The following is a 57,671-nucleotide window of genomic DNA, read 5'->3' on the forward strand; positions in this document are numbered from 1 at the left end:
GGCGATCATCCAGATAAGCTACGCGTTCAGGCGGAACTTGTGCGATATCAAGCGCAATCCGATAAATATCAGGGTCAGGCTTTCGAACGTGGACGAAGCAGGACGAAACGAAGAAATCCACGATCGTGTTCAATTTGAAATGCTGGATGCGGGCTTCATTCAGCTCGCGCCCTTCGTTGTTAACCACAGCAATTTTCAACCTGTACTGTGCCTTGAGTGTCCGGACGAGGTCGATCATCTCAGGGAAAGCTTTGGATTGCGAGTACATAAAGGTGCGGAACTCCTGCTCGCTGAAGCTCCTTTTCTCGTAGAACACGACGCGACGCAAATACTCGTCCAGCGTGAGTTTGCCGGCTTCATAGGTGTCGAAGGTGAGGTGGTGGCGCTCGTCCATCTCCTTGCGATCAAGTCCGAAAGTCTTAGCCGCAAGTTCGCGTGAGTTCCGATCCCATCCATTTGTCAGCAGAACTCCGCCTAGGTCCAAAAATAAAGTAGTGATTGGCAAGCCGAACTCTCCCCTTAAGTCCCGTCGCGATTGTTATAAGTGAAAACCGAAACGCGCAGCCTCCTGAGCGGGAAGGAAGTGCGAGGAAGGCCAGATGGCTTCAATCGGCAGTCACAATGATACTGATGGGAGAAGGATCCGATACGATTCCTGATCCTTTCGGAGTAATAGTCAATATATAGCGATGGGTCGAATTGTCACTGCTGCGGGAGGTGGTCTTGAGGGCTCCGCCAGACCCGCACGCCGCGAGAAACCCGCAGGCCGACACCGCGAGCGCGATCAAGAGAAGCAACCATACGCGCTGTTTACGCCTTGAGAACGATGTTCCGAGTATGAGAATGCCAAAGACCGCGGGGGTATAGCCCAGCCAACTTGAACGATTGACGCGAGCGGATGCAGGCGATCTGGTTGTGATGGAAAGAGTTGAGCTCGCGGTTCCTCCACTCGTGAGCGCGACGGATGGAGAAGTCACCTTTATGTTTACCGGTGTGCCGTCTTGAGCCGAAATGCTTGTGGCAAATGAAACTGTTCCGGCGTAGCCACTGGAGGTGAGAGTCAGAATCACAGGTGAACCGCTCGCCACGGCCGACGCGGTCGGTGCAATCGTGTAGGTGGGCGAACTGACCGTGAGTATGAGATCTGCGGTTGACGATGCAAACGTCGCGTCGCCACTATAGGTCGCAGTAATCTGAGCGGAGCCAACGTTGAACCCGTTGCTTGTGTTTACCGCGATGTTGGCGAGCGTGGCTTTTCCGCTTGCGACTTCTGCTCTGCCTAATAAGTGATCGCCCACTTTGAACGTTACTGTCCCGCTCATATACAGGGAGGAGGCCTGAATTGTCGCGGTCGTGGATGTGATGCCTCCCAGTGTTACGGGATTGGTCACGGTTGAAAGCCTGGTCACGGTCGAGACACTTGTCTGCGGCAACGAGGATACTGCAGTCCAGTTGGAGGCGAGCGCGTAGGCGTCAACGCTGCCGAGGCCCGTAGCCATGTCATATCCGGACGCGGCATTCCAGCCCATAACTCCGGTTTGGCAATCGGTAGTGCCGACGGCACATGCGACGTAGTTAGTCCCTGTCGTTATGTCGTGGAAAGCGGAGGGAACACTTGTGCTGAGAGCATATAGATTTGGATTCACATTTCCGAGCCCTGGCGTTGAGAGTGCGCCATGAGCTTGCAAATAGTGTTGAACCAACGCGAGAATTCCCGCGAAGACAGGCGTTGCGGCCGATGTTCCGGCCACAATCTGCGGAGCTCCGCCGTACACGATGGAATATCCAACCGCAGCCGCGAAGGAGAGGTCGGGCACCATCCTGCCCGATGTTGATGTTTGCGCTATGTCCTTCTGGAATGCGGGCCGAGGAAAGTAAGCGCTTACTCCGCCTCCGCCACCACTGACTCCAATTCCGGTGTTCTGCGCGTTACTCCAGGCGACTTCAGGAATGTAGGACACGGCATTGCCCGCCTGCGCATTATTGCTGGTAGCCCAGTACTGGCCCGGGTAGTCGTTGAAGTTGGTTCCCCCGATGCCGGTCACCTCCGGCACGCTCGCCGGCAGAGTTACTGCAAGACCGTTACTTGCGGCAAGGTCATTTGTATCGCAACCTGCGGCGCCGTTGTCGCCTGCTGCAGCGATCCAGGTGATACCTTGCGCACTGGCTTCCTGCGCGAGAGCTTGGTAATACGGCGCGAGAGAGCCTCCTCCGTCTCGTTCGCATTCGGCGTAGGAGTAGCTGATGATGTGAGCGAGGTTGTTTTCGATTATGTATTGCACGCTGGTCAACACATTCGATGAAGGCACGTAGAGGATTTTGGAGTTTCGTGCGAGTGAACCAACGATCTCAAGGTCGAGCGTCGCTTCGAGCGAGTAGATGCTTGCGCCAACAGTGCTGGGGTCGTCAGGAACGTTCGCGACAGAGTAGTCGTTCGCAGCAAGTCCGAATTGTCTACGGAAAGCTCGATAGTCTTCGAGGGCTACGCTCGCGATTCCAGGAACTGCAATGGTGATCCCGGTCCCATCGATCGAGTGGTCGTATAACGCTTTCACGTTGTATACGGTCGCAAGATCGTCGGGACCGAGTAGGTTTCCGTTTGACGTTGTAAGGAATTGAGGGCGCGGCGTGCGCTCAGACGTGGCGAGGTCATCAAGTCCGACAACACCGGAGACGATTGGAGCCAAATCGGTTGGAATGGTCGGCTCCACGGTGTTTGAGAAATGGTCAGTTCCGCTGACGACATAATGATGGATTGGGGTATGGAACCCCTCTGTAACCTTCGACACCGTAGCCGAAAAAGTCAGAAAGCGGCCGCTCGGTGATAGATGAATGTGCTCCATTCCATTCTCTTGGAGCCAGGTGGTTGCGGTGCGGATAGATTCGCGAGTCGCTCCGAATTGCGCGGCAAATTGTCGTGGCGTAAGCCATCTGTGATAGTTCGAGCTCGCCGGATCTGTTTGCTCGCGCAGCATTTCCTCAAGTGCGAGTTGGGCTCGCGGGCTCGGGCGCAAAATCAGCACCGCGTGATTGATGACGCGGTTTGGAGATTCCGGGCCATGATCGCTCGAAGAATATCTTCGGGCTGCGAAACTGGGTCGAGGATTCACTGCATCCATACACCACACAGCAGTGGATGCCAGCATAATCAAGGTGATCGTAAGAACTCTCTTCATAGGCGGACGAAGCTGAAGCCTCGAAAGTCCTATCGGCAGAGCTCCACCAATCCTGATCAGGCTTATAGGTTTGCTACGCCTTAGGAGAATTTGCGGGCATTTATGGGAGTACGTCCCGATTCAGGCAGAAATCGCGACAAAAAGAAAGGCGGAGCCGAGTGGCTCCGCCGAATTGCTTGCCACTTGTTTAGCCGATGACTTGGAGTTCGGCAATCTTTTCTTTCCACTCACCCGGGCCGGTTTCGTGGACGGCTGAGCCTTTGGAATCCACGGCTACGGTTACAGGCATGTCCTGCACCTCGAACTCGTAGATGGCTTCCATGCCTAGGTCGGCGAAGGCAAGGACCTTGGACTTCTTGATTGCCTTGGCGACCAGGTAGGCTGCGCCCCCAACGGCCATGAGGTACACGGCCTTATTGTCCTTGATGGCCTCGATGGCAGCAGGACCCCGCTCGGCTTTGCCAACCATTCCAAGGAGGCCCGTCTGCTCGAGCATCTGGCGGGTGAACTTATCCATGCGTGTCGAGGTAGTGGGACCAGCAGGTCCGACTACTTCATCGCGAACGGGATCGACCGGGCCAACGTAATAGATGAAACGGTTCGTGAAGTCCACAGGAAGTTTTTCGCCGCGATCAAGCATTTCGGTGAGCCGCTTGTGGGCAGCGTCTCGCCCGGTCAGGAGCTTGCCATTAAGCAGGATCACCTCGCCGGGCTTCCAGGATTGAACCTCTTCTCGGGTGACCTTGTTGAGATCGACGCGGCGAGCTGAGGCAGGACTATAGGTGAGCTCAGGCCAATCCTTGAGTGAAGGTGGCTGAAGCGAGACGGCGCCGGTGCTGTCAAGAGTGAAGTGTGCGTGGCGTGTAGCAGCGCAGTTGGGAATCATTGCGATTGGCAGGTTGGCAGCGTGGGTCGGATAGTCTTTTACCTTAACGTCGAGAACCGTGGTTAGACCGCCAAGTCCCTGGGCTCCGATGCCGAGCGCGTTGATCTTGTCATAAAGCTCAAGGCGGAGTTCTTCGGCCCGGTTCTTCGCGCCGCGGGCCTTCAGGTCCTGAATGTCGATCGGCTCCATGAGAGCTTCTTTGGCTAGCAGCATGGCCTTTTCGGCAGTGCCGCCGATACCGATTCCGATAATTCCCGGAGGGCACCATCCTGCTCCCATGGTGGGCACGGTCTTGAGGACCCACTCCACGATGGAGTCGGACGGATTCAGCATGACGAACTTCGACTTCGCTTCGGAGCCGCCACCTTTCGCAGCAACGATGACGTCGATCTTGTTGCCGGGAACAATCGAGACGTTTACGACCGCCGGTGTGTTGTCCTTTGTGTTCTTGCGGGCTCCTGCAGGGTCGGCAAGTACGGATGCACGAAGCTTGTTCTCGGGCAGTGTGTAGGCGCGGCGCACGCCTTCGTTGACCATTTCTTCAAGCGGCAATGTGCCCTGAATGTGCACATCCATTCCGACCTTCAGAAAGACAGTGACGATGCCGGTGTCCTGGCAAATGGGTCGATGGCCCTCGGCGCACATGCGGGAGTTGATAAGAAGCTGCGCAATGGCATCCTTGGCTGCCGGAGCCTGCTCGCGCTCGTACGCCGCGGTGAGGCTGCGGATGAAGTCAACCGGATGATAGTAGGAGATGAACTGTAGAGCGTCGGCAACGCTCTGGACGAGATCTTCTTGCTGGATGATTGTCATTATGGCGTTCCTTTAGTTAAGGACTGAATACATTATTGAATTAAAAAGCAGTGCCGTAAACCGTTCTGTTGTTTGCCCTGCTACACGGGGGAAGGTTGATCCTTCTGCTGCGTGAAGAGCTTGGCGACGGCAGGTTTGGTGACCTTTCCCATGGCGTTGCGGGGAAGCTCGGGGACGGTAAGTATCTGGGTCGGGGCTTTATAGCCTGCGATGCGCTCCTTGGCCCAGGATCGAAGCGATTCGAGGGTGAGCGATGTCCCTTGGCGGAGAACGATGGCGGCGGCGACGCGTTCGCCCCATTCGGGGTCGGGAACTCCCACGACAGCACAATCGGCAATGCATGCATGTTCACGAAGTACTTCTTCGACCTCAAGCGCCGAGATCTTATGCCCGCCTGATTTAAGGATGTCAACGTTGGTACGTCCAAGAATGCGATAGACACCATTCTCAACGGTGGCAGTGTCGCCAGTACGAAACCATCCGTCCCGGAAAGCCGAATGCGTTGCTTCAGGCTTGTTCCAGTACTCCTTGAATACGGCAGGACCTTTGATTTCGATTTCCCCGGGAGTGCCCTCAGACACTGGCACTCCTGTTTCGTTCACAAGTTGCGCTTCGACGCCGGGCAGGGCGGTACCTACGCAGCCGGGAACTCGCGTGCCGTGCAGAGGGTTGGAGAGGGCCATACCGATTTCGGTTATGCCATAGCGCTCCAGAAGCGTGTGCCCGCTGATCTCTTTCCATCTCTCAAGAGTTGCGACCGGGAGCGCGGCTGATCCAGAGACCATGAGGCGGAGTTTGCGGCAGCCTTCGGTGAAGGCAGATTGAACTGTGGTGGGTGCCGATTCCCATGCAGAAATGAGCTTGGCGTAGATAGTCGGAACTGCCATGAACAGCGTGAGGGAACCCGATGCAATCCGCTGTATCACGGTAGAGGCGTCAAACCGGGGAAGCATTTCGCAGACAGCTCCCGACCAAAGTGCGCAGCTCACGACATTAATGATGCCGTGCACGTGATGAAGCGGAAGAAAGAGCAGAATGCGGTCATTCGAAGTCCATTCCCACGCATGAATGAGCGAGGTGATCTGGGCGGCGATGTTGTCGTGAGTCGTTACTACGCCCTTCGGGCGATTTGTTGTGCCGCTGGTGTAGAGGATCATCGCCCGGCGATTAGAGCTAACCATGGGCAGCGCTGCTGGCGTGCAGGCAAGTGCCTCAGCAACGGAGAGGAGGCGGATGCCGCGCTGGTCTGCAAGGGGGGTGAGTAACTCAACAGAGTGATCGTCTAAGATCAGCGCCTCGGGATGGGAGTCGTCGAGTAGGTACTCAAGTTCAGGTGCGGGCGATCCCATAGGAAGCGGCACAGCTATGCCTCCCGCCCGCCAGATGGCCCAGAGAGTCGCAACCCACGCAAAACTCGGAGTTATGAGGAAAGCGACGCGTTGCTCGTGCAGGTCCTCTCGCCCATGAAGCAGAGCTGAAGCAACGGCTACAGAGCGGTCGAGAAGGTCGGCGTACGAATAGGTGCCTTGAGAGTCGACGATGGCGAGACGTTCACGATGAGTTTCGGCGCGGGCGATGGTTGGAAGTGTGCTCGTGGAGATCATGTGTAGAGCGCTCGGCAGAGATTGTATCCGTTTCTGAACGAGATGGTTGCTGAAAGCGTGCGAGAGTTGGGGGCGGTAACAAGTCTTTTCAGTACAGATGAATGCGGCGAAATCGAAATATGTTGCTGATTTCAGTTGACGTATCGCAAATTGCAATACTAATATTGCAATCCGTTATATGAAGCTTGGAGCGAAATTACGGTACTTGCGCCTGATGGAAGGCACGATGCGCGGCCTGGGACGCGAGATGACGCAGCTTGAAACTGTTCGCGCAATCAGGCAAGAGACGGGGAAGGCGCTCAGCCAAAGTTATCTGTCGCAACTCGAAAGCGGGGCGCGTCCTCACCTTACAAATTCAACACGCATGCTGCTTTCGAAGTTCTTCAAGGTTCATCCCGGGTATATGGTGGACGATCCCGAGGGCTATCACACCGAACTAGTAAGTGATGCGCGCGTCATGGAAGATACGCTCGATCTTTGGCTGATCAGCGGAGCCGAAAGGTTCCGGCGGGATCCTAAGGTGGCGCATGCGTTGCTCCAGGTTGCGAAGCACGAAGACTCGCGCCGCTGCCTGGTTTTACTCGGAGCGATTTTGGAGACGCCGAGCCTGGTGGATCGGTTGATGGAAGTCTTGAGGCCGGAGGCGGCGCTTCCGCCGAGTGACGGGCGGGAGCATTTGCGGAAGGGGAACGGAAAATGACGATTGCGGAACTGTATCTGACTTGTTTCCTGGTGGGCTTTGTGCTCAGCGCCCTTTCGGTGTTGATGGGCGGAGTTCATCTGCATCTGCACTTGCCGTTTCATTTTGACTTGGGGCACGTGGGGCATGTGCCTCACTCAGGCGGCGGAGGCGCTCTGCCGGCTGTGAATCTGGGAACGATCACGGCATTCCTCGCGTGGTTTGGCGGGATTGGCTACCTATTGACGCGCCACTCGCATGTTTATGCGCTTGCGGCGTTGCTCATTGCGATTGTCGGCGGATTTGTGGGCGCGACATTGGTATTTTTGCTGGTGACGCGAGTGCTGATGCGATTCGAAGCTCCGATGGACGCGGCGGACTATGACATGGTCGGCGTGCTGGGCAGGGTGAGTTCGCGTCTGCGTCCGGGCGGGACAGGGGAAATCATGTACTCGCAGCAAGGTTCTCGATGTGCGATCGCCGCACGGAGCGAAGATGGCAACGAGATTGATAAGGATGTGGAAGTAGTTGTGACTCGTTATGAGCGGGGCATTGCATATGTGCGGCGCTGGGACGAGTTGGCCGATGAAGTTGGAACGAAGTCTCTGCAATCGTAGTTTCACTAATGGCTGTGCCTGAGGAGGCAATATGGGATTTCAGATCCCGACAGAAGTGATGGTGTTAGCTGGGCTGTGCGTGCTTGTGGTCATGTTTGCCTTTGCGGCATTTGCGAAGCTGTATCGCAAGGCGGGGCCGCATGAGGCGCTGGTGGTCTATGGGTTTCGCGGAATGCGAATCATCAAGGGGAAAGGCACTGTCATTATCCCGATGATCGAAAACGCACGCGAGCTTTCGCTGGAGCTGATGTCGTTTGATGTGGCTCCAAAGCAGGACCTTTATACGAAACAGGGCGTTGCAGTGACGGTCGAGGCCGTCGCGCAGATCAAGGTGAAGTCGGACACCGAATCCATCATGACCGCCGCAGAGCAGTTCCTGACGAAGGGTCCGGAAGAGCGCGAGGGGTTAATTCGACTTGTGATGGAAGGTCACCTTCGCGGCATCATCGGTCAGCTGACAGTGGAAGAGATTGTGAAGCAGCCAGAGATGGTGAGCGACCGCATGCGCTCTACCTGCGCCGAAGATATGAACAAGATGGGACTGGTGGTGATTTCGTTCACGATCAAGGAAGTGCGTGATCAGAACGAGTACATCACGAACATGGGACGTCCTGATGTGGCGCGCATCAAGCGCGACGCCGATGTGGCCACGGCTGAGGCTGAACGAGACACGGCGATGAAGCGTGCAATTGCCCAACGCGAAGCTGCGGTCGCAAAGGCCCAGGCCGATCAGGAGCGGGTGACCGCCGAGACGCTCTCAATGGCGAAGCAGGCTGAAGCGCAACGCGATCTGGACATTAAGCGAGCCGAGTACACGGAAACGGTCAAGAAGCAGCAGGCTCAGGCTGACAAAGCATACGAAATCCAGACAAACGTGATGCAGCAGCAAGTAGTGGTCGAGTCCGTGAAGGTGCAGAAGGCCGAGAAGGAACAGCAGGTGCTGGTGCAGGAAGCCGAAATCGCACGTCGCGAGAAGGAATTGATTGCGACGGTGTTGAAGCCGGCTGAAATCGAGCGTCAGAGGATTGAAACACTGGCGGCGGCTGAGAAGCAGCGCTTGACCCTTGAAGCTGAAGGTAAGGCAACGAATATTCGCGATCAGGGCGAAGCCGAAGCCGAGATCATCTTCAAGAAAGGTGAGGCCGAGGCAAAGGCGATGAACGTGAAAGCCGAGGCTTACCAGGAGTACAACCAAGCTGCCGTGGTGGACAAACTTATTTCCGGTCTGCCGGAAGTGGTGCGTGCGTTGTCGGCTCCGCTGGCGCAGGTGGACAAGATCACAATTGTTTCCACCGGCGACGGACACAGCGCCGGCGCGAACAAGATTACTGGCGACATCGCGCAGATGGCGGCTCAGGTTCCGGCGCTGTTCGAGGCGCTCTCAGGTATGAGCGTGAAGGATCTGATGTCGCAGGTACGTGTAATCGGCGACAAGGGACCGAAGCCCGGAGACGGCGGAACGGACGGCAACACGCTGGCGAAAGGCGCAGGGAAGTAGCAGAACTGCGAAGGGCGCGATGGTCGCGCCCTTCGTTCATGAAGTTGTTTGTGCAGAAAAGGAGTTCATATGGCACTGCTGGAACGCGTGGCAACATTGATCCGGGCTAACTTGAATGAACTGGTGGATCGCGCCGAGAACCCAGAGAAGATGATTAAGCAGGTCATCCTCGACATGCAGAACCAGTTCATGCAGGTGAAGACACAGGTGGCGATCGCACTGGCGGATCTGCACCTGCTGGAAAAGAAGCAACAGGAGAACTTGGCGCAAGAGCAAGAATGGATGCGCAAGGCGGAATTTGCGGTGGGTAAGGGTGACGATAAGCTTGCGCGTGCGGGATTGGATCGCGCAATGAGCTACAAGCAATTGGCCAAGAACTTCGTCGAGCAGATCGAAGATCAGAAGGCGCAGGTTGAGATTTTGAAAGATGCGCTGAATGCGCTGCAGAGAAAGATCGCCGAGGCTGAAGGCAAGGCTGAAGTGCTGATTGCGCAGCATCGGAGAACAAAGGCCGTCGGCCGTGCGGCGGATGCCAGCCAGAAAGCGAATTCGCAGGACAACTACGGCGTGTTCCAGCGCATGAGTAACAAAGTGCTGCGAGCCGAGGCAGTGACGCAGGCGACGGTTGAAATGAGCGGAGAGGATATTGACCGTAAATTCGAGAAGCTCGAGCGTGAACAGGAGATCGAGCGCATGCTGCAGGAACTGAAGCAGCAGAAGAGCCTGCCGGCATAGAGCGTTCTGACACCCTAAATTACAAACCATCCCACCCTGAACTCGTCTGTGAATTCAGGGTGGGAATTCGGATACTAGTACCTGCCTTGAAGTCTCAAGTCCTAACGCGAAATCAGCTTTTTTTCGTGTTTGCGCCAGGGTTAGTGATCGCGCCTTGCGACGCAGAGGCGACGAGCGCGATGTATTTGGCGTAGACACCGCTGCGGTAAGCAGGGGCCCTGGCCGTAACCTTTGCGAGCCGCTGCTCGAGCGTGGCGGAGTCAACTGCAAGTTCGATCTTGCGAGTGTTCACGTCGATCTCGATTGTCTCGCCTTCCTGAATGACTCCAATGGGGCCGCCGAGCGCGGCTTCGGGTGAGACGTGGCCGATCATGAGGCCGCGAGTGGCTCCACTGAATCGGCCATCGGTGATGAGAGCTACGCTTTCGCCGAGACCTTCTCCGACGATGGCGGCCGTGACCGATAGCATTTCGCGCATACCGGGGCCACCGCGAGGACCTTCGTTGCGGATAACTACGACGTCGCCAGGGCAAATGCGTTTGGAAGTGACGGCGGTCATGGCTTCTTCTTCACTCTCGAAGACACGAGCAGGACCTTTATGGCTGGGACGTTCGTGTCCACTGACTTTAACGACGCAGCCTTCGGGCGCAATGTTTCCGTGGAGGATCACCAAGCCTCCGGTCTTCTTCAGCGGCTGATTGGCGGGTACGATTACCGACTGACCGGCTGTTTCTTGCGCTTCCGCGGCTTCTTCGCTGAGTGTCTTACCAGAGACAGTGATGGCATCGCCGTGAAGCAATCCCAGGTCAAGCAGGCGGCGAGCGAGGACGCGATTGCCTCCGGCGGTGTGAACGTCTGCGGCGACGTAGCGACCGGCAGGTTTAAGGTCGGCAAGGATTGGAGTTCGCTCGCTGATGGCCTGAAAGTCGTCGATATCAAGAGCCATATCGGCCTCGCGCGAGATTGCCAGGAGATGCAGTACAGCGTTGGTGGAACCACTGGTGCTCGCGACTGACGTGATAGCGTTCTCGAACGCGTGCGGGGTGAGGATGCTGCGAGGAAGAACGCCGCGGCGGAGCAGGTTCATAACGACCTCGCCACACTCTAATGCGATGGAATCCTTTTCTGGCGATAGCGCGGGCACGCTGTTGAATCCCATAGGTGAGAGGCCAATGAACTCCATCACGGTGGACATGGTGTTGGCCGTGTACTGCCCCCCGCAAGCACCCGCACCGGGGCAGGCTACATTTTCGAGCGCGAGCAAATCTGCATCGTTCATTTTTCCGGCGGCGTTGGCCCCAACGGCTTCAAACACGTCTTGAATCGTGACGTCTTTACCTTTGAATTTTCCCGGAGCGATGGTGCCTCCATAGAGCACGAAGCCGGGGATGTTAAGTCGGGCCAATGCCATGGCTGCGGCGGGAATCGTCTTGTCACAGCCGACAACGCAAACGACCGCATCGAAGAGCTGGCCACGGCAGACGAGTTCGATAGAGTCGGCTATGATTTCGCGGCTGATGAGCGAGGCGCGCATACCTTTGGTGCCCATGGTTTCGCCGTCGCTGATCGCGACCGTGTTGAACTCCATGGGTGTGCCACCAGCGCGTCGGATGCCCTCCTTGACCTTAGCGGCGAGATCGCGCAGGTGGTAGTTGCAGGGCATCGTTTCGATCCAGGTGTTCGCGACACCGATGAGGGGCTTGGCAAGGTCCGCATCGTTGAAGCCGATGGCCTTGAACATGGCGCGGGCAGGAGCCTGATCGCGTCCGTCAGTGATTTGAGAGCTGCGATGCTTGAGGTTCATTGAGTCTTCCATTCAGAGGGAGAGCCGGGCGGTGACTCATGAAGGCTTCAATGCAGCAGGGAAGGCAGAACTGCTAGTGCAGCCGGGGTCGCGATTGGAGTTCGACGCCCCGGCTCCTTCAGTTCTGGTTAAAGATTAGGCGTTTACCTTTTTGGCGGTGCTCTTTGTTGCGTCGGGCAGCCAGTCCATCATGCTGCGCAGTCGAGCGCCGACTTCCTCAATTTGGTGGCTCTTTTCGGCAGCGCGCAGCTCGTTAAACTTCTTGTTACCGCCGCGATGCTCGGCAATCCACTCGCGGGCAAATTCGCCAGCCTGAATCTGGCGCAGCACCTCTTTCATGGCCTGGCGCGTGGTGTCGCCAACGACCATTTCACCGCGAGTCAGATCGCCGTATTCAGCGGTGTTGGAGATGGAGTAGCGCATGCGATCGAGGCCGCCTTCATAGATAAGGTCAACGATGAGCTTCATCTCGTGCAGGCACTCGAAGTATGCGATTTCCGGCTGATAGCCAGCCTCGACCAGCGTCTCAAAACCCTTCTTGATTAGTGACGTGAGGCCACCGCATAGAACGGCCTGTTCGCCGAAAAGGTCGCTTTCTGTTTCTTCCTTGAATGTCGTCTGGAGCACTCCGGCGCGGGTCGAGCCGATGCCGTCGGCGTAAGCGAGAGCCAGTTCCTTGGCTTGTCCACTGGCGTCCTGGTGGATTGCAATGAGCGCGGGCACACCACGGCCTTCGGTGTACTGGCGGCGGACAAGGTGTCCGGGACTCTTGGGAGCGATCATGACCACGTCAACGTCGGCAGGAGGCTCGATCGTCTTGAAGTGGACGGAGAAGCCGTGGGAGAAGCCTAAAACCTTGCCCTTAGTGAGGTTGGGACGGATGGACTCGGCGTAGAGTTCGCCCTGAGTTTCGTCCGGAGTGAGAATCTGCAGATAATCGGCGCGCTTGGCCGCTTCAGCTGGAGCGAGCACTTCGAAACCATCTTCGCGGGCGCGCTTTGCAGTGGCGCGCTCTGGGTCGAGTCCAATGATGACGCTGTAACCGCTTTCACGCAGGTTGAGCGCCTGGGCGTGACCCTGACTACCGTATCCGAATACGGCTATGGTTTTGCGCTTGAGCGCATCGGGATTGGCGTCGTGGGCGTAGAAGATAGTGGCCAAGGAAGCTCCTTTTGAATGTATGAAAAAAAGCCGACCGGGGCGGTCGGTTTGATAAAGAATGCTCCGCCATTTGTGAATGTATGTCAATGGCTTATCGAAAAAACTAATAGCATCAGGAACGCGAATACTGTTTGTGCCGCCTCAGGGCGCCGGAATCTCGTGAAAAGCAGCATTACGTTATAGCATCTTGCGTATGTCGATACAGCCGCCCCGTGTTTTTGCTTTGGAAGATTATGAACAGCGATTCAGCGACCGTCATCTGCTTCATGGCGCGGTAGAGAAGTGGGCGAAGGAGAAGCCCAATGCGATTTCGCTAATTGATTCTGACCGGAACCAGCGCTTGTCGTGGTCGGAGTTCGAAGGGATGAGCCGGGCTCTGGCGATGTTGCTGCTGAGAGACGGACTTCGCAAAGGTGAGTTCTTTGTTAGTGAGCTACCGCTGACGAGCGAACACATTTTGCTCGAATATGCATGTTTCCGGATAGGTGTGGTGTTTGTTCCTCTGGATCTGCGTCTCAGTAGGGAAGAGCTGATGCGGAGTTTGAGCAAGATTGGACCCGCCGGTGTCGCGTTTGTGAAGACGCCCGCGGTGGAGGATTTCAGAGACTTTTTGGCGGAGGTGAAAGAGAGGTTCGCGCCGAAGCTGGTCGTGCAATTTTCAGCGCAGGAGGACTATGAGAAGGGGGCGATTCCAGTTGGTGAGTTGTTGAAGCAGGCACAGAGCTTACTGACCGCGAATAATGCAGAGCGCGAAGCCGAGTACGCGAAAGCTTCGGCCTCTGTCACGCCGGAGGATGGAGCGCTGGTGATCTTCACCACCGGATCGACTGGCTCGCCGAAACCTGCACTGCTATCGCACAGGAACATAAGCTGCCAGAATATGTGCCTCAGCAGGGCTCTGCTTCACGGATCGGTCACGGATCTGGTCACATTGGTGAATCTGCCTCCGAGTCATGTGGGCTGCCAGACCGAATTGCTGATGAGCACGATCTTCGATGGCGGCTGCGCGGTACTGGTGCCGATCTTCGATCCATTGCGGTCGATGCGGGCCATTGCAGATTTCAAGGTAACGGCAATCGGGCAGATCCCGGCGATGTTTCAGTTCGAGTGGAGGCTGAAAGATTTCGAGTCATTCGAATTATCTAGCTTGGATCTTGCGGCCTTCGGGGGACAGCAGGTATCGCCCGCGTTCGTAGCGAAGGTGGCGAGAATGGCTCCGAATGTGGGAACAGGGCTGGGGCTGACCGAAGCGGCAGGGTTCTGCACGTACATTCGTTCCTCAAGCGATCACGCAGAGGAATGTGCGACAAGCCTGGGTGAGGACATGCCTGTCTATCCAGTGTCGATTCGCGCTGCGATGCAGGAAGACGGAAGCGCAGGCGGCGAACTGAAGCAGGGTGAGCTTGGACATATCTGTTTCCAAGGGCCGCAGACGTTTCTCGGATATGTGAACGATCCTGAAGCTACGGCAGCAACGATTTCCAGCGACGGATATTTGTACACGGGCGACATTGGATACCGCGACAGCACGGGGCTGCACATGGCGGGAAGGTCAAAGCTGATCATCAAGCCTTCGGGGTACCAGGTGTTTCCTGGCGACGTGGAGAACCACTTCTCGACGATGGACGGCGTAGCTTTGTGCGCCGTTGTTGGAGTACCTCACCCGATTACGTCGGAGGCGATCGTTGCTTTCATCGAAGTGCATTCAGGAAGGCAACTCGATGTGTCGCAGTTGCAGCGGCACGCGCGAGGATTGGCCTCATATATGCGCCCGTATCACTACGTGCTGCTGGAGCCGGGGCAGATCCCGCTGAACCGCGTTGCAAAAGCGGATTACCTGCTTCTGCGTGAGCGAGCAGAACGGGAAATGGAGAAGCTCAATTTGCAAGGTCGCCGGAGTCTCTAACGCGAGCACACGAATTGAGTGTTTGCGGGCAACTCGCCATGCGCAATGAACTCAAAAGAAAGGGGCCGCTGGTTGCAGCACCCGATTCAACTGTTCGGAGCCACGAAGGGAATTGTGCAGGAGGATAGGGAGCTAGGTGAGCGCAATTTGATTGCACCGAAAGTCGTTCCCTTTTATAGTTTCCGGTCAGTGTTCGGTAGTCGCTCTGATCTGCAGTTGTGACTGTGAAGATAGGGGGTTCCATGAATACGTTTCCCATTATGCTGGGTGCACTTTGCGTATACGCCCTGGCATATCGGTATTACAGCGCATTCATCGCCGCGAAAGCGATGGTGCTGGATGATCGCCGCATCACTCCTGCACACACCTACGAAGATGGACACAATTACGTGCCTTCACCAAAGTGGGTTCTCTTTGGACACCACTTTGCCGCGATCGCTGGAGCAGGACCGCTGGTTGGCCCTACCTTGGCAGCACAGTTCGGATTCGCTCCTGGATTTCTTTGGCTGCTGATTGGCGCAGTCGTCGCCGGGTGTGTCCAGGACTTCACAGTCATGGTTGCGTCGGTACGCCATCGAGGCCGCTCGCTGGCGGACATCGCGCGCACCGAAATCAGTCCCTTTGCCGGGTTGGTGGCGATGATTGCGGTGCTGTTTATCCTGCTGGTGACGCTGGCAGGATTAGGCATCGTCGTTGTCAACGCGCTGGCGAATAGTCCATGGGGAGTGTTCACGATCGGCATGACCATTCCGATCGCGCTCATCATGGGCATGTGGATGTTCAAGAGCTCCTCGGGACAGATCAAAATCACGGCACCCAGCGTTTTCGGCGTGGTTTGCCTGGTCGCTGCGGTGATCGGTGGTCACTCTTTTGCGCAGAGCAGCATGGCGAGTTCGCTGACATTCAACGCACACCAAATTACAGCGATGATGATGATCTACGGATTCGTCGCTTCGGTGCTGCCGGTCTGGTTACTCCTTGAACCGCGCGACTATCTCTCCACTTATGTGAAGCTGGGAACAATCGCCATTCTGATACTGGGCGTGTTCATTGTGCACCCGAACATCCAGTTCCCGAACTTTACACCTTACCTGCACGGCGGCGGCCCCATCATCAAGGGCAAGCTGTTCCCGTTCCTGTTTGTGACGATTGCCTGCGGCGCAATATCAGGATTCCACTCGTTGGTTTCTTCGGGCACCACGCCGAAGATGCTAGACAAGGAGACGGACGCACGCTTCATTGGATACGGTGCGATGCTTTGCGAATCGCTCGTTGGCGTGCTGGCTCTGATTGCTGCCTGCTCAATGCACCCCGGTGATTACTTCGCCATCAACTGCCCGCCTGATGTGTTTGCGAAACTGGGACTGCACACGGTGAACCTCGACATGTTCTCGCAGGAGGTCGGCGAGAAACTGGCCGGACGCAGCGGTGGTGCGGTGTCACTGGCAGTTGGCATGGCCCAGATTTTCCGCGGATTGCCGGGCATGGATAAACTGATGGGGTATTGGTATCACTACGCCATCATGTTCGAGGCACTCTTTATCCTCACGACAGTCGATACCGGAACCCGCGTCGCACGTTACGTATTGCAGGAACTGATGGGCAAGGTTTACAAGCCGCTCGGAAATAACGCGTGGCTGCCAAGCAATCTGAGCGCTACTACGTTGGTCGTTGCCGGATGGGGTTATCTGATCTGGACGGGAAACATCTCTACGATCTGGCCGCTGTTTGGCACGGGCAATCAGTTGCTGGCCACCATTGCTCTGGCGGTCTCGACCACGTTCCTGATCAACATGGGCAAACAGAAGTATGCCTGGTTGACGATCCTTCCGATGTGCTTCGTGGGCGTGACAACTATATCGGCCGGGGTGCTCTCGATACAGAACATCTTCTGGCCGCTGAGGTTAAAGCCCGGTATGCACTTTGCAGGACTACTTGATACGTCGCTGATGGTGATCTTTATCGTCGGCGTGGTGCTGGTGCTCATTGACGCGATACGGCGTTGGTTCCTCGTCCTGAACGGCGCGCCTGTCCCGGAGGAGGCATTCGGTCCGCCGGTTACGGAGAAGGGCGAAGTGAAGATGGGCTGCTGCTAGAGAGTTGCGATCCCAGGTTATCCGGCGTAAGGCTGCTTACGCCGGATTTCTTTTGCCCGCGAGCGAATCGAGAAATGTTCGCGAGGGTGCCGAGGGGTTCGCGAATCGCGGGGTGAAAAAGGCAACGTCCCATGGGCCCCCATCGCTCCAACCGCTGAGTCAGATAACCAATTCCATGACGAGGAGAGCAAATGGGACTGTTCTCATTAAAGTTGGAAAACCTGAATGAGCTGTTCGTGAAGGAACTCCGAGATCTGTATGACGCCGAACAGCAGATCACGGAAGCGCTCCCGAAGATGATAGATTAAGCGACGGTACCGCAGTTGAAACAAGCGTTGCAGCAACATCTGCAAGTCACCCGTCAACAAATCAGCAGACTGGATCAGATTTTCAGCATGTTGAAGCAGAAATCCTCGGGAGAATCCTGCCGAGGCATGAAAGGGATTATCAGCGAAGGCAGCGATCTGCTTTCGACCGGCGCTGAACCGAACGTCATCGACGCGGGAATTATCGCTTCGTGCCAGAAGGTGGAGCACTACGATCGCGAGCTACGGAACCGTCCGTACCTATGCCCAACTGCTGGGAAATCAGGAAGCGTCACGATTGTTGCAGCAAACACTAGATGAAGAGAAACAAGCCGACTCCACTTTGAACAGCATCGCGCAGGACGTAAATGTCGAGGCGAGAGCCGCCTAGCGCCAGCCCTTAACAGCAAAAAGAAGGCCGTCGAAAGACGGCCTTTGTTGCGCGCGAGATTAGACTACAAGGTGCCAGCCTTTGGCGCTCCGCTTGGAGCAGGAGTGTCGCGCTTGGGGATGGGGATGACCTCAGCGTTCGATGTAGTGTCCGTGACTTGATAAGGCGCCACGTCCAGTGCCTTATCCAATACCTCGATGATGTGATAGATGGGCATGGGATGGCCCGCCCGCTTGAGGCCGCTTGCTATATGCAGGAGGCATCCAGGATTAGCCGAGACAAGTGCCTCCGCGCCGGAGGCGATAATGTTTTTTGCCTTCCTATCTGCCAGTTCGTGCGCGGGCTTGGGTTGTATGAGGTTGAAAATGCCTGCAGAGCCACAACAGAGGGCTGCCTCGGGAAGTTCGAGAACCTGCATTCCCGGAATGGCCTTGAGCATCTGGCGCGGTTGCACGCGAATGCCTTGCGCGTGCTGAAGATGACATGAGTCGTGGTACGCAACTTTCATCGGCAAGGCTTTTACCGGCAGCTGGGCTCCTAGTTCAGCAAGTACCTCGCTGATGTCCTTACACTTTTTGGAAATCGCCTTCGCACGCGAGGCGTACCGGGGATCGTCGCGCAATAGGTAGCCGTACTCCTTGATGTTTGAGCCGCATCCGGCGGAATTGATTGCAATCACGTCCACATTTGCTGTTTCGAAGACGTCGACAATGCGACGAGCTGCCTCGAGGGCCTCGTTTTCGCGCCCGGCGTGGGCCATCAGCGCGCCGCAGCATTGCTGTTCCTGGGGAACGATAACCTCGCAGCCGAGAGCAGCCAATACGCGAACCGTGGCGTCATTCACGTTGTTAAAGAGAACGCGCTGCACGCATCCGAGCAACACACCAACCCGCATGCGGGGCCGGGCAGATGGTCGAACGCTGCGCGGCATGGGCGCGAAAAGCTGTCTCAAGTAAATGTCTGGGAGCAGCGATTCCATCGAGCGGATTCGGTCAGGGAGAAACTTGAACAAACCCAGCTTTCGTACAAGCCACCGCAGGCCGGAACGCTGGTATAGCCACATCGGGAGCATCATCAGGCGCAAGCGCTTCGGGTAAGGGAAGAGCGAAAAAATCATGCGGCGGAAGAGCCGGTCGAAGAGAGGCCGACGATAATTACGCTCGATCTGCGCGCGCGTAGCTTCGATGAGCTTGTCGTATTGCACTCCGGACGGACAAGCTGTTAGGCACGCCATGCAGCCGAGGCACTTGTCGAAGTGGCTGACATACTTGTCATCCATCTTTGCGATGCCGCCTTCGGCTCCCATCTTCATCAGGTAGATGCGGCCTCGGGGAGAGTCCATTTCTTCGTTCCACAGATTGTACGTAGGGCAAGTTGGGAGGCAGAACCCGCAATGCACGCAGGTGCCGATGAGTTCGGTTGCGGGCGGGTGATGGGAGTCGAAAACGCCCGGACCTACTTGCTCCTTGCGAACCACTACCTCATCGATTGGAACAGTGCTTTTCATCAAATTCCTCCCACGAACCGCCCACGGTTTAGGATCTGGTGCGGGTCAAACTGTTGCTTGATTTTTTTCATCAATGGCAGAGCGGTCCCGGCATCGCCCCATACGTCAATCGATCCGCGCAGTGCTGTGGGCGCTTTGAGCACGACCGCTGTGCCTCCACATGGCGCAAATGAGTCGCGCAGCGAAGAAACAAAATCTGCTAACTGCTTGCAATCGGATGCGCTGCACTTGAGATAGCCGAGGCCGGTCGAGTGCAGGACGAGCGTCCAGTCGGCATTCTGGCTGAGCGCTTCACGTACGAACTCCGAGGTAGAGCCTAGCTGGGAAGGCAAGACGCTCAACTTGCAGATTACGGAGGAGTCGCTTTTATCCCACAGATGCTGACGCGCCAGCCAGGGATCGCCAACAGGTTGCGTCTCGTTGGCATTCGTAGCTAAGCGGCGCACAGATTGTGCTTGCGCTTCAATTCCAGCGGGGATTCCTTCGAGACGAACATCTACTTCCGTGTGTCCGGCGGAGGAGGTTCGCATCTGCAGACCGGTGGGGAGGACGACAGAGTCTGCGATGGCGAGCATGAACTCGTTTGCGCGCTCACGCTCCACGAAGGAGAACGTGAGTGTACTCGAATGCTCGGGAGTTGGATGAAGGCGGAATACAGCTCGCGAAATGAATCCGAGAGTTCCAAACGCGCCGGACATCAATTTGGGAAGATCATATCCAGCAACGTTCTTTACTACCTTGCCGCCGCTCACCGCAATGGTCCCGTCGGGAAGCACCACGGTAAGTCCAATGATGAGGTCACGGATACTCCCATAGCGAATTCGCAGGGAGCCGCTGTCATTCGTCGCGATGATGCCGCCGACCGTTGCGCGGTCGGGGAAGAGCGGATCGAGTGCTAGGCGTTGGTGATGTTGAGACAAGGTCTGCTGAAGCTGAGACATGGTTACGCCAGACTCAATCGTGACGGTCATGTCACCCGGCGCGTGCTCGAGGATGCGCGAGAAACGCGCGGTAGAGACCATCAGGTCAATTGTCCCTAGCGCGGTGCCCCAATCGGCCTTGGTGCCTGAGCCACGCGGAGCTATCTGGAGATCGTTTTCTTTGGCGTATCGCAAAAGATTCGCCAGTTCGGTCTGATTTGCTGGCTCGACATACAACTGGGGACGCACGCCGCAAATGCTGTCGTCGGGCGATCCCTCGCGGACGGTACCTTCGACGACGATCGCGCGAAGTTCGTCCAGTGCTTGTACAGGAGTTCTCTTAGCTAATCCGGGCATGGGTTAGAAGAATTGCGCCTTTCCCGCGACCTCAAGAGGATGCGGAACATAGGGGCCGCGCTTTTCGGCACACAATGGCGTGCGCGGGAAGACTTTTCCAGGGTTCGAGATGTAGCTCGGGTCGAAGGCGCAGCGTACAAGCTGCATAGTTTCGAGATCGGGTTCGGCAAACATATCCGACATGAACAGTTTCTTTTCCTCGCCTACCCCGTGCTCGCCAGTGATGGAGCCGCCGACACGTACGCATAGCTTCAGGATTTCGCCAGAAAGGTGTTCGGCGTCGTGCTCTTGTCCTTCGATGCGGCGATCGTAAAGCACGAGTGGATGCAGGTTTCCATCTCCGGCGTGGAAAACGTTTGCGACGCGCAGGCCCACAGCAGCGGAAAGATTCGCAATTTCATCCATGACCTGCGGCAGAGATGTGCGGGGGATAACGCCGTCCTGCACGATGTAATTTGGCGAGATGCGCCCCATGGCGGCAAATGCAGCTTTGCGGCCTTTCCAGATCAGCATGCGCTCGGTTTCTGTTTGCGCAACGCGAATCTCGGATGCGCGATGGAAGAGGCAGCGTTCACGAACGCGAGCCATCAAGGCTTCTACTTCGGCTTCGGGGCCATCGAGTTCCACAAGCAACAGGCCACCACAGTTCGGATAGCCCGCATGCACGGCGGCTTCAGCGGCCTGAATGGCGAGGTTGTCCATCATCTCAATGGCCGCAGGCAGAATGCCCGAGGCAATGATGTCGCTAACCGCGGCTCCAGCAGCGTTGGTGGAATCAAATGCGGCCAATAATGTCTGGACCACTTCGGGACGCTTGACGATTCGGAGAATTACCTTGGTGACCACGCCAAGCGTTCCTTCTGATCCAACGAATACTCCGGGAAGATCATAGCCGAGCGGGTCGAGAGTGTTTGCCCCAAGCTGCACAAGCGAGCCGTCTGGAAGTACAACCTCGAGTCCCAGGACGTGAGTAGTGGTGAAGCCATATTTCAGGCAATGTGCGCCGCCCGAGTTCTCCGCCACGTTTCCGCCAATGGTGCATACGGATTGCGAAGAGGGGTCGGGTGCGTAGAAGTATCCATAAGGCGAAACGTGTTGGGTTACAGCAGAGTTGATCACGCCGGGTTCGACCACTACTCGTGCATTTGGAATGTCGAGTTCCAGAATTCGATTGAGGCGAGCGAGGCTGATGACAATGCCGCCTTCGACAGGAAGTGCTCCGCCGCTGAGCCCTGTGCCAGAGCCACGCGCCACAAAGGCAACGTGCTCCCGAGCACAAAGCCGCACAATCGCCTGCACCTGCTCTGCAATTTTAGGTATAACGACGGCAAGTGGGACGACACGGAAATTCGTCAAGCCGTCGCACTCATAAGTTCGCAGTTCTTCGCGGGAGGTGATGAGTCCGTCACCGACCTCCGCGCGAAGCGCTTCAATAAACGCCGAATTCATTTGAGAACCTCGGTTGTTGCTATCTCACGAAACTAAGTCCGTGAGGAACAGCGCCTGGGAAAAGGTAAGCGTAGGCGAGAACGATCAGTCCCACGATGGAAACCAGCGCCACAGAATGCCAGAAGACGTACTTGAAGATACGTCCCTCGTTTCCGAGCTGGTTCGTAGCAGCGGTGGCAATGATGATGGATTGAGCGTCGATCATCTTGCCCATGACGCCACCAGCACTGTTTGCAGCGCACATCAGGATTGGATCGAGGCCCGTCTGTTGAGCGGTGATCTTCTGCAGTCCGCCAAACAGCGCGTTGGAAGATGTGTCACTGCCGGTGAGCGCTACGCCAAGCCATCCCAGCATAGTGCCGAAGAACGGGAAGGCTGCTCCTGTTCGCGTGAACGCCAGACCTAACACGGCGTCCATGCCTGAGTATCGTGTGACGAAGCCCAGCCCCAGCATGCAACATATCGCAAGCATGGCGAAGCGCATTCGGTAGAGCGTGTGCCCGAAGACTCGGGCCAGACCGCCGGGAGACATTCCAAGCAGCAGACCAGCGAGGATTGCAGCCAGGAAGCATCCGGTGCCAGTAGCCGAAACCCAGTTGAAGTCATACTTAGCGGATTCGGGAGTGGGTTTCGCTACTACTGGATACGCGCGAGTGACTTTCTTATGCAGATACGGAACATCCCAACCACCCTTCTCAAAGGCTGGGGTAGTGTGCGTGTTTATGACCTTCTTTACACTGGGCAGGCCCCACAGCAGAACGAAGACGGACAGAATGGCGAAGGGCATCCACGCCTTCATGATCTGGCCGGTCGTGTAGTGCTGCGGTGGGATGCGGCGGTCAGGTGCGACGTCCCATTGTGTGCCCATCTGGTCTAGCTCTTCGTGATGCTGATCGGGGCCGGGGCCGCCGGTCGTGCTGGACGTGCTGCCCGTGGGGACGATGTAAGGCATTGCGGCAGCCGTGGACGCCGCAGGATAAGCAACTGCCGGGCCACCAGTTCCGGTCTGGCGGAGAGCGGCCGTGCGATCCGCCTGCCCGGCAATGACCTGCAGCTCTTGCGCGCTCTCGTCTTCAAAGCGCCAGATGCGCTTGGGCTGCCAGAATCGAAGGAAGATAAGCGTGCAGACCATGCTTACCGCGCCGGAAGCGATGTCCACCAGATTGCTGTCAACGTGGTTAGACCACAGATACTGGGTGGCAGCAAACGAGCAGCCTACGACGAGAATCGCTGGAAGGACTTCGAACGTCTCGGCCCAGCCCACCATGGCTCGCACCAGCCAGAAGGGAACGATAACGGACGCGAAAGGCAGAATGCGCCCGATCATTGCATTAAGGTCAGACTCGGGCAGCGCAGTCACCAGCGCGAGAGTGTGGACCGGCGTACCAATGGCTCCCCAGGCGACAGGGGCGGTGTTGGCAATGAGGTTCAGTGCGGCGGCCTGGAACGGCTTGAAGCCAAGGCCGATCATGAATGCACCAGCAATCGCGACAGGAGCTCCGAACCCAGCGGCGCCCTCGATAAGCGCGCCAAAGCAGAATGCGACAAGCAGGAGCTGCAGCCGACGGTCAGGAGTGATGGATGCCACGGACTGCTTCATGATCTCGAACTGTCCCGTCTCAACCGAAATGTCATACAGATACACAGCCGCGAGAACGATCCAGGCAATCTTGAGGATGCCGAACGCGACACCATACAAGAGGCTGACGGTGGCCAGTGTCGCCGGCATGTGGAAGACGAATATCGAAACTCCGAGTGCAGTTAATGCCCCGGCCAAAGCTGAAAGGTGGGGGCGGACTTTAAGTCCCGCCAGAAGCGTGAAGAGCACGATTATCGGAAGCGCAGCGACCAGGGTGGATAGCCACCAATGGCCAAACGGATCGTACACTTGTGTCCAGGGCATTGATACTCCTTCGCACGTGTGAGCGAGGAGAGTGCCGGAGGGCAGGAGGTGCTCTGCCGATCACAGTCCCTCGATTCGGGGATGTGTGATGTAAGGAGAGCCCGTTCGGATGTCTGGTACTCGGGCTTGCCAATTCTTCTTCGACGGTTGCAGAGAATTCAGTGGAAGTGTCGCATGCGGGGAGCGGCACTTCCTCCGTAAAGAGTGACTACTTCTTTCGGGTTTGCTTCTTTGCGGATCTCCGGGCGGGCTTCGTGGGGGCGATGCGATTGATGTGCTGCTCGAGCTCGTCAATCCTCTTCTTCAGGTCGGCGACCTCGGTGTTATTGCTCAGCCCGGGCGCGGGAACGGAACTGGCGGAAGCGTCAGACTCGGGTGCCGAGGTAGGAGGAGTATGGGCCTGACCTCGCTGCGTTGCTTGCTGCATCATGTTTTGCAGAAACTCAAGTGGTGCCATCGCGGGTTGCGGCATATGAGGGATCATGGAGCGGTACATATTTGTAAGCGCTGACATGTAGTTCATCGCGCTCTCCTGTGTGGCTTTGCCCGAGGCCACAACCATCTCCCTGAGAACATCGAGCGGAAACACGGAATTCGGAGCCTTTGCCTGCTCGACAATGATCAACGTAAGTATCAGGCGGGTAATGTCTTCGCCCGTTGCAGCATCGAGAACCTGGACATCGTGGCCGTCCTGGAGCGCCCTGGCGATCTCGTCGAGATTGACGTACCGGCTGTGTGTAGTGTCGTAAAGTCTTCTATTTTCGTACTTTTTGATGACGATCTTCTTGCGTTCCATTTTGTCGTCTTTTGCCGTTGACAGGAGGCCGCAGTCGAAGCATACTGCAAATATTGCTGCATCGCAGCATGAATTGCGGCATCCAATGAAATGTGGACTTATAGGTCCCCTAGGAGAAAAACATGACCGCTGCCTTTGAGTCAAACAATACTTTCGCGGACCTGCTGCAGAAGGGGTTCGAACAGGTTTTAGAAGCCAGCAAGAGCTCGCTTGATTTGGCCGTGAAGTATAACAACGAAGTTTTGGGAGCGACGCGCAAGGCCCTGAATCTCTCTCCGAGCACGCCCGGCTTGAACATGTTCGATGTTGCGGGTAAGGCATTTGAGAATTACGCCGAGTTGCAGAAAAACATTCTGGACATCGTTGGCGAGCATGGAACGGCAGTGAGCGGCGCTATCCGCGAGGGCGGCAAGGCTGCTGCGGAGATGACCGCAAACGCTCAGGCACGCTTCCACGAGTCGGTCGAGCGCACGGCTGCGGCCCACAAAGCTGTACTGGATTTTGCTGCAAAGCAGAATAAACAGGTCGTGGCAGCCCTGAAGCAGCAGGAAGGCATTGCCGGAACGCCTCTGGTTGAGACGGCCGACGCGGTTGAGCGCGGAATGGATGCGCTCATCGAAGCTCAGAAGCAGTCGGTAGATGTTGCCGCAAACCAATTGAAGTCAGCCACCAGCGCATCGTAATCGAAGCGCTGAGCGGCGAATAGCCCGGACGCAAGCTTTCTGTAATCAGAGAAGCTTGCGCACCGGGCCTATTTTTTTGATCGATTATTTGGATCGTTGAGACAGCCATTCATCGATATGCGGCCAGGTACGCTTCGATGCACCACTGCCCGCCATAACTCCAATGTGCCCGCCAGCTACTCGATAGACTTCCTTGTCAGGGCTGCCCATCTTTGCAATCGCAGGCTCGGTTTGGCACGGCGGTGTTATGTGATCGCTCTCGGCGATGATGGCCAGCAGGTTGGCCTTCACTTTGGCAAGATCCACGCGCTCGCCGCGTATTTCCAGTTCGCCTTTCATAAGGCGATCGTTACGGTAGAGATCGACGATCAGTTGACGGAACGCGCCGCCAGCGATGGGAATGTTGTCCGTCACCCAGGTGTTCATGGCGTGCCAGCTCTCGACGATCTTGGGGTTTTCGAGGTTATCCCACAGACGGAGATAGTTGCCAACGTAGTTCTCCACTGGTTTCAGGGCCTTGGCCCCATACTCAATCATCTCGGGAGGCATGTTTCCGAAGGCGGCAAGCACTCTGTCGATGTCGAAATAGCGCTCATCGGTCCAGCGGGCAAAGGTGATCTGTTCCTTCTGCGAGAAATCGAGGGGAGCTGTGAGCAGGAGAAGGTTCCGCAGACCATCATCCGGACGCAACGCGGCGTAGATGGAGGTGAGAATCGCTCCGATGCACCACCCAAGCAGGCTGAACTCTTCTGAACCCGAGATGGCCTTCATCTTGCGAATCGCTCGCGGCATGTACTCGAGGGTGTAATCGTCGAACCTAAGATTCTTGTCTTCGATGCCCGGAGAGCCCCAGTCGAGCAGGTACACGTCATAGCCTTGCTTCACCATGAACTCCACAAAACTTGCCCCGGGCCGCAGGTCAAGGATGTAGGGGCGGTTCATGAGCGCAAAGACGAGCAGCAATGGCACAGGATGCCGCTGCTCTTTTGGAACCTGAGGGATGTAGTGATAAAGCTTAGCTTTGTTCAGCGTCCAGACAACCTCTTTTGGAGTTTGCGCGATCGGCGCTGACGTGGTCATGGCCTTGGTTAGGGTTTCGAGTTTCTTTTGCATGGCAACGAACTCATTCGTTTCCAGCGTATCCACGGGCATTTTACCTGGCTCCCTTTTTTCTTGACTTGCTTGTCGATTGAGTTGGATGCGGAGTGTCGATGTGTGCGGATTGAGGTCCGAGTTTTGCGATGAACTGCTGGATCTGGTCCAACTTGCTGTCCATGTCGTCCAACCTCATTTCGAGGCTGGTGAGCCGGTCAGCGAGGGAGACAAAGTCAGGACGTGTCGGCATGCTCAACTGTTGCAGTGCGTTGATCATCGCCTTTTCGAGCGAAATCCGGAGCGGATGCGAGGCTGCGAGATAGGCATCGAGCGCCGCTCCCGAGTGCTTGGCATAAGCCTCGGTATTCACCATCTCGTTCATCGCCTTTGCCCACACATCCATGTACGCGTCGCGCATCTTGAGCACTTGCTCAGCCGGGTCCTGCTTTTTCTCACTCTGTTCTTCGCTCATTCAAACCTCCGGAGTGCTGACATGAACCATCATCACTCAGCAGAGTGCTTTTCTTCTAGTGCACGCAACTGTTCACGAGCTTCTTCCACACTTTCATAGATGTTGGCAGAGGTTTTTTCGTCACCGAGAACAGCTCCCAATTGCATCCGAAGGAAAGCGCTGGTGGTATAGCGGGTTACTCCGGAATACATATCCTCCATCAAGCCCTTTACCATTGTGCTATAGGGATCGATGAGCTCGGGGAGAATCGAAAAGTTATCGTAGTTGACAATGGCATAGGTCTTGCCGGGAGCGTCACTCAACTTCTCGCGCACGAGCTGCCCGATGCGAGTCACCTGATCGATGCTGCGGATGGAAAGCCCTTCGAAGTTCACGAAGAAGAGATTCTGCTCCTGATCGTAGACGAACCGGTTTTCGAGCGGTACTTCCTGGAAGAAGCTGCGCAGGTCCATGAGCTCGGGGCGGAAGATGCGGGGATCCATGAGCTGTGGGCTGCGCACAATTGGCGCAAAATCCATGTGGGCCAGAATGTGCTTGTCGATATCGACGCCGGGAGCAACCTCGATGAGCTCGAGTCCGCCCTCAACCAGTTTGAAGACGCAGCGCTCGGTAACGTAGAGCACTGGCTGGCCACGCTGGAGAGCGTACTTGCCGCTGAAGGTGCGATGTTCGACTTGCTCGACGAACTTGCGCGACTGCCCTTCACGCAAGATGCAGAGCTCACCATTCTTGATTTCAACTTCGAGTTTGCCCGCAGTAAAGGTTCCACAGAAGATGAGCCGTTGTGCATTCTGGCTGATGTTGATGAATCCGCCGGCACCCGCGAGACGGGGGCCAAAGCGGCTGACATTCAGGTTGCCCTCTCGGTCGGCCTCGGCCAGACCAAGACACGCCATGTGAAGACCTCCACCATCATAGAAGTCGAATTGATAGGGCTGGTCGATGATGGCTTGGGCATTGACGGCCGCGCCAAAGTTCAGTCCGCCCGCGGGCATGCCTCCGATTACACCGGGCTCTGCAGTGAGAGTAATCAGGTCGATTATCTTTTCTTCGTTTGCGACGTTGGAGATCCCCTCGGGCATGCCGATGCCGAGATTTACGACGCTGTTCGGGCGCAGCTCAAGGGCGGCACGACGAGCGATAATCTTGCGAGCCGAGAGCGGGATGGGTGCGATCGCCGCCATCTTGACACGTATCTCGCCGCTGTACGAGGGGTCGTATTGCGAGCCGAACGTCTGCCAGTGGTATTCCGGCTTTTCGGCGACCACGACGCAATCGACCAGCACGCCGGGAACCTTGACCTGACGCGGATTGAGGGTGCCACTCTCGGCAATACGTTCGACTTGCGCGATGACAAGACCGCCTGAATTATGAGCGGCCATTGCGATGGCAAGCACCTCAAGCGTCAGAGCTTCTCGCTCCATCGTGATATTCCCCTCGGGGTCTGCCGTGGTGCCACGAATGACGCCGACGTTCACAGGCATAGCGTGGTAGAAAAGATACTCCTGTCCGCCAAGGGTGATGAGCTCAACGACGTCCTCGGTGGTGCGTGCATTGATCTTGCCGCCTCCGTTGCGCGGATCTACGAACGTGCCAAGGCCTACTCGCGTAATGTGTCCTGGCCGGTGCGCGGCAATATCGCGAAACAGGTGAGAGATGACGCCCTGCGGCAGGTTGTAAGCTTCAATCTCGTTTCCGATGGCCAGACGCTGCAGTTTAGGAACGAGTCCCCAGTGTCCTCCGATTACTCGCTTGACTAGCCCCGGATGGCCAAGATGATTGAGGCCGCGTTCCTTACCATCGCCCTGTCCGGCAGCGTAGAGCAGAGTGAGGTTGCGTGGCTTGCCAAGTGGCGGGCCTAGACTTTCAGGGGCAAGATAGAGGTCCTCAAGGGCAACGGCTATATTTTCGGCGAACCCAATGCCGACAAAGCCTCCCGTTGCGACGGTGTCGCCATCGCGAATCAGGCGCACTGCATCAGATGCGGAGACTACCTTTTCACGTTGCGGCGGGCGATTTGCGCTCACCATCGGATGGGTCTGCATGGAAGCGACAAGCGGGCTCTTCGACATTAGCGGCTCTCTCTAGCCCCGAGGCTCAGATGGGCAGGACATCATACTGCAGAACTGGCCTGGGTGAAGAATGATGAAATCAGGCGACTTTTGCGCCGGGCTATGCGATTACGCGGGGGAGTAGAAGGTTTGCCGCCGAACGATAATTTCGAAACTTTGTTCCCGGAGGTCACCGCACGGAAATCTATTGCACCTGAGATGGCGCAAAGATGCGTCGCACGCGATTTCGAAGCGACTCATACGGGTTCTTGCCGAATCGGAGTCGGCACCACATTCCGAGGCGAGTTTCACCGGGAAGGAAGGTGATACGAGGGACGAGGTGGAGGTCCGTCCCGAGGTGCAGTAGCCCTGGCCAGGTGGTGAAGGCCATCTCGAATACCTGCCGCGCGGCGGAGCGTGTTGCGGGATCGACTCCTCCAAATGGGTAGGCGAATGCGACAGGTGGCTTGCCGAGAATTGATTGCAACTCAGAATGGCAGTCGCCGATCTCTGCGCGGATTTGCTCGCTGGGGATCAACGGAAGCTCCGGGTGCGTGCATGAATGCCCGCCGAACTCGATGCCTCGCACAGACCACTCCTGGATCTGCTCTCTGGTCATCAGTTCAAAGGTGGGCCGGCCAGCTTTTCTGTCCCAAACATTCGTAGATCCGATATAGCGCGTTACCACCATGCACGAAGCGGTGAACCCGTGCCGCTCCAGGATCGGGAATGCATTTCGGCAAAGGTCCGCGTATCCGTCGTCGAATACAAGCATCAAGGGACGTCGAGGCAGTGTGCCATTAGCATTGCGCCAGTTAAGCCAATCTGCTGGACGGATCGTCGTGTAGCCAAGCCTCGAAAAGAAGCGAATCTGTGATTTAAATGCGGCAATGGGAGTTGTGAGTCCTGGATACTCGCCTGGTTTCGGTTCTCCGACATTGTGGTACATGATCACTGGAACCTGTGCAGCGAAATCAGCTTCGAACTGCTCCCATGAACCTGATTGCTGGATAGCGCCCTTTGCGTGAGCCAGGACGGAGCGGGCCTTGAGAAGCCTCTTTGCGATAGAGGTGAAAGGTGGAACGCGCGACAGAGACAGAGCAACTGAGTAGCTGGGGCGCAGAAGAGGTTCGGTCATCTTATGACTTCGCGCAAGATGCCGTCTGAGAGTGCGAGTGAACACATTGCCGCGGTTGAACTGGGCAGCGTTGGAGACAGGTTTGAATTCAGGATAAGCCGAAGCGAGGATTACCTCGTAGCGGCCCAGATTCTCAGCGTCGTGAAGCATGTCGTTGGCGCTTTTTGTGAAGACCTCGCGCACGATAGCTTTGCTCGCGAAGCAAGGCCTATAGCCCGCTTTCCATAAGCGCACGCCAGCCTCTATGTCGTGAATGCGTTTGTAATTAGTGTTGAATGGAAACTCAAGCGCGGCCTTTCTCGCAACCGAAGAATTGGCGCACAGCATCATGTCAGTGCGGCGAGGCCCGTACGTGAGCAACCGCTGGTACTCGGCGTTCTCGAGTTCGTATTGCAGCGCGGCGGGGATGGACGCTGGCAAGTCAGGATAAGGAAGTGTTGCACCGATCACGACCAAGTTGCTGGCATTAGCTTGCGCCTCGAAATGTGCTGCAATGAGTCCGGGATCGCAAATACAGTCATCGTCGATGAATAGGACGAACTTACCTGCTGCCAGAGTCACACCGGTATTCTGCGCTGCGGCTTGTCCTTGATTTACCTGCGTTCTAACCGTGTAATGGCAAGCGGGTGAGAATTGACGAAGAACGCTCCGCGTTCCGTCACTGGATCCGTCGTCAATAACAATCAATTCATAATCGTCGGCAGGGAAGGCTTGTGCGGCGAGGCTTTCAAGGCAGCGTTGCAGCAATGGCCTTCGATTGAACGTCGTGACGATGATGGAAACCTTCGGGTAGAAGTCGGAAAGGTGTTTCGTCACAACTGTTCCTTAACTGCTCGAAGTAAGACGGAAACCTCAAAGTTTGGATCGTGGTAGTCCAGTTCTTCCTGTGTTAACTCCTCCAGAGCCAATCCATGCAGGAAAGCGATCGCGGTAAGGACATTCCCTCGTGACTCTACTTCAATGTGCGTAGCAGGGAAGACTTCCTCAAAAACGCGACGTAGAGAAAGGCGCGTGAAGCGCCAATAATCGCCACAGTAGTTCATCTCATCTTCTGCGATTTGAGCGATACCAGATACGGTGACAAGCACGCATCCGCCCGGTTTGAGGATGCGGTGAACATTGTGCACAGCAGCCGGGAGGTCGTAGATGAAGTTGAGCGCCTGTGTGAGGATGATGCAATCGAACGTGCCGGATGGGATAGCATCGCACGAAGTCAGGTCGGCGACGATTGTCGCAGGAGCATGATCGCGGCGAACGTCCAGAATGTCCGACTTCGTGACTTGTATGCCTCCGAAGCGCCGCGTGTACTCATTGTCCGAAAGCTCAAGCACATGTCCTTTGATATCGGCGGCGTGCTCCTGAAGAAACTTTTCGATGTAGTAGCGATCGATGTAGGTGCCACGACCCAAGCCAAACCCAGTGTGAATAGGCGTCACGCGGCGAAAGCTTCCGAAGCGTATGCATCTGTATGGAGGAAACTCAGAACCGCGTATGTATGTCATCCGTAGCCATCGCCGAACTGATGCGGGCAGGATACGCTTTGCGATGGTCTTCAACATCATGTTGCCGGCTCCGTCGCGCTGGCCTGTGGTGCTGAACGACGAGAGAAGCTGCTATGAGCACGTGAAGCAAGGGTCTGGAGGATGGTCGAAGTGCTTTGTTCTATACGGCGCAGTTTGCGAATGATGTCGAGTATGCGAAGCGGGCTCAGGTTGCGTATTCGGGCGCTCGCCCAATCGTAGTAGAGGGAAGTCAGTTCATCCCGCAACGTCTGGCGCATTTCGCAGGCGCCGAGTTGTGGATTAGAAAGCATTGTGTTTAGAAGGCGCTCTCCGCACGCATATACCTTGTCCTCGCGGCTGCAACACATATCCGTCAGGCGCGAGACGTTGGATGAACGATCAATAATGACAAGCGGCGAGGCGACATAGCAAAACCTTGTAATAAACGCGAGGCGGAAAATGAATTCACGGTCTTCTGCGATCTCCAGCGACTCATCGAAACCTCCAAGTTGCAGCAGAAGCGAGCGAGAAGCTACAAGCGTTGGGGTACAAAGCGCGTACTGATGGGGCAAGATGTAGCTGTGGGGATCATCGATGGTTCCGCAGTAGGTTGGGGTGGGCAGTCCTGATTGCTCGAATGCGGTGATGTTGGAAGTCGTGTATTGGCCATCGGTGAAGCATGCGCCAAAGCCGGTTCCAAGCTTTTCCAGTACCTCCATCTGTCGCTGCAACTTTGCGGGATGCCAGACATCGTCTGAATCGAGGAAAGCAATCCATTCGCCGCGAGCAGCGTGGATTCCAGCATTGCGTGCAGAACTCACGCCACGATTGCTTTGGTAAATGTAGCGAATGCGAGACTCGTAAGACCGGAGGCGCAGACCAGTGTCATCGGTAGAGCCGTCATCGATCACTATGATTTCAAGTTCGCGAAACGTTTGTCGAAGAACGCTCTCTATGGCGCGGCACACCAGTGTTGCGCGGTTGTAGGTTGGAATCACCACGGAGACGTAGGGTGCATTGGCGGCCACAGCGATGTTCATAGAGCATCCTCAATCTCAGGTTCCACGCCATCAGGCAATAGATTGATCGATGTGAATACGCGACGCAAAGAGCAGGGAAGTCCTTCCCATGAGACGAGAGTGAGAATCGCTCGTACCGATGAGACGGCACTTAAGAACGTCAGCGCGATCGCCAACGCTGTAGCCCAAAGAAATGGCAGGACGTAAAAGCCACAAAATACTGTGGCGATCAACGTGAACAGAAACAGCGCAGTATTGCGATTCACGGAAGAGCAGCGAAATCCGCTAAGACGGCGAGCGGCTGTCAGCAATGGAAGAGCATAGAAAACATTGGCGAGGAAGAATGCCATTCCAGCACCATTCAATGAGAAATGGCGAACACATAACCAGGCCAATGGGATGCTCAAAACTCCAAAGGCCAGCTCGGTTACGAAATACAGGAGACGGCGGCCCTTCGCAACGATCATGTAGCTGAGGGGCCATGTGATGACCTGGAGCAGGGTGCCAAGGGTGATCCAGCGAAGAACACCGGCTGCCTGACCGAACTTGGAACTGTAGAACAGAAGAATTACCAGCGGGGCGAAAGTCAGGGTGGCGAGCACTCCTGGTCCGCCGAGGAGAATGCCGATCTGGATTTGCTCGTTCAGGAGGCGATTGCATTCTGCATTGTCATCGGCCACAGCGGTGAGACGTGGGTAGAAATCAGCTCCCATTGCCTCGAGAATGAAGCCAACATAGAGAAAACCTACCGTCCAGGCAGACTGATAGTAGCCGGTCGCCGCAGGGCCGCAAATGCGCAATAGGATCATACGCGTCGCGTACGCGGTGCCGCCGTGGACGAGACCGCTGGCCATAAACACGATGCCGAGCCTGAGCAGATCGTAGGCTTCCTGCCGGACCTGGGATGGACTCATCGGGACGGAGGGAACTAGCGTCTTATTTCCGTACCACATCGATGTCAGGAGCGTCACCAGCGCTACGCCGACGAGCGAGGGGACTACACCGCGGTCTCCGAGAACATAGACAAAGCAGACACTAACAACGGTGCCGCAGAAGGCAGTGAGGACCGTGATCCTGGCGAGGTTCTGAACTTGTCCCCTGCCGTGGACCAACGCGCTCTGGCCATCGGAGAGCAAGTGAAAAAAGACAGCGGCAGAAAGCAGCATAATGGCGCTGGCATGCTCATGGGTGCCGAAAGTGATGCCGGAGATTTGGCGCGAAAAGAGAACGAGCACTGCAGCGCCAAGAGCAGCAAGGAGATAAGAGGTTCTGCGGAGTACGGTGGCAGTTCTAGCGATTTGTTGTGATTCGTTAGATCCGGCGGCGTGCGCAATCTGCCGAACTCCACTGCTGTAAATGCCCATTCCCGCCATAGACTGAGCAAAGCTTGCGATGGATCCGAAGATGCCGAACAAGCCGAATCCAGCAGGCCCAAGCAGTAGCGCCATCACCTTGGTTCGGAAGGCGCCGATTAGGAGATTGAGTACAGATGAACCGCCAATCCAGGCCGAAGAGGCAACAATACGATTGTATGTGGGCTCGCTTGTTTCCTCAGGACCGGTGATTGTAGCCAGATCTGACATGCGCTTAGGGATCTGCCAGGCGTTGCAGAGTGCTAATCAAGAGTCTGGACAAGCGTGGCCTGATCACGGGGCGATCTCGCAATACTTAAGGCTTTCAGAAATGCGATCTACGCGATGGCACAGCAGACTGGCAGAGATGAAGGTAGTATAACATTGGGCAAGTTGCTCCCAGCCCGCGATTGCGCATGCAAGCATCCATTGTCATTCCTACCTATAACCGCCGCGATCTGGTGTTGCGGACGCTTGCGTTGCTCTCTCAGCAAGACGTTCCATCTAACCTGTATGAGATTGTCGTTGTCGTGGATGGTGGCTGCGATGGAACCCCGGACGCAGTGCGCGATCTGTCGGTGCAAAATCTGAGAGTCATAGAACAGGAGAACGCTGGACCTTCCGCAGCGCGAAACGCAGGGGCCCAGGCCGCGAACGGGGAGGTTCTGATCTTTGTGGACGACGACATGCAATGCACGGCAGGGTTGGTGCGAGCGCATGTGGAGTTCCATGCAAAGCGCATGAGCGACGTGGGCATGGGGGCGATCTATGTCGCTGCGGCGCAGACGGATTGCCTGGCAAGCGCGTATTTCAAGAATGAGTTGGGACGGGTGTTTCTTGAGACGACCGCGAGTGGCACTGGCTTCGTGCCGCAAGGGTTCTGGAGTTTCGCTAATACCTCGATTCGCAGAGAGGCGTTTTTTAGAGCCGGCAGGTTTGACCAGGATTTTCGAATGCGTGAGGACGCTGAACTGGGTGCTCGGCTGTCGGCTGCGGGAACGCGAGCTCGCTTCGTCCCGGACGCAATCGCATATCACACTTGCAATAAGAGCGCGGAAGAACTTGTGCGAGAGGCGATAGCGTTCGCAGAGGCCGATGTGGCTTTCATACGCAAGCATCCTGGCGTGACACCCCACGCATTCTTCCAACGCATTGAGCAGGATTCACGCTGGAAGCGGCAGATGAGAAATGTGCTCGCTGAGAATATTGGTATGGCAGATGTGTTCTTGAGGGCTGCTTGCAACGCCAGCAGGCGAATGTGGAGATTTGGCGCAGTACGCCGTATGGGAATCAAAGCGTTGCGGATTCGCTGTGGCTTGCACTGGTATTGCCGGATGCGCGAACTCGGAAATTACACCGGTGCGTGCAAACTGTCCTGAAGCAGAAGAGGCGATCTGCGACCTACTCTCGGCATCTGGTGCCAGAGACGACGTCCATCAGCAATGATCCTGAGTTTGTCTTGCAATGAAAGATAGGGAGTTTCGAAATGCTCTCTTGCAGTGCTTGCCTGTTTGCGAAGGGTACGTCCCATGAGATGCCTTAACAAGTGACTCCGAGTTTGCGGGAATTCGGCCCATAGCAGATGGGCATAGGCTATGGCGTTCACAAGATTGGCACGGTGAAATCGATATCTCTCGCCGAGTTCGATTGGATATGGATGCTGGACCAGCGCGTGTGGGGTGTGCACGCAACGATAGCCTGAAAGAACGAGTTGAAAAAAGGAGAAGTGCTCCTCGGCTGAGTTGAGAACTGCGCCGCGCCCAAGGCGCTCATCGAAACCGGGGAACAGTTCGAATGCTCTGCGGCGGAAACACATATTGCAGCCGTCGCCGATGCCGCCAAAGTTTGTCAGCGAAAACCACCGGGGCGTGTTCCGGCTGACCACAAGCGATGAACAACTCGTGTCACTTGTTTCATAAGGATATTGCTGGGATGAGACGCCGGGCCTGGTCAGCATTTCACCGGCTACGGCCATAACGTCCGGCGCGCAGAATTCCGCTCTCAACGCACTGAGCCAATCACTGCACGGGCGGGCGTCATCATCGGTGAATGCTATTAGTTCGGAGGTGCAATGGCGCACTGCATCATTGCGGGCGCGGCTCAGGCCAACAACGGGGCTATTGAGATAACGGGCTCCATTTCTCCGCGCGGCTTCACGTGTGAGGCCGCCTGGAGGTCCGTTTTCGACCACGAGGACTTCGAAATCAGGGTAGTGTTGTTGCGCAATCGCCTTCAGGCACCCTTCCACTTCCTGAGGACGGTTGCGAGTGCAAACGACAACCGTAGCACTCAGTACCGGATTGGGTTGAGGGTGACTCACATCAAATGCGTGGGGACGAGAACAGGGGCCCTGCGGCGGGAGCATCGGTTCTCGCGAGCCCTGATTTTACATAACCCTATCCAACAGGATGTACCGCAAGCCGTTCGGCAGCAGCCATCAGTGCCTTCTGCAGTCCCGAAAGGTGCTCGGACGTGCTCAGATAGCTGATGATCATCATGCGCAGCACGCTCTCACCCCGAACATGCGTGCGACTGATCCAGTAGCGGCCGTCGCGATTGAACTCGTCGATAAATGCTTGGTGGGCGGCTTCTGCATCCGCCGAGTTCGTTCCGCGCAGGCGGAAATTTAGAACAGGGAGGGTCTGGGGCGCCGCAAGTTCGAAGAACTCGGAAGCGTTGAACCAATCACACATCTGGGCGGCGAGTTCCATTTGGCGCTCGATCATCTCTTCATAAGCCTTGCGACCGTGGACGCGCAGCGTGAGCCAGAGCTTCAGGGAATTCATGCGACGTGACCACTGCGCACTTACCTTGAAATTGTCGATCATGCTTGGGCGCGCGATGTTCGGCATGTAAGGCGACGATACGGAGAAGGTCTTCTCGAGGAGCGCGGGATGGCGAGTCAGGATTAGTCCGGCAGCAAACGGCATGGAGAGCCACTTGTGAGGATCGACCGTGATCGAGTCGGCTCGTTCAATGCCGGTAAGTAGATGGCGGTAGCGATCGCTGAATGCAGCGGCGGCACCGTAAGCTCCATCCACATGCAGCCAAAGCCCATAGCGCTCGGCAATGGTGGCCAGAGCGTTTAGGTCGTCGATGGCTCCGGAACTGGTTGTGCCCGCTGTGGCGACAATGCAGAAGGGAACAAAGCCGCACGCGTAATCGGCCTCAATCTGCAGGATGAGACGAGCGGTGTCGAGCCGGAGACTATCGTTAACCGGAACCCGGCGGAGCGCCTTGCGACCCAAGCCTAGCAAGCCTGCCGATTTTTCGAGCGAATGGTGCGATTCGGCGGAAGCATAGAACACCGGACGCGCGCCGATCGTGGCAATTCCGTCCTCAATTGCGTGCGGGAACTGATTGCAGATAGCGAGTGCTAGCGCGGTGAAGTTGGCTTCGTTTCCACCACTCGTGAAAGTGCCATCGCAGGGGACCGCGTCCGGCGGAGCGGAAACGTCGCCTATGTTTTTGTGCCATCCGAAGCGTGAGGCGACCCAGCCAACCGTTTCGGCCTCGAGTGTGCTTGCAAACTGTGATCTGGCGAGGGAAGCAAGCTGAGGGTTGAGTGCTGAAACCAGGGCTTCCGCCAAAACCGCCATGTAGGTGGGAGTGGGATTCATCAGGCCAAAGTAGTTGGCCGCAGGAATGTGGAATCCCTTGTCGATCATTTCCTTGCAGAGATCATCGAGAACACACGCAGCGTCGGAGCCCAACTCGGGCAACGGTTGAGGCACGTGTGTAACGCTACGCTCAGAGGCGGTAGGCTGGACGGCTCGATTGTTAAGGGAAGAGAAATACTGATCGATTCGATCGATAAGCCGATAGCCGAGCTCTCGGCGTTCTTCACTGCTGAAGTCAAATCCCATTGGGTACTCGCTTCTTCATCACCCGGACAAAACCACTCAATAGCTCAACCCCAACTGGCGGTGGCTGGCCATGCGCTAATAGTAGATCATGGCGCGGGGAAATCGATGCAAATAGATGCAAATAATCGAGGGAGGGGGTGTTCTGAGGGCGGAAAACGAGGAATTTAGCCCAAAGGTGGCCTAGAGACACCTGTTCTCAAGTGGAGGGGGATCTGTGCAAGGTTTGTGAGCGGCGCTGCAGTGGCTTGCAGCGCCGCTCACACTTACGCCTGTTCGGAGCCGGCGGCTTCAGCTCGTTCTGCGTCCTTCTTTTCAGGGCGAAGCTGCGGGAACAGAATCACGTCTCGAATGGAAGTGGATCCGGTCAACATCATGGTAAGGCGATCGATGCCGATGCCTTCGCCTGCAGCCGGGGGCATACCGTAGGAGAGCGCTCGGATGTAGTCTTCGTCCATCTGATGGGCTTCATCGTCGCCGCGCTCGCGCTCGGAAAGTTGCTGCTCGAACCGGCGTCGCTGCTCCTCAGGATCGTTGAGCTCGCTGAAGGCGTTACCCAACTCCATTCCGGCTACGAAGATCTCGAAGCGTTCGACGAAATCGGGCTCCTCGGGCTTGTTCTTGGAAAGCGGGGAAATGGCGACAGGGAAGTCGTAGATCATCGTCGGCTGCCAGAGATGTTCTTCTGCTACGGCCTCGAACATGTCGGCAATTGCGCGTCCGGCAGGTTCGTTGGGATCGTAAGGGATCTGAACCTTCGCGCGCTGCAGACGTCGCACCAATTGCTCAATCTGTTCGCTGCTCTTGAAGTGTTCCATCGTGGGCGCTTCACCGGCAACTTCAGGCCAATACTTGATGATGGCTTCGCGCATGGAGAGGCGCTGGAAGTTGCTCCAGTCAATTTCGCGTTCACCGAACTTGTTGACCAAGGTTCCGTTCACGTCCAAAGCGACCTGCTTCAGAAGCTCTTCGGTGAGATCCATCAGGTCGTGATAGTCGGAGTAAGCCTGATAGAACTCGAGCATCGTGAACTCAGGGTTGTGACGCGTCGAGACCCCTTCGTTGCGGAAGTTGCGATTGATTTCATACACGCGGTCGAGGCCGCCAACGACAAGGCGCTTGAGATAAAGTTCAGGCGCGATGCGCAGGAAGAGATCGATATCCAGCGTATTGTGGTGCGTCACAAACGGCCGTGCTGCAGCGCCTCCGGCGATGGGCTGCATCATCGGCGTCTCAACTTCGATGTAGCCGCGGGAATCTAAGAAGCGGCGGATCGACTGCACGATTCGGGCGCGTTTTGCGAAGACTTGGCGAACCTCGGGATCGATGAGATCCACATAGCGCATGCGGTAGCGCAACTCGACGTCGGTGAGGCCGTGGAACTTCTCCGGCATCGGCAGAAGATCCTTGGAGAGGAAGGTGAGATCCTCGACGTGAACGCTGAGCTCTCCAGTGCGGGTGCGGAAGAGATAGCCCTTGACGCCAACGTGGTCGCCGATGTCGAGCAGCTTATAGAGATCCCAGAGCATGTCTCCGACGGCGTCCTTCTTGACATAGACCTGGAGCTTTTCGCCACCTTGCTGCAGGTGGGCAAAGCTCGCCTTGCCCATCATGCGTATGGCAATTAGGCGTCCGGCAACCGAGACATTCACGCGCTCGGCCTCTAGTTGCTCGCCCGTGCTGGCAGAGTATTCAGCCAGAATCTGAGGCACCTGATGGGTACAGTTGAACTTATGCGGGTAGGCAGGCTGACCGAGAGCCTCGATCTGCTGCAGCTTTTGCTTGCGTAGCTGATAAATGTTTTCGTCTAGGGACACAGGAAAATTGTATAACAGCAGAGGACCAGAAGCTGTGATTTGCCTTCTATGAGGGCGGATGACTCGAAATGAGAGTGCGGCCATGAAAGACCAGAAATCGGACAAGCGGGAAGAGAGCCCTTGGGTCGTGCTAGCGCGGTATTCGGAAATAGGCTTCATGATTCCGGCTGCGGTGATCGTGGGCTACCTGATGGGACTTGCCGCGGACCACTTCCTGCACACCCATTGGCTCTACCTAGCGGGCATCATCCTGGGCGCGATATCCGGGTTCGTGTCGATGATTCGGAGAGCGTTACGCGCAGGTGCCGAAGATGAAAAGAAGGACGGCTCAAGTGACCGACGCTGACGCCCAGGATCCAAAGCAGCCAGCGACGGGAATACCGGAAGAGCCCGCCGAATTGGCACCGGAAGACTGGCAGCAATCTCCGGAGCGAGGTTGGGGCGAGGCTTCCGCGCCTGAGATGGCGGCATTTGGCCTGACGGTTCGGCGGGTAGAACGGATGATCCTGGTTGCGGGTGCAATCTGTACAGTGGCTGTGGCGTGGCCGCTAGGCTGGGCTTTTGCCGTGGGCATGATAGTTGGGACGCTGCTAGGATGGATCAACTTCCGCTGGCTCGCTTCATCAGTAAACGCAATCGGCGAGAGGATCGTGAAGATCAAGTCGAACGAACGCGGCGGAGGCATTGTGGCCCGTGGCGTAGGCCGTATCTTCTTGATAGCAGTGTTCGCGTATGTTATCTTTACGTGTTCTGTTCGCGGCCTGGTGGGGTTCCTGACAGGGTTGGCAATGCCTGTCGTGGCTATGATGTGCGAGGCCGTTTACGAATTTGTCGCCAATGCTCGGCGACCATCCTGATTGGGGTAATACAAGACATCCAATGCACCAGCTGCCCTTTACTGCAATACTGAATCATCTGCTTGCCGGTCCTGTCACCGCGCTGCTCAATGCGCTGGGGATCCATCCTGCCCATCCTTCGGCCCCGATCCCGGATCACGTTGCGATGCAGATCCTGGTGTTCCTCATTCTGCTGGTCTTCTTCCTCGTAGTTCGCGCCAGCCTTTCGGTGGAAAAACCAAATACTCTGCAGCACGTGATGGAGTCGGTTTACAACTTCATGGACGCGCAGAGCGAAGAGATCATTGGGCACGACAACAAGCGTTATCTTTCGTACCTGATCACGCTGGGACTGTTCATCCTTCTGTGCAACCTCATTGGGTTGATTCCTTTCTTCGAAACCCCGACGGGCGTGCCTGTGGTGCCGCTCGGATGCGCGATTGTGACGTGGGTCTTCTACCAGTTTCATGGACTGCGCGCGAATGGCCCAGGATACATCAAGCACTTCATTGGTCCCGTGTGGTGGCTGGCTCCGCTGATGTTTGTAATCGAAGTCTGCAGCCATCTGGCGCGCATGATGTCGCTTACCATCCGTCTTTTTGCCAATATGTTTGCGGGCGACATGGTGACGCTGGTGTTTTTCTCGCTGGTGCCGATTGGTTTGCCGGTCATCTTCCTTGGACTGCACTTCGGCGTTTCGCTGATCCAGACATTCATTTTCGTGCTGCTCGCAATGGTTTATCTGGGCGAAGCAACGGCGCACGAACACTAAACAGAGTTGCAGTAATCAGCCTGAGTTTCTGGCTGAATGAGTTTTGTTGTACGCCGCAAGCGTGAGGGCCTCCCATTGCGCGGATCGTCAACCACCCACTGGCGGCGAATTCTGAAGGAGCAAACACAATGAGCAAGAAGCTGTTCGTACTGTTTTCCGTTTTGGCTGTCATGATACTGGCGACCCCGGTTTTTGCACAGGGTGAACCCGCTGCCGCCGCCGGCGCCGCTGGCGTCAACTGGGTCGCACTCACCTCCGGCTTCGCTATGGCGATCGCCGCCGGCTTGGCCGCCCTTGGCCAGGGCCGTATCGCCGCCGCTGCCTGCGAAGGCATGGCCCGCAATCCAGCTGCTCGCGCCGGTATCCAGCTTGCAATGATTCTCGGTCTGGCGTTCGTCGAATCCCTCGTGCTGTTCACCCTGGTTGTGGTGTTCGCGAAGGTCGTTCGCTAACAGCTTCAAACCTCTAGCATGCCCCCGCTGCGGCGGGGGCTTTTGCATGAAATTTGACATCTCGCCGCGCGAAAGTCGTGCAACAGGTACAAGCCGATAGGGCATCCGTTCCGCAATGAATCGGGTGAGGCTGGTTTCGACATCTCTGCAGCGGTGGTGCAGAATTCATGGTTGCCGAGGGGTGGAGGGAAGGCGAGTGCTGATCCTTCTGCTTGCGGTTTTCGTTAGCGCCTTCGCTTACCCACAGGAGTTGAAAAGTACGATTCCGGCGCAGCTCTGGAGCCGCGACGTTGTCCAAACGGTCGAGGCGAAGCTGACTGAGCGCTTCTGGGAGAGCCGGGAGCAGAGTGGAATCGCGTTTCTGGATGACGACAGATTGATTGTTCACCACGTGGACGTGGATCTTAGGCAGCTCTCGTTCCGCATATCACCCGACATCTCAAGCCCGTATCGACTCCGGGGGTTAGTGCTTGAGGTGGAGGACGGGAGCGTGTTCAGTACCCATGAGTGGGGTACGCGAGCTACGGGCTCAGCCATCCTGGTACACGACGGCGGGGTCATCGTGCGCACGGGAGATTCTGTCAGGCTACTCACGAAAGAGATGCGCGAGCTGAAGAGACTGCCTCTGCCAATCCCTCCCATTCGCAACGAAGAGCGAGAGGCTCATGAATGGGATATACAGGTATCGGCAAGCCAGCGTTCGGTGCTGTTTAACAACTATCACCTTGATTACGATCACAACGAAAATCTTGGGCAATACAGTGTCGTCGAAACTCAGAAGTTTCGCTTGAGGGATGCATGGAATGATGAGCCATCGTTGCGTAATGTGCCATATTCGTTTTCGGATGGGGCTATTGCATACGTAAAGCCAGAGCACCATCACGATCGCGTGTTTGTAACAGAGATTGGAAGCGGGAAGTGGCGGCTTATGTGGGAACGTCCGGGCCGCAGCTGCTACTCACCTGATGTGTTCACGATGATAGCTGATGATGCCTTCGTCTATGTTTGCAACGACTTCTCGTATGTGTCCGGCGGTCGGGTGGTTATGAAAGATCACTTTCCTTCCTCGGAAGGAGCAGTGAAGTCAAAATGCTCGGTATCAAAGACTGGAAGATATCTGGCAATCTCGCTGCAGAGATATAGACTTGCCGATTCTCGCCTGACGAAGCTCACGTTGATCATCTACGATCTCGCACAGAAGAGAAGGTCGCACACGCTTGCAATCTCTCCACTGCCTCATTACTCGTACGACTTTGCGTTGTCGCCTGATGGCTCGAAGCTGGCGATTCTGAACGATGAAAATGTGTCGGTTTATCAGGTGGGGCGGTCGGTTGAGAAGATTGAGGCAGAGGCCGACATTCCATAGAGGTGTAAAGAAAAGCCCCGGATGTCCGGGGCTTCTGTGTCTATCTCAGACTCGTGATCAGTGGCTGGCGAGAATAGTCGGTGCGCTCTGCGTGTAATGCAGAATCACATTGGGAAGTACTCCGAGCCAGAGTGTAGCGATCAGGCTAATGGCAATCGCCATCCCAACCCCGAAGCGAACCTTGGGAGCGGGCGTGTCGGTTCGTGGCTCGAACATATACATGCGCACGATAAGACGCAGGTAGTAGTACGATCCCATACCGCTATTGGCCACGCCGATGATTGTGAGCCACACCAGGTGAGTTCTAAGCGCGGCGCTGAAAACATAAAATTTGGCGAAGAATCCGCCGGTAATCGGGATACCAATGAGCGAAAGCAGGAAGAACGTGAGAGCTGCTGCGAGCAACGGCGATCGCTTGCCAAGTCCTGAGTAGTCGTCGATGAGTGAAAAGCGTTCTCCGCTCCCAGCCATCTGAGTGATGACGGCGAAGGCTCCTACGTTCATCGCAGCGTAAGCGGCGGAGTAAAACATCGCGGCCGAGATGCCCAGTTCACGATTGCTCGCCGAGGCGAATGCAACCATCAGGTATCCTGCGTGCGCGATGGAGGAATAGGCCAGCATGCGTTTGACGTTGCTCTGGAGTATGGCTCCGAGGTTGCCGACACACATCGACAGTACCGCCGCGATCCAGATTACCCAGAACCAGTGGGGCGATGCGGTGTCGATCACCAGCCGAATGAGCACGGCAAAAGCAGCAGCTTTGGGTGCCGTGGACATGAAGGCCACGACGGGCGAGGGGGCGCCCTCGTAAACATCGGGCGTCCAGATGTGGAACGGAGCGCAGGCCACCTTGAATCCGAGGCCCGTAAAGATGAGCGCCACAGCGACATAGGCCAGAGGCTCGATCCGGGGGGCTCCGTTCAGTGCGTTGGCAATATTGAAGACGTTCGTAGAGCCTGTTGCGCCGTACAGCAGCGCAACTCCATAAAGGAAGAATGCCGTCGCAAAGGATCCGAGCAGAAAGTATTTCAGCGAGCTCTCGGTGCTCTCGGCAGCATGACGCCGGAAGCCCGCAAGGATGTAGCTCGAGATGGATGAGATTTCCAGGGCGATAAAGATCAGTACGAGTTCCACTCCCGAGGACATGAGGCACATGCCCACAGCTCCGAGAAGAATCAACGCGTAGTATTCGCCGTGATCGATCCTCTGGAAGGGCAGGTAGTCGAGCGACATCAGAATGGTAGAGAGTGCGATCAGCAGGACGATCAGATGAAAGAAGACGCTGAAGTGATCGACGCGCAGCATCTGGTTGAATCCGTAGCCTGCGAACTGTGGCTGTGCCTGGTAGACCGTTGCGGCGATGGCTGCGATTACGCCTAGTCCGGAAAACACTCCCAACCCTTTTCGGCTGCGACCCGGGGGCAACAAGGCCTCGACAAACATGACGATCATGCCCCAGACAGACAGGACGATCTCAGGAAGAATTCGAATGTAGTCAGTAGCTGATGGCATGGCTATTTGAGCACCGTATAGGACGTCGTTACTGTTTGCGCAGCGGCCGGAACAGTCTGGTTTTGCATTGCCAAAATTCCGGCTACGGAGCGATCGATTGAGTTCATCCAGAAGTTAGGGAAGACACCCATGAGCAGCGCGAGTACGGCGAGAGGCCACAGAATGCTTCGCTCGCGCGTATCAATGTCGGGCAAGGTCTCGTTTACAGGAACAGTGACCGTGCCGTAGAACGTGCGTTGATAAAGCCAGAGCATGTAGAACGCACTCCAGATTACGCCTGTGGCTGCGATGATTCCGTAGATTGCTTTTGCCTGGAAGGCTCCACTCAGGATCAGGAATTCGCCGATGAACCCGTTCATCAGAGGTAATCCGATGGACGATAGAGTGATGAGCAGGAACAGTGTGGCATACACCGGCATTGGAGTCGCGAGGCCGCCGTATTCCTTGATCTCATAGGTGTGTCGCCGGTCGTAAACCATACCAAGCAACAGGAAGAGCGCGCCGGTGGAGATGCCATGGTTCAACATCTGGTAAACGGCGCCGTCCATACCAGTCTGGGTAAAGCTGTAGAGGCCGAGTACCACAAATCCAAGGTGGCTGACGGAGGAATAGGCCACCAGCTTTTTCATGTTTGGCTGGACGAGTGCGACGAGAGCGCCATAGACAATGCCAATGATGGCCAGCGTGATAATCCACGGCGCGTTGCGGTGAGCCTCGGCAGGGAACAGGCCAATGTTGAATCTCAAAAGGCCGTACGTTCCCATCTTCAGCAGCACTCCAGCGAGCAAGACCGAGCCAGCAGTTGGTGCCTCGACGTGAGCGTCAGGCAGCCACGTGTGCAGCGGAAAGAGCGGCACCTTGACGGCGAAGGCAACGAAGAATCCCAAGAAGAGCCAGAGCGCGGTGTGCCCAGGCAGCGCGATTGCCCCGGTTGCGAGCAGATGCTGAATCTCGCTGAAGTCGAACGTGCCCGACTGCGCATAGAGCCAGATGATCGAGGCGAGCATGAAGACGGATGCGATCATCGTGTAAAGGAAGAACTTCACAGCGGCATACACTCGGCGACCGTGTCCGTAGATACCGATGATGAGTGCCATCGGAATCAGCGTGGCTTCCCAGAAGAAGTAGAACAGGAAGAGGTCGAGAGCGATGAAGACGCCGATCATGGCTGTTTCGAGCAGCAGCAGCAGAATGAAGAATTCCTTCACGCGCTCATGGATCGATTTCCACGAAGCCAGTACGCAGAATGGCACGAGGAATGTAGTTAGTATGACGAGCCAGAGGGAAACGCCATCAATGCCGATGTGGTAACGAATGTTCGGGCTGGTGATCCAGCTCAGGTTCAGCTCGTAGGCAAAGCTGCCGGAGTTGGTGGGGGCGACCTCGCGATAGTGCGCGGGCAAGTGCAGTGATACCAGCAACGTGATGATGGATATGGCCAGGGCAAACCAGCGAATATCGCGATCGCGACGCGGCAGGAACGCTATCAGCAGCGCTCCGAGCGCAGGCAGGAACGTCGTCAGTGTGAGAATCCAAGGGTTGAGTGTCGATACGTTCATCGGGTTCCCATCCAGACCATGTAGGCAACTACCGCTGCTGCTCCGGCTGCAACCCATCCGGCATAGCTGCGAATTAGGCCGGATTGTTGTTGGCGAACAACCTGTGAGACGTCGCGAGCGGCGACCGCACTCTCATTCACAGATCCGTCAATGACTTTCTGGTCGAGAGATTGCCAGAGCACCACTCTCGAGAGAGCAACCAGTGGGCCAATGATCACTGCGCCATAGAGTTCGTCGATCCAGTACTTGTTGAGCACAAGGCGGTATAAGCCTCCCACACTGGCTGCGATCCTCTCTGGCACTTCCGGCCGTTTGACATAAAGGAACCAGGCCAATGCAAGACCAGCGAGCCCGACCAACACAGAGGTGACCATCAGAATGTGCTCGGTAGTCTTGCTCTCGCCGGCGGCACCTTCTCCTTCGCTGACTGGAGTAGCGGTTGCCTCGCCATTTTGCACGACGTGCTGTTCGGCCGTGACCTTCTGGATGGCTGGTGCCAGGAAGTGCTCGAAGCGGTTGCCAATTCCGACCCATCCACCCACGATAGAAAGCACAGCAAGAATCACGAGCGGACCAAGCATCATCCACGGTGATTCGTGAGGCGCATGGTGATGATCAGAGTGGTTTGCGGCGTGAGCTGCATGAGCATTATCGGCGTGATCGCCGCGATACTCTCCAAAGAAGGTGAGGAAGACGAGCCGGAACATGTAGAAGCTGGTCATGAACGCGGTGACGATGCCAACGGCCCAGAATATCTTGCTACCGTGCGGACTGCTGAATGCCTGCCAAAGGATCTCATCCTTGGAGAAGAATCCAGCGAAAGGCGGAATGCCAGCGATTGCAATGGTCGCAATCAGCATGGTCCAGAAGGTCCAAGGCATGTACTTTCGAAGGCCGCCCATCTTGCGCATGTCCTGTTCGCCACCGATGCCGTGAATGACCGATCCCGCAGCGAGGAAGAGTAGCGCCTTGAAGAAGGCGTGCGTCATCAGGTGGAAGACGGCGGCAGAGTAGGCCGCCACTCCGGCAGCCATGAACATGTATCCCAACTGTGACACTGTCGAGTAGGCGAGCACGCGCTTGATGTCTGTCTGCGTGATTCCGATTGTCGCAGCGAAGAAGCTGGTCAGAGTGCCAATGATTGCAACCGCGAGCAACGCGATAGGAGCGCGGCTGAAGATGGCGTTAGAGCGGCACACCATGTAGACGCCTGCCGTGACCATCGTAGCGGCATGAATCAGCGCGGATACCGGCGTTGGGCCTTCCATGGCGTCCGGCAGCCAAACGTAAAGCGGGATTTGAGCGCTCTTGCCGCATGCGCCCACCAGCATCAGAAGGCCAATTGCTGTGAGAACTCCGGCCGTGGCTTCAGTCGGAAAATGCGAGACGATGTCGAACACGGTCGCATAGCGCAGGGTTCCGAAATGCTGAATGAGCAGAAAGAGCGCAATCAGGAATCCGAAGTCGCCAACGCGGTTGGTGATGAATGCTTTCTTGCCCGCGTTCGCTGCCGAGTCGCGCAGGAAGAAGAAGCCGATCAGCAGGTAGGACGCAAGCCCCACGCCTTCCCAGCCCACGAACATCAGAAGGTAGTTGTTGGCAAGCACCAAGGTCAGCATAAAGAACATGAAGAGATTCAGGTAGGTGAAGAAGCGGTAGTAACCGCCTTCATGCTCCATGTATGCGACCGAGTACACGTGAATCAGGAAGCCAACGCCGGTCACGACCAGCATCATCACCGTCGAGAGATGGTCGATGTAGATACCGTAATCAACGGAGAAATTGCCAGCCCGAATCCATGTGCCGAACGTGCTCTCGATCGCATCGACTCCGGAGTGCAGGAGCACATAGGCATGCGCGCACGCAATGAGGAACGATGCTCCGGTGAAGAGCAGTGCGATGGTCGCGACCATGGACTTGGTGAAACGCTTACCGATAAGTCCATTGATCAGCGCGCCCGCCAAGGGCAGAAACGGGATGAGCCAAGGTTGCCAGAAGGGCAGATTCAATGAGGTCATAGTTTCAGCAGGTTCACCCGATCGACGTTGAGAGTCTCACGCGTGCGATAGACAGCGATGATGATAGCCAGACCCACTGCAGCTTCGGCAGCGGCAACGACCATGACAAAGAAAACAAAGATGTGCCCGTCCAGGGTTCCGAGGCGCGTCGCAAAGGCGATGAACGATAGGTTCACGCCATTGAGCATCAGCTCGATCGACATGAAGAGCGTGATGATGTTGCGCTTAATCAGGAATCCGGTTACACCGCACGCAAAAAGAAACGCGCTCAGCAGCAGGTACCAGGAGATGGGAATCTCGTTCATGAGTTACTCCTACGGGCGAGAACGACGGCGCCCATGATTGCGATGAGAACGAGAATGCTGGTGACTTCAAAAGCGAGCAGGTATTTGGTGAAGAGCATCATGCCTACCTGATCGGCAGGGCCATAAAGCTTGCCTATAGGAATACCTTTTTCCTGCGGACTATGTTGTAGCAAAACCCAGATGCCAATGATGCCACCCGCGAACAATCCCGGAATACCAAAGAGTTTCGCCACCTCGCTACCCTTCGAGGATTCTTCGGCCCCTGCGTTGAGAAGCATGATGACGAAGATGTAGAGCACCATGATGGCGCCCGCATAAATGATCACCTGCACGACGGCGACAAACTCGGCACCGAGCAGCAAATAAATCAGCGCAAGCGATCCCATCACGACGATGAGCGACAGTGCGCTGTTGATGGTCTTGCGCTGGATCAGAAGATTGATCGCCCCACCAGCACAGAACGCTGCGAACAATATGAAGAGAAAAAGATGCATTAAGCAGTTTCCATTCCGGCCATCATGCCCGCATTGCCACGATAAATGCTGTGACAACCACGTTTGCGAGCGCCAGCGGGAAAAGGAACTTCCAGCCGAAGGCCATCAACTGGTCATAGCGGAAACGCGGCAGCGTGCCGCGAATCCAGATGTATAGGAACAGGAAAAAGAAAATCTTGAGCGAAAACCAGATCAACGGCAGAAATGCCTGTATGAATCCCGGCAGGAACGGCAGCGGCGGTCCGCTCCATCCTCCAAGGAACATGACCGAGGCGATGCAGGCTACTGTCACCATATTCGCGTATTCGGCCATGAAGAACATGGCAAATTTCATGGCGCTGTACTCAGTGTGATATCCCGCGACCAGTTCGGTTTCCGCTTCCGGCAGATCGAAGGGAATGCGATTCGTTTCGGCGAACGCCGCCATGATGTACACGAAGAAGGCAACGATCTGGCCCTTGAAGATGAACCATTGGGGGATGAATCCGAACCAAGTGCCGAGTTGCGCGTGCACTATGCCGTTGAGACTAAGGGTGCTCGACATTAGAAGCACGCCTACCAGAGAGAGGCCGAGCGAAACTTCGTAGCTTACCATCTGGGCGGAAGCACGCAGGGAGCCTAGCAGGGAATATTTGCTGTTCGATGACCAGCCGGCAAGTGCGATTCCGTACACACCGAGCGACGTGATTCCAAGTATGATCAGGAGTCCTACATTGATGTCGCTGGGCTGTCCTGAAGCATCGACAACGCCTGTAATCTGTACCGGCGTGCTGATGCCGAACAGATGAATAACGGGACCGATGGGCACGATGGCGATCGAGGTAAGAGCCATGATCAGCGCGAGCCCCGGCGCGAGAAGATAGATGTTCTTCTCGACGTAGGGCGGCGTCAGGTCTTCCTTAAGCAGGAACTTGATGCCATCAGCAAGCGGTTGCAACAGTCCGAAGGGGCCCACGCGTTGAGGTCCCCAGCGATTCTGCATATGCCCCACAACCTTGCGCTCGAGCCACACCGTATAGGCAACAACGGTAAGCAGAACGCCAAGAGTGATGGCGATTTTGATGACCGCGACAATTAAGAATGTCAAAGCGCTCATGAAAGAATCAATCCCCAGCCTTCGAGAAGGGCTACTCTCGCTTCTACCCGGCAGAAACTTACAAGGCTCCGGCCCGAAGGCAGGAGGAAAGAAGATCAGTCAGCCCCGATGGTTTCGATCGCCTTATGATGATTCTCGACGACCGAGTTGAGCGTTTGCGAATAACGACCCAGCGTGCCGGAGATGAAAAGTGTGTCTCCGGAGGGGACGATCAGTTCTGGATGACTCGGTATGGCAGCAGGCTCGATATGAACCAACTCGGTTTTCTGCGGATTGCCGGCGAGAAGCTCGAGCCGGGAAATGCAGTAGCCTGGGAACAGTTGTGCGATTTCATCGAGAGTGATCGTGGGATCGAGTGGCGACGTGCGCGATGCGAGCCCACGGGATTCGGTGAACACAGCGTTTCGGTCAGCCTCGCCGGATTGGGCGCCGCGACTCTGGCCGGCGTCGGCAAGCGTGTAGCCCCGGAAGGGAACAAGCTTGTCGATCTCTGCACCCATCTTCTCTGCGAGCCGGACGACGATCTCGAAGTCAGACTTCACTCCGTGAACATCAGCTGCTTTTCTCAACCGCTGCAGGTCCCCGCATGTGTTGGTGAAGGTGCCTGCTTTCTCGTATGCAAAAGCCGCCGGCAGGAACACGTCTGCGTGCTTCGCGGTTTCCGTCAGGAACATATCCTGTACAACGAGGAAGGGCCGCGAGAAAGCTTCTTCGTTCTCATAGCGTGCCGCTGGATTTGATCCGACGACCCACAAAGCACGAAGCTCGCCTGCAACGGCCGCGTCGAGCATCTGCGGAAGAGTAAGGCCGGGCGCGGTTGAAACCTCAGATGCCCATCCCAATGCTGCGCGAGAACTGCCTGCGACAGAGTGATATCCGGGGAGCAGGTCAGGGTAGAGGCCCATGTCAGCAGCGCCCCGAGAGTTTGCGTAATCGCCGAGGCAGATGAAGCTCGCCCCTTTCGGCGCGGCATAGGCTACGAGAGCATCGATGGCTTCACCGCGCAGTTCAGGACCGAATGCTATGACAAGATTGTTCGCGCTATTCAGCGCCTCGCGCAGCTTTCCGAGAGACTCACCAGAGACGCCGACCTCATTGGCGGCCGAGTCATTGCCGGTGAGATACGAAACGAAGTAGTCCTCCGAACCGGGCGCGATCCTGGCGAACTGTGCAGCCTGACGTGTCAGTTTGATCTCGCTCGAGTTCACCACGTAAAGACGCGAGTTGCGCAGACGCACCGCGCTGCGGATCTGCCATGCCAGTAGTGGATGCTGTTCCGTAGGATCGCTGCCGATCAGCAGGATTAAACCCGCGGTGCCGACGTCGCTCATCGAGGCGGTTCTGGCACGATTGGCAGCAATCGCCCTTGCGAACGAGGGGAAATCGGCGGTGCGGTGATGGTCGATGTTGTTGGTGCGCAGCACCGTGCGCGCGAACTTTTGCAGAAGATAATTCTCTTCGTTCGTGGTGCGGTTGGAGCCAATCACGCCGATTGCCTGGGGTCCGGTCGCGAGCAATGTCTCCTGGAACCGCTTGGCGATCACCTCCACGGCTTCGCTCCACGTGGCGGCCACAAAATGCCCATCGCGCTTGATGAGCGGAGTTGTGACTCGTTCGGGGCTCTTCGCGAAATCGTACGCATAGCGCCCCTTGATGCAGAGGAAATCATCGTTAATTCCGCTGCGGTCACGGTTGTCACAACGCACAATCTCTGAACCGCTTTCCGAGCGGCGCACGCCAACAGTCGTAAGGCATCCATCGCCACAGTGATTACAGACCGTGCCTACGTGGGTCATTTCCCACGGGCGTGTCTTGTATCTGTACGCTCCGCTGGTGAGTGCGCCGACAGGGCAGATATCGATGCACATACCGCATTCTTCGCAATTGAGCGAATCGCCTTGATTCGGAGCGATCACCGAACCTTGCCCGCGATTCTGAACGCCCAGCGCCCACACGTCCATGCCCTCACCGCACACGCGAACGCAGCGGTAGCACATGATGCATCGAGGACGGTCGTAGAAGACGACAGGCGACCACTGCTGCTCGTCGCGATGACTCTTGATGTCGATGAACTTGGATTCGCCTGCACCGTACTTGAATGTCATGTCCTGCAATTCGCACTCGCCGCCCGCGTCGCATACAGGGCAATCGAGGGGGTGATTTGCAAGCAGGAGTTCGAGCATGGATTTACGGGCCTGGACGACCTTTTCCGACTCCGTCTGCACAACCATGCCTTCAGCCACGGGAGTCGTGCAAGCCGTCTGCATCTTGGGCATCTTCTCGATTTCCACCAGGCACATACGGCATGCGCCCTGGAGCGAGAGGCCGGGGTAGTAACAGAATGCGGGAATCTCAATGCCATAGGGCTTGACGGCCTCTATAAGCAGAGTACCTTTGGGTGCCGTGATCGTCTTACCGTTCACGGTGAGCGTTACGGTTTGCGTCGCGTTTTGTGTAGCGTCGGCCATTGACTCTCTTCGCGTATTCTCTAGTGACTGAGAACAGGTAATGCGTTTTGGACATCGTGCTGCCCGTATGGGCAAGGACGTCCGTCCAGATGCGCTTCAAATTCCTCGCGGAACTTCTTAACGAATCCAATGATGGGCATGGCGGCAGCATCACCGAGTGGACAGAAGGTGCGTCCCAGCATGTTTTCGGCAAGATACCGCATGTTATCGATATCTTTCTCTACTCCTGCTCCGGCATGGAAACGCTTCAGGCTCTTGGAAAGCCAGTCCGTTCCTTCGCGGCAGGGAATGCACCACCCGCAGCTCTCGTGGCGATAGAACTGAATCGTGCGGAGCGCGAACTTAACAATGCAGGTGTGATCGTCAATCACCACAATTCCACCCGATCCCAGGAACGTTCCGGCCTTCATCATCGAATCGAAATCGAGACTGAGATCTATCTCGTTCGCTGTAAGGCAGGGAACGGACGACCCGCCGGGGACAACGGCTTTCAGTGCGTGTCCATTGGCAATTCCGCCGCCGACCTCGTAGATCGCTTTGCGCAAATTGTAGCCAAGGGGAAGCTCGTACACTCCTGGGCGCTCGACGTGTCCGCTAAGACAGAAGAGTCGGGTACCACCATTACGATCTACGCCAACCTCGGCGTATTGCTTCCCACCCATCAGAATGATGTGCGGAACGCTGGCAAGGGTTTCGGCATTGTTGATGACCGTAGGACCTCCCCAGAGCCCAACAACAGCAGGGAACGGTGGGCGAATGCGAGGAACGCCTCGCTTGCCTTCGAGCGATTCCATCAAGGCGGACTCTTCACCCACTTCGTATGCTCCAGCGCCGCCGTGCCAATAGACGTTCAGGTCGTAGCCAGATCCGAAGATGTTTTTGCCGCAGAAGCCACGTGCGTATGCATCGGCAATGGCCTTTTGCATGATCTCGAGCAGATACCGGTACTCGCCCCGGATGTAGATGTAGGCATCGTGCGCGCCCACGGCAATCGCGGCGATCATTGCACCCTCGATAACGGCGTGAGGATCGTGCTCGAAGATAAGGCGGTCCTTGCAGGTGCCGGGTTCGCTTTCGTCGCCATTGCACAGTACGTACTTTGGCTTAGCGCTTTCCTTGGGGACGAAGGACCATTTCATGCCCGTGGGAAAGCCTGCACCACCTCGGCCGCGCAAGTTGCTGGCCTTCATCTCATTGATGATGCCATCGGCGCCGAGTTCCAGAGCTTTCTGTACGGCTTTATAGCCGTCGAGTTCAAGATAGCGGTCGATATTGGCCGCTCCTTGGCCAAATCGGCGGCTCACAATTTTGACTTCGTCGGGATGGGAGACCAGGGTTGCCATATTTAGTGTTGGGCCGCCTTCTGCCGGTACTCGTCAAGAATCTGGTCGATTTTGTCTGGAGTGAGGTTCTCGTGAAACGCATAGTTCACCTGCATTGCAGGCGCCCAGGAGCACGCTCCAATGCATTCGACCTCTTCGACCGAAAACACGCCATCAGGTGTGATGCCCTTGTTGACCTTCACTCCAAGCTTTTCGCGAACATGCTCCAGCATCTCTTCTCCACCGCGGAGCAAGCAACAGATGTTGGTGCAGACTTGCACATTGTATTTGCCGCTCGGCTTAGTGCGTAGCATCGAGTAGTAGCTGATGACATTGCGAACTTCAAGCGGCGTGATCTCAAGCCGATGTGCGATCTCTTCGATTGCTTCGTCAGTGAGATACCCAAGTTCGTCTTGTATGTAGAGCAGAAACGGAACCAACAGTGAGCGCTTGACCGGATAATGCGTGAGCATATCGGAGTAGCGCGCTTCGAGTTGTTCGCTGAATTTCATGTGCCTCTCGAACCAGAGTTGCTGATGAAAAATATCTACCAATTCAAATTGAGGAGCGCCGCTCAAAGCAACTGCAATCAGGGTTCAAAGATCTCGTGGATCATCCACTCGGCCAATCCCGCAGGGTCGGCGCACTCGGATGGAAGACCGTCGGGTTGGAATCCGCCATCGAGAGTATTCGTCAGAGTAGCCTCAAGCGGTATCGAACCGGCCACCTTGGCTACGTGGATGAAGATAGCTCCAGGGAGCGCCGACGAAACCGCGGACGCTGTCTTGTAGCCATTCGTGATTTCCACGTCTTCACCCTTGGGAGTCACATTGATGTTGAAACGAAAATCCCTTGCCGTCTCTTTGTTGAACTCCTCAGCTTTTTGCTGAAGCAGATCAATCAAGTCGAGAGCGTACTCGCTCTGGCCTTCGCCCCTGTGGCGTATTTCGCGTGCGAACTGGATTCCCCAACGATCCAAGTCTTTCTCCGATATAGGTACTAGCGGTCTACGTCGCCGAGCACAATGTCGATGCTTCCGATAGCTGCTACTACGTCGGCAAGCAAGTTGTGCTCGCACATCACTCCGATAGCGTTCAGGTTGGCAAATGAAGGGCTGCGCATGTGGACGCGATAGGGTTTCGCCGTTCCGTCACTCACGACGTAGTAGCCCATCTCTCCACGCGGCGACTCCACTCCCTGGTAAACCTCGCCTTCGGGTACAACGAATCCTTCGGTAACGATCTTGAAGTGATGGATCAGAGACTCCATCTGTGTCTTCATTTTCTCGCGATCGGGTAACACGATTTTCGGAGCATCGGACTTGATAGGACCATCAGGCAGATTGGCGATTGCCTGTTTTACCATGCTGATCGATTCGCGCAGCTCGCCCATACGAACCTGGTAACGGGCGTACACATCTCCGGCGGTTTCCACCGGCACCTTGAACTCGAGCTGGTCGTAACCTGCGTAAGGCATGTCGCGACGAAGGTCCCAATCGATACCGCTGCCGCGAGCCGTGGGGCCGGTAAGCATGAGTTCGATGGCATCCTGCTTCGTGATCAGTGCAACTCCCTTGGTGCGACCTATCCAGATTGGATTATTGGTCAGCAGATCGGAGTATTGCTCGATGCGATCCGGGAAGTACGAAGCGAAATTCTTGATGTAATCGAGAAAGCCAAGCGGCAGATCCATCGACAAACCACCCACTCGGAAGTAGGAGGTCATCATGCGCTGACCTGCAACCATCTCGAACATCTTCAGAATCTCTTCACGCTCGCGGAAACAATAGAGGAAGACCGTCATGGCGCCGATGTCCATGGCGTGAGTGCCGAGCCAGACCAAGTGCGAGTTGATGCGCGTCAACTCATTCAGCATCAAGCGAATCCACATCGCCCGCGGCGGAATCTCCAACCCGAGAAGCTTTTCTATGGCCAACACGTAAGCGAGATTGTTGGTCATCGGGCAGAGGTAATCGATGCGGTCGGTCATTGGGATGACCTGCTGATAGAACTTCGCCTCGCAGGTCTTCTCGATTCCCGTGTGCAAGTAGCCAATATCCGGCTTGATCCTGAGTATGGTTTCACCATCGATTTCGAGCAGAAGTCGCAGCACGCCGTGGGTGGACGGGTGCTGTGGCCCCATGTTGATAACCATGGTGCGATCGCCGGACTGCGTAGTCTCAACGACAGGTTCGGAGCGGAACTGGTCAATGGAGGACATTATCTGTACCCCTCGACCGGATAATCCTTACGCAGAGGGTGACCCTCCCAGTCATCCGGCATCATGATTCGGCGCAGGTCGGGATGCCCCTGGAAACGAATGCCAAACAAGTCAAAAATCTCTCTCTCAAACGGGGCTGCACCTGCCCAGAGTCCTGTAACGGACTCGATGTAAGGATCAGCGCCGTTCACCTTCACCTTCACTCGAATGCGCTCGCGGCGAGCATAGGAGAGAAGGGAGTAAACCACCTCGAAACGCGGCTCTGATGGGAACCAGTCCACGGCGGTAACATCCGCCAGTACGTTGAACTGAGTAGTGCCGGAACTCCTTAGCACTTTCAAAACGTTGATAAGGTCAAAAGATTCCACCCAGAGAGTCAGTTCATCGCGATCAAACTTTGCTGCCTGTAAAGCTTTGGGCAGTTCAGAAAGGAGGCATGCGACGGCTGGACGGTCTTTCAGTTGTTCCATGTCGGTAATGGCAGGTTTGAGGGCCATGTTGTTTTAGAGCGCCTCGTCGCGGGAAGGCTTATTCCAGTCGAGAACGCCTTTTTTCCATACATAGACGAATCCGACAAGAACGATCAGGATGTAGGTCATCATTTCCCAGAAGCCAAACATCTTCAACACTTTCAACAGGATGGCCCATGGGTAGAGGAACACGGCCTCCACGTCGAACAGAATGAAAAGCATAGCGACGAGATAAAACTTTACGCTAAACCGCTGGCGAACGTCGCCCACGGGCTCCATGCCGCATTCGTATGGCGACATCTTGCTCTTGTTCGCCTTGTGCTGACCAATCAGGTACGACAGGGTCACGATGGCCGCAGCCAGTACGCATGCCAGAGTGAAGTGGATCAGCAGAGGAAGATATCGAGCGAAATAGTTGTCTGTCATTCTGTTAGGAGTCCACCACCCACATATGGTGAACGGGCAAGTATAGTTTTTGCATTTTAGAAGTGTCAAGCCATCAGCCCTGTCCTGATGGAGCTTCCGTGAAGTCGTAACAAACAGAGCACATTCAAACCAAAGTAATGTTGTGAACTCAGTTGCAGTACTAGACAATTTGCATGTCAAGTAGAGTACGTGTCCTTTAGTCACTGCGGCGAACGCACAACGGGAAAATCCTGAAAATTATGATCTTCGGCTTCAATACCGATATCCGGGTAAGCGAGACGGTGTACCACGTGCAAACCGAGCTGCGCGGGCAGGAGCATCGGTTGGAGTCGCAGGTTTTCGTGAGTGGACGCTGCATTGGCAAGCGTTCCTCGCCGCTGCCGCCCGACATTGCAGAGTCCACCGTACAGCTCATGGCTCGCGAGCAGCATCGCTGGGTCGTCGAAGCCGTGCGCGAGGGCTTCGTAGACGACATTCTTCACGACTCCCCGGAAGAACTGATCGTCCAGTTTCTCGGCTCGAGAAGATTGACAGGGGACGATGTGCTGCTGAGATTCCGGGTGCTCTCCGGAGGATTCGTGGCCGCTTCGGCACAGGTTGCCGCCCGTTGGAGAACGCAATCCGGTTCCGGAGAACTTGAAGATACTTCAACGAACGAGGCTGGAGTGGCCGAGATGCGACTGTGCCTGGTGGATGCGATCGCAGAACTAGAGGTCAGAGCTCGGTTCGAGAACCGGGAAACCGTTCGCCGCTTCCTGAT

At 56.2% G+C, this 57,671-nt stretch carries 48 protein-coding genes and 1 pseudogene (2 of these 49 only partly in view); 15 read left to right on the forward strand and 34 right to left on the reverse strand.

Annotated features, from left to right (window positions below):
- From AC6IY8_RS05490 to AC6IY8_RS05505, 4 genes are all read right to left on the reverse strand, one after another.
- Positions 1-505, reverse strand: partial view of an HAD family hydrolase gene (locus AC6IY8_RS05490; protein ID WP_497777711.1) — the 5' portion only. The gene continues 134 nt to the left of window position 1, outside the view; only the first 505 of its 639 coding nucleotides appear in the window; it begins with the start codon at positions 503-505; its stop codon lies off the left edge, out of view.
- Positions 506-605: 100 nt separating this feature from the next.
- A complete protein-coding gene (locus AC6IY8_RS05495; RefSeq protein WP_497777712.1) occupies positions 606-3,176 on the reverse strand; it encodes a protease pro-enzyme activation domain-containing protein in 2,571 nt (856 codons plus the stop codon).
- Between the two features lie 187 nt (positions 3,177-3,363).
- Entirely contained in the window at positions 3,364-4,875 is a 1,512-nt protein-coding gene (locus AC6IY8_RS05500; RefSeq protein ID WP_497777713.1) for a fumarate hydratase, read from the reverse strand.
- A gap of 80 nt (positions 4,876-4,955) precedes the next feature.
- On the reverse strand, positions 4,956-6,479 hold the full coding sequence (locus AC6IY8_RS05505; RefSeq protein WP_497777714.1) for an acyl-CoA synthetase: 1,524 nt from the start codon (positions 6,477-6,479) through the stop codon (positions 4,956-4,958).
- 178 nt (positions 6,480-6,657) lie between these two features.
- On the opposite strand from AC6IY8_RS05505, the gene AC6IY8_RS05510 reads away from it, so the two are divergent.
- The 4 genes from AC6IY8_RS05510 to AC6IY8_RS05525 all read left to right on the forward strand — a co-directional run bounded on the left by AC6IY8_RS05510 (position 6,658) and on the right by AC6IY8_RS05525 (position 10,008).
- Complete coding sequence (locus AC6IY8_RS05510; protein WP_497777716.1) at positions 6,658-7,179, forward strand: transcriptional regulator; 522 nt, start codon at positions 6,658-6,660, stop codon at positions 7,177-7,179.
- A complete protein-coding gene (locus AC6IY8_RS05515; protein WP_497777717.1) occupies positions 7,176-7,775 on the forward strand; it encodes an NfeD family membrane protein in 600 nt (199 codons plus the stop codon). Before AC6IY8_RS05510 ends, AC6IY8_RS05515 begins: the two co-directional genes overlap by 4 nt.
- Before the next feature lie 31 nt (positions 7,776-7,806).
- Positions 7,807-9,273, forward strand: a complete 1,467-nt coding sequence (locus AC6IY8_RS05520; protein WP_497777718.1) for a flotillin family protein — start codon at positions 7,807-7,809, stop codon at positions 9,271-9,273.
- A gap of 69 nt (positions 9,274-9,342) precedes the next feature.
- On the forward strand, positions 9,343-10,008 hold the full coding sequence (locus AC6IY8_RS05525; protein WP_497777719.1) for a PspA/IM30 family protein: 666 nt from the start codon (positions 9,343-9,345) through the stop codon (positions 10,006-10,008).
- Between the two features lie 112 nt (positions 10,009-10,120).
- Here AC6IY8_RS05525 and ilvD read toward each other — a convergent pair whose 3' ends face one another.
- Positions 10,121-11,812 carry a dihydroxy-acid dehydratase gene (gene ilvD / locus AC6IY8_RS05530; protein ID WP_497777720.1) on the reverse strand — a complete coding sequence of 564 codons (1,692 nt, stop codon included), beginning with the start codon at positions 11,810-11,812 and terminating at the stop codon, positions 10,121-10,123.
- Positions 11,813-11,947: 135 nt separating this feature from the next.
- Positions 11,948-12,973, reverse strand: coding sequence for a ketol-acid reductoisomerase (gene ilvC, locus AC6IY8_RS05535; RefSeq protein ID WP_497777721.1), 1,026 nt, complete (start codon positions 12,971-12,973; stop codon positions 11,948-11,950).
- A 193-nt stretch (positions 12,974-13,166) separates the two neighbouring features.
- Between ilvC and AC6IY8_RS05540 the strand changes: the two genes are divergently transcribed.
- From AC6IY8_RS05540 to AC6IY8_RS05550, 3 genes and pseudogenes are all read left to right on the forward strand, one after another.
- Positions 13,167-14,879 carry a class I adenylate-forming enzyme family protein gene (locus AC6IY8_RS05540; RefSeq protein ID WP_497777723.1) on the forward strand — a complete coding sequence of 571 codons (1,713 nt, stop codon included), beginning with the start codon at positions 13,167-13,169 and terminating at the stop codon, positions 14,877-14,879.
- A 242-nt stretch (positions 14,880-15,121) separates the two neighbouring features.
- Positions 15,122-16,975 (forward strand): carbon starvation CstA family protein, encoded by a 1,854-nt coding sequence (locus AC6IY8_RS05545; protein WP_497777724.1) that lies wholly within the window; start codon positions 15,122-15,124, stop codon positions 16,973-16,975.
- Positions 16,976-17,166: 191 nt separating this feature from the next.
- Positions 17,167-17,671, forward strand: a pseudogene (locus AC6IY8_RS05550) (ferritin-like domain-containing protein).
- Positions 17,672-17,735: 64 nt separating this feature from the next.
- On the opposite strand, the gene AC6IY8_RS05555 reads toward AC6IY8_RS05550, so the two are convergent.
- The 5 genes from AC6IY8_RS05555 to AC6IY8_RS05575 all read right to left on the reverse strand — a co-directional run bounded on the left by AC6IY8_RS05555 (position 17,736) and on the right by AC6IY8_RS05575 (position 24,603).
- Positions 17,736-19,178 (reverse strand): heterodisulfide reductase-related iron-sulfur binding cluster, encoded by a 1,443-nt coding sequence (locus AC6IY8_RS05555; protein WP_497777725.1) that lies wholly within the window; start codon positions 19,176-19,178, stop codon positions 17,736-17,738.
- Complete coding sequence (locus AC6IY8_RS05560; protein ID WP_497777726.1) at positions 19,178-20,455, reverse strand: FAD-binding oxidoreductase; 1,278 nt, start codon at positions 20,453-20,455, stop codon at positions 19,178-19,180. Before AC6IY8_RS05560 ends, AC6IY8_RS05555 begins: the two co-directional genes overlap by 1 nt.
- A 3-nt stretch (positions 20,456-20,458) precedes the next feature.
- Positions 20,459-21,904 (reverse strand): FAD-linked oxidase C-terminal domain-containing protein, encoded by a 1,446-nt coding sequence (locus AC6IY8_RS05565; protein ID WP_497777727.1) that lies wholly within the window; start codon positions 21,902-21,904, stop codon positions 20,459-20,461.
- Positions 21,905-21,923: 19 nt separating this feature from the next.
- Complete coding sequence (locus tag AC6IY8_RS05570; RefSeq protein ID WP_497777728.1) at positions 21,924-23,807, reverse strand: L-lactate permease; 1,884 nt, start codon at positions 23,805-23,807, stop codon at positions 21,924-21,926.
- A gap of 208 nt (positions 23,808-24,015) precedes the next feature.
- Positions 24,016-24,603: a polyhydroxyalkanoate synthesis regulator DNA-binding domain-containing protein gene (locus AC6IY8_RS05575; RefSeq protein WP_497777729.1), complete on the reverse strand. Its 588-nt coding sequence runs from the start codon at positions 24,601-24,603 to the stop codon at positions 24,016-24,018.
- A gap of 122 nt (positions 24,604-24,725) precedes the next feature.
- Here AC6IY8_RS05575 and AC6IY8_RS05580 point away from each other — a divergent pair, with 122 nt between their 5' ends.
- Complete coding sequence (locus AC6IY8_RS05580) at positions 24,726-25,286, forward strand: hypothetical protein (RefSeq protein ID WP_497777730.1); 561 nt, start codon at positions 24,726-24,728, stop codon at positions 25,284-25,286.
- A gap of 84 nt (positions 25,287-25,370) precedes the next feature.
- Here AC6IY8_RS05580 and AC6IY8_RS05585 read toward each other — a convergent pair whose 3' ends face one another.
- The 7 genes from AC6IY8_RS05585 to AC6IY8_RS05615 form a co-directional block, all read right to left on the reverse strand.
- Positions 25,371-26,438, reverse strand: a complete 1,068-nt coding sequence (locus AC6IY8_RS05585; protein WP_497777731.1) for a PHA/PHB synthase family protein — start codon at positions 26,436-26,438, stop codon at positions 25,371-25,373.
- A 1-nt stretch (position 26,439) separates the two neighbouring features.
- Entirely contained in the window at positions 26,440-26,853 is a 414-nt protein-coding gene (locus AC6IY8_RS05590; protein ID WP_497777732.1) for a hypothetical protein, read from the reverse strand.
- Between the two features lie 32 nt (positions 26,854-26,885).
- Positions 26,886-28,925 (reverse strand): acyl CoA:acetate/3-ketoacid CoA transferase, encoded by a 2,040-nt coding sequence (locus tag AC6IY8_RS05595; protein WP_497777733.1) that lies wholly within the window; start codon positions 28,923-28,925, stop codon positions 26,886-26,888.
- Between the two features lie 184 nt (positions 28,926-29,109).
- A complete protein-coding gene (locus AC6IY8_RS05600) occupies positions 29,110-30,858 on the reverse strand; it encodes a glycosyltransferase (RefSeq protein WP_497777734.1) in 1,749 nt (582 codons plus the stop codon).
- Positions 30,855-31,478, reverse strand: coding sequence for a class I SAM-dependent methyltransferase (locus tag AC6IY8_RS05605; RefSeq protein ID WP_497777735.1), 624 nt, complete (start codon positions 31,476-31,478; stop codon positions 30,855-30,857). The genes AC6IY8_RS05600 and AC6IY8_RS05605 overlap by 4 nt, the downstream gene beginning before the upstream one ends.
- Positions 31,479-31,600: 122 nt before the next feature.
- On the reverse strand, positions 31,601-32,584 hold the full coding sequence (locus AC6IY8_RS05610) for a glycosyltransferase family 2 protein (protein ID WP_497777737.1): 984 nt from the start codon (positions 32,582-32,584) through the stop codon (positions 31,601-31,603).
- Entirely contained in the window at positions 32,581-34,146 is a 1,566-nt protein-coding gene (locus AC6IY8_RS05615) for an O-antigen translocase (RefSeq protein WP_497777738.1), read from the reverse strand. Before AC6IY8_RS05615 ends, AC6IY8_RS05610 begins: the two co-directional genes overlap by 4 nt.
- 185 nt (positions 34,147-34,331) lie before the next feature.
- On the opposite strand from AC6IY8_RS05615, the gene AC6IY8_RS05620 reads away from it, so the two are divergent.
- Positions 34,332-35,294 carry a glycosyltransferase family 2 protein gene (locus AC6IY8_RS05620; protein ID WP_497777739.1) on the forward strand — a complete coding sequence of 321 codons (963 nt, stop codon included), beginning with the start codon at positions 34,332-34,334 and terminating at the stop codon, positions 35,292-35,294.
- On the opposite strand, the gene AC6IY8_RS05625 is transcribed toward AC6IY8_RS05620, so the two are convergent.
- From AC6IY8_RS05625 to lysS, 3 genes are all read right to left on the reverse strand, one after another.
- Positions 35,267-36,235 carry a glycosyltransferase family 2 protein gene (locus tag AC6IY8_RS05625; RefSeq protein WP_497777740.1) on the reverse strand — a complete coding sequence of 323 codons (969 nt, stop codon included), beginning with the start codon at positions 36,233-36,235 and terminating at the stop codon, positions 35,267-35,269. The genes AC6IY8_RS05620 and AC6IY8_RS05625 overlap by 28 nt on opposite strands.
- 76 nt (positions 36,236-36,311) lie before the next feature.
- On the reverse strand, positions 36,312-37,781 hold the full coding sequence (locus tag AC6IY8_RS05630; protein WP_497777741.1) for a pyridoxal phosphate-dependent decarboxylase family protein: 1,470 nt from the start codon (positions 37,779-37,781) through the stop codon (positions 36,312-36,314).
- A gap of 263 nt (positions 37,782-38,044) precedes the next feature.
- The gene (gene lysS, locus AC6IY8_RS05635; protein ID WP_497777742.1) at positions 38,045-39,595 is read right to left on the reverse strand and encodes a lysine--tRNA ligase; all 1,551 of its coding nucleotides are present in this window, start codon (positions 39,593-39,595) and stop codon (positions 38,045-38,047) included.
- 82 nt (positions 39,596-39,677) lie between these two features.
- Between lysS and AC6IY8_RS05640 the strand changes: the two genes are divergently transcribed.
- From AC6IY8_RS05640 to AC6IY8_RS05660, 5 genes are all read left to right on the forward strand, one after another.
- A complete protein-coding gene (locus AC6IY8_RS05640; protein WP_497777743.1) occupies positions 39,678-39,941 on the forward strand; it encodes an AtpZ/AtpI family protein in 264 nt (87 codons plus the stop codon).
- Complete coding sequence (locus tag AC6IY8_RS05645; RefSeq protein ID WP_497777744.1) at positions 39,928-40,452, forward strand: ATP synthase subunit I; 525 nt, start codon at positions 39,928-39,930, stop codon at positions 40,450-40,452. The genes AC6IY8_RS05640 and AC6IY8_RS05645 overlap by 14 nt, the downstream gene beginning before the upstream one ends.
- A 22-nt stretch (positions 40,453-40,474) precedes the next feature.
- A complete protein-coding gene (gene atpB, locus AC6IY8_RS05650; RefSeq protein ID WP_497777745.1) occupies positions 40,475-41,203 on the forward strand; it encodes a F0F1 ATP synthase subunit A in 729 nt (242 codons plus the stop codon).
- Between the two features lie 128 nt (positions 41,204-41,331).
- Positions 41,332-41,655: an ATP synthase F0 subunit C gene (locus AC6IY8_RS05655; RefSeq protein ID WP_497777746.1), complete on the forward strand. Its 324-nt coding sequence runs from the start codon at positions 41,332-41,334 to the stop codon at positions 41,653-41,655.
- 196 nt (positions 41,656-41,851) lie between these two features.
- Entirely contained in the window at positions 41,852-43,021 is a 1,170-nt protein-coding gene (locus AC6IY8_RS05660) for a YncE family protein (protein WP_497777747.1), read from the forward strand.
- Between the two features lie 57 nt (positions 43,022-43,078).
- Here AC6IY8_RS05660 and AC6IY8_RS05665 read toward each other — a convergent pair whose 3' ends face one another.
- The 13 genes from AC6IY8_RS05665 to AC6IY8_RS05725 form a co-directional block, all read right to left on the reverse strand.
- Positions 43,079-44,533, reverse strand: a complete 1,455-nt coding sequence (locus tag AC6IY8_RS05665; protein WP_497777748.1) for an NADH-quinone oxidoreductase subunit N — start codon at positions 44,531-44,533, stop codon at positions 43,079-43,081.
- A 2-nt stretch (positions 44,534-44,535) separates the two neighbouring features.
- Positions 44,536-46,092, reverse strand: a complete 1,557-nt coding sequence (locus AC6IY8_RS05670) for an NADH-quinone oxidoreductase subunit M (RefSeq protein WP_497777749.1) — start codon at positions 46,090-46,092, stop codon at positions 44,536-44,538.
- Positions 46,089-48,110, reverse strand: coding sequence for an NADH-quinone oxidoreductase subunit L (nuoL, locus tag AC6IY8_RS05675; protein ID WP_497777750.1), 2,022 nt, complete (start codon positions 48,108-48,110; stop codon positions 46,089-46,091). Before nuoL ends, AC6IY8_RS05670 begins: the two co-directional genes overlap by 4 nt.
- Complete coding sequence (gene nuoK / locus AC6IY8_RS05680; protein ID WP_497777751.1) at positions 48,107-48,415, reverse strand: NADH-quinone oxidoreductase subunit NuoK; 309 nt, start codon at positions 48,413-48,415, stop codon at positions 48,107-48,109. Before nuoK ends, nuoL begins: the two co-directional genes overlap by 4 nt.
- Complete coding sequence (locus tag AC6IY8_RS05685) at positions 48,412-48,909, reverse strand: NADH-quinone oxidoreductase subunit J family protein (protein ID WP_497777752.1); 498 nt, start codon at positions 48,907-48,909, stop codon at positions 48,412-48,414. Before AC6IY8_RS05685 ends, nuoK begins: the two co-directional genes overlap by 4 nt.
- A 22-nt stretch (positions 48,910-48,931) precedes the next feature.
- Positions 48,932-50,005, reverse strand: coding sequence for an NADH-quinone oxidoreductase subunit NuoH (gene nuoH / locus AC6IY8_RS05690; protein WP_497777753.1), 1,074 nt, complete (start codon positions 50,003-50,005; stop codon positions 48,932-48,934).
- A 95-nt stretch (positions 50,006-50,100) separates the two neighbouring features.
- A complete protein-coding gene (gene nuoG, locus AC6IY8_RS05695; RefSeq protein ID WP_497777755.1) occupies positions 50,101-52,473 on the reverse strand; it encodes an NADH-quinone oxidoreductase subunit NuoG in 2,373 nt (790 codons plus the stop codon).
- A gap of 20 nt (positions 52,474-52,493) precedes the next feature.
- Entirely contained in the window at positions 52,494-53,816 is a 1,323-nt protein-coding gene (nuoF, locus tag AC6IY8_RS05700) for an NADH-quinone oxidoreductase subunit NuoF (RefSeq protein ID WP_497777757.1), read from the reverse strand.
- A 2-nt stretch (positions 53,817-53,818) separates the two neighbouring features.
- Positions 53,819-54,307 (reverse strand): NADH-quinone oxidoreductase subunit NuoE family protein, encoded by a 489-nt coding sequence (locus tag AC6IY8_RS05705; RefSeq protein ID WP_497777758.1) that lies wholly within the window; start codon positions 54,305-54,307, stop codon positions 53,819-53,821.
- Between the two features lie 77 nt (positions 54,308-54,384).
- Positions 54,385-54,774 carry a hypothetical protein gene (locus AC6IY8_RS05710; RefSeq protein WP_497777759.1) on the reverse strand — a complete coding sequence of 130 codons (390 nt, stop codon included), beginning with the start codon at positions 54,772-54,774 and terminating at the stop codon, positions 54,385-54,387.
- A gap of 20 nt (positions 54,775-54,794) precedes the next feature.
- The gene (gene nuoD, locus AC6IY8_RS05715) at positions 54,795-56,015 is read right to left on the reverse strand and encodes an NADH dehydrogenase (quinone) subunit D (protein WP_497777761.1); all 1,221 of its coding nucleotides are present in this window, start codon (positions 56,013-56,015) and stop codon (positions 54,795-54,797) included.
- On the reverse strand, positions 56,015-56,512 hold the full coding sequence (locus AC6IY8_RS05720) for an NADH-quinone oxidoreductase subunit C (RefSeq protein ID WP_497777762.1): 498 nt from the start codon (positions 56,510-56,512) through the stop codon (positions 56,015-56,017). Before AC6IY8_RS05720 ends, nuoD begins: the two co-directional genes overlap by 1 nt.
- Before the next feature lie 6 nt (positions 56,513-56,518).
- Positions 56,519-56,911, reverse strand: coding sequence for an NADH-quinone oxidoreductase subunit A (locus tag AC6IY8_RS05725; protein ID WP_497777763.1), 393 nt, complete (start codon positions 56,909-56,911; stop codon positions 56,519-56,521).
- A gap of 239 nt (positions 56,912-57,150) precedes the next feature.
- On the opposite strand from AC6IY8_RS05725, the gene AC6IY8_RS05730 reads away from it, so the two are divergent.
- On the forward strand, positions 57,151-57,671 hold the 5' portion of the coding sequence (locus AC6IY8_RS05730) for a hypothetical protein (RefSeq protein WP_497777764.1). The gene runs 19 nt beyond the window's last position; 521 of the gene's 540 nt are visible here — the first part of the coding sequence; its start codon is at positions 57,151-57,153; its stop codon lies off the right edge, out of view.

Source organism: Koromonas soli, assembly GCF_059726265.1.

Excerpts from the sequence above, each read along its gene's own strand:
- AC6IY8_RS05495 (WP_497777712.1), bottom strand. The coding sequence starts at position 3,176 with ATGAAGAGAGTTCTTACGATCACCTTGATTATGCTGGCATCCACTGCT.
- AC6IY8_RS05500 (WP_497777713.1), bottom strand. The coding sequence starts at position 4,875 with ATGACAATCATCCAGCAAGAAGATCTCGTCCAGAGCGTTGCCGACGCT.
- AC6IY8_RS05505 (WP_497777714.1), bottom strand. The coding sequence starts at position 6,479 with ATGATCTCCACGAGCACACTTCCAACCATCGCCCGCGCCGAAACTCAT.
- AC6IY8_RS05510 (WP_497777716.1), top strand. The coding sequence starts at position 6,658 with ATGAAGCTTGGAGCGAAATTACGGTACTTGCGCCTGATGGAAGGCACG.
- AC6IY8_RS05515 (WP_497777717.1), top strand. The coding sequence starts at position 7,176 with ATGACGATTGCGGAACTGTATCTGACTTGTTTCCTGGTGGGCTTTGTG.
- AC6IY8_RS05520 (WP_497777718.1), top strand. The coding sequence starts at position 7,807 with ATGGGATTTCAGATCCCGACAGAAGTGATGGTGTTAGCTGGGCTGTGC.
- AC6IY8_RS05525 (WP_497777719.1), top strand. The coding sequence starts at position 9,343 with ATGGCACTGCTGGAACGCGTGGCAACATTGATCCGGGCTAACTTGAAT.
- ilvD (WP_497777720.1), bottom strand. The coding sequence starts at position 11,812 with ATGAACCTCAAGCATCGCAGCTCTCAAATCACTGACGGACGCGATCAG.
- AC6IY8_RS05540 (WP_497777723.1), top strand. The coding sequence starts at position 13,167 with ATGTCGATACAGCCGCCCCGTGTTTTTGCTTTGGAAGATTATGAACAG.
- AC6IY8_RS05545 (WP_497777724.1), top strand. The coding sequence starts at position 15,122 with ATGAATACGTTTCCCATTATGCTGGGTGCACTTTGCGTATACGCCCTG.
- AC6IY8_RS05555 (WP_497777725.1), bottom strand. The coding sequence starts at position 19,178 with ATGAAAAGCACTGTTCCAATCGATGAGGTAGTGGTTCGCAAGGAGCAA.
- AC6IY8_RS05560 (WP_497777726.1), bottom strand. The coding sequence starts at position 20,455 with ATGCCCGGATTAGCTAAGAGAACTCCTGTACAAGCACTGGACGAACTT.
- AC6IY8_RS05565 (WP_497777727.1), bottom strand. The coding sequence starts at position 21,904 with ATGAATTCGGCGTTTATTGAAGCGCTTCGCGCGGAGGTCGGTGACGGA.
- AC6IY8_RS05570 (WP_497777728.1), bottom strand. The coding sequence starts at position 23,807 with ATGCCCTGGACACAAGTGTACGATCCGTTTGGCCATTGGTGGCTATCC.
- AC6IY8_RS05575 (WP_497777729.1), bottom strand. The coding sequence starts at position 24,603 with ATGGAACGCAAGAAGATCGTCATCAAAAAGTACGAAAATAGAAGACTT.
- AC6IY8_RS05580 (WP_497777730.1), top strand. The coding sequence starts at position 24,726 with ATGACCGCTGCCTTTGAGTCAAACAATACTTTCGCGGACCTGCTGCAG.
- AC6IY8_RS05585 (WP_497777731.1), bottom strand. The coding sequence starts at position 26,438 with ATGCCCGTGGATACGCTGGAAACGAATGAGTTCGTTGCCATGCAAAAG.
- AC6IY8_RS05590 (WP_497777732.1), bottom strand. The coding sequence starts at position 26,853 with ATGAGCGAAGAACAGAGTGAGAAAAAGCAGGACCCGGCTGAGCAAGTG.
- AC6IY8_RS05595 (WP_497777733.1), bottom strand. The coding sequence starts at position 28,925 with ATGTCGAAGAGCCCGCTTGTCGCTTCCATGCAGACCCATCCGATGGTG.
- AC6IY8_RS05610 (WP_497777737.1), bottom strand. The coding sequence starts at position 32,584 with ATGAACATCGCTGTGGCCGCCAATGCACCCTACGTCTCCGTGGTGATT.
- AC6IY8_RS05615 (WP_497777738.1), bottom strand. The coding sequence starts at position 34,146 with ATGTCAGATCTGGCTACAATCACCGGTCCTGAGGAAACAAGCGAGCCC.
- AC6IY8_RS05620 (WP_497777739.1), top strand. The coding sequence starts at position 34,332 with ATGCAAGCATCCATTGTCATTCCTACCTATAACCGCCGCGATCTGGTG.
- AC6IY8_RS05630 (WP_497777741.1), bottom strand. The coding sequence starts at position 37,781 with ATGGGATTTGACTTCAGCAGTGAAGAACGCCGAGAGCTCGGCTATCGG.
- AC6IY8_RS05640 (WP_497777743.1), top strand. The coding sequence starts at position 39,678 with ATGAAAGACCAGAAATCGGACAAGCGGGAAGAGAGCCCTTGGGTCGTG.
- atpB (WP_497777745.1), top strand. The coding sequence starts at position 40,475 with ATGCACCAGCTGCCCTTTACTGCAATACTGAATCATCTGCTTGCCGGT.
- AC6IY8_RS05655 (WP_497777746.1), top strand. The coding sequence starts at position 41,332 with ATGAGCAAGAAGCTGTTCGTACTGTTTTCCGTTTTGGCTGTCATGATA.
- AC6IY8_RS05665 (WP_497777748.1), bottom strand. The coding sequence starts at position 44,533 with ATGCCATCAGCTACTGACTACATTCGAATTCTTCCTGAGATCGTCCTG.
- AC6IY8_RS05670 (WP_497777749.1), bottom strand. The coding sequence starts at position 46,092 with ATGAACGTATCGACACTCAACCCTTGGATTCTCACACTGACGACGTTC.
- nuoL (WP_497777750.1), bottom strand. The coding sequence starts at position 48,110 with ATGACCTCATTGAATCTGCCCTTCTGGCAACCTTGGCTCATCCCGTTT.
- nuoK (WP_497777751.1), bottom strand. The coding sequence starts at position 48,415 with ATGAACGAGATTCCCATCTCCTGGTACCTGCTGCTGAGCGCGTTTCTT.
- AC6IY8_RS05685 (WP_497777752.1), bottom strand. The coding sequence starts at position 48,909 with ATGCATCTTTTTCTCTTCATATTGTTCGCAGCGTTCTGTGCTGGTGGG.
- nuoH (WP_497777753.1), bottom strand. The coding sequence starts at position 50,005 with ATGAGCGCTTTGACATTCTTAATTGTCGCGGTCATCAAAATCGCCATC.
- nuoG (WP_497777755.1), bottom strand. The coding sequence starts at position 52,473 with ATGGCCGACGCTACACAAAACGCGACGCAAACCGTAACGCTCACCGTG.
- nuoF (WP_497777757.1), bottom strand. The coding sequence starts at position 53,816 with ATGGCAACCCTGGTCTCCCATCCCGACGAAGTCAAAATTGTGAGCCGC.
- AC6IY8_RS05705 (WP_497777758.1), bottom strand. The coding sequence starts at position 54,307 with ATGAAATTCAGCGAACAACTCGAAGCGCGCTACTCCGATATGCTCACG.
- nuoD (WP_497777761.1), bottom strand. The coding sequence starts at position 56,015 with ATGTCCTCCATTGACCAGTTCCGCTCCGAACCTGTCGTTGAGACTACG.
- AC6IY8_RS05720 (WP_497777762.1), bottom strand. The coding sequence starts at position 56,512 with ATGGCCCTCAAACCTGCCATTACCGACATGGAACAACTGAAAGACCGT.
- AC6IY8_RS05725 (WP_497777763.1), bottom strand. The coding sequence starts at position 56,911 with ATGACAGACAACTATTTCGCTCGATATCTTCCTCTGCTGATCCACTTC.